Genomic DNA, 48407 nt, shown 5'->3' with positions numbered 1-48407 from the left:
GCCGGCCTGGGGTACGGCGTCGGCACGGCTGCGCTCGCCGTCGCGGCGGCCGCCGCGACGGCGAGCGCAGCCGTGCCGACGCCGTACCCCAGGCCGGCCGCCCAGCGCCGGTCGAGCAAGAGCCGCGCGGTCTCGACGCTCGCCGTGCTGAACGTGGTGAAGCCGCCGAGCACGCCCGTCCCGAGCACGGCCCGCCACACCGGGTCGAGGACGCCGGCCAGCACGAGCCCGGTGACGACTCCGAGCAGCAGCGACCCGCTGACGTTGATCAGCGCGGTGCCGACCGGCCAGCGCGCCGGCACGAGCGACCGCGCGACCCCGTCGACGACGAGCCGTGCGGCCGCTCCGACTCCGCCCGCGAGAGCGACCGCGAGCAGCAGGCCGGGCGTCACGCCGCCGCCCTCCGCCGCCCCGCGACAGCGATGCCCAGCGCCGCGGCGAGCACGCCCAGCACGAGCGTGCCGCCGGTGTAGAGCAGGTACTCCACGACGTGGCCGCCCTCGAGCAGCGCGACCGTGTCGAGCGAGAAGGTGCTGTAGGTCGTGAATCCGCCCAGCACGCCGGTGCCGAGCAGGAGGCGCAGGGTGCGGCGCCCGCCCTCATCCGGCCCGCGCCGCGCCAGCGCCTCGAGCAGGAGGCCCAGGAGGAACGCGCCCGGCAGGTTCACGGCGAGCGTCGCGACCGGCACGACGCCCAGCGGGGGCAGTGCGGCGCCGATCGCGGCGCGGGCAGCCGTGCCGACGGCTCCGCCCGCCGCGACGAGGAGGATCGCGGAGGGGCGCAGGTGGAGGGGTCGCGTCACTCCGCGAGGTCCCAGGGCGCCGGGCGCGACAGGTCGCGGTCGGCGCGCGGGACGACGAGCACGGGGCGGTGCTGGCGGTGCGCGAGGTGGGCGGCGACGCTCCCGCTGAGGAACTCGGCGATGCTCGCGAGCACGCCCGCGTCGCGGGTGCCGACCACGATCATCCGCGCGTCGACCTCCTCGGCGACCTCGGCGAGCGCCAGGGCGGGCTCGCCCCGTGCCGCGCGCAGCGACCACTGCACGGTGCTGCCGTCCAGCTCGTGCTCGACCGTCTCGCGGAGCCCGGGCGGGAGGGACGGGCCCTCGCCGCGATCGGCCGCGGCGCCGACGAAGCCGAGCGGGATGCCGCCGGTCATCGGATCGACGTACTCGCCGACGAGGTACGGATCGGCCGAGACCGACACGAGCAGCAGGGCGGCTCCGGCGTCGGCGGCGACGCGGGCGGCGGTGCGCAGGACCTCGGGTCGCTGGCCGTCGACGATGCCGACGAGGACGGGCCCGGTGGGGGTGGGTGCGGTCATGAGGAGCTCCTTCCCGGTTGCGCCCCATCCTGGCACCGCGCGGGCGCGAGCGGTCGGAGCATCCGTGCCGGATCCGTCGTGATCGTTCCGTCATGCGCGGGCGTCGGGCTAGAGTGGCTCGTCGCCGGATCCCCACCGGCCCCCGACCCCCCGTCACCACCGTCATCCGAGGAGAACGCACGCGTGTCGAAGCCAGGCATTCCCACCCCTGAGGAGAGTGCCGGCACCCCGACCACTGCACCCCCGACCCGGCGCGAGGCCCGCGAGGCCGAGCGCCGTGCGGCCCGGGCCGAGACGGAGACGGGCGCGGCGACCGCCGGCACCGCGGTCGAGGGCAGCGGATCGGACGACTCCGCCGCTTCCGCAGGCGCTGGCGACTCCACGCCCACCGCCGTCGACGCCGCAACGGCCGTGGCGACCGCTCCGACCGTCTCGGTCGAGGTCCCCGCCGTCGCCTCCCCCGCCTCCCGGTCGATCCCGGCCTCACCGCGCCGCGCGTCCGCCTCCCGCCCCGTCGCTCCCCGCGCCGCCGAGCCCGCCCGGGCCCGCGGCCTCAGCCGCCGCGCCCTGGCCTTCGGCACCTTCTCGGTGGTCGGCGGCCTCTTCGCCACGGCCGCGATCCCCGCGTACGGCGCCCGCAGCTCCTCCGCCACCGCGACCGGCCGCGCCGCCGCGAACCGGGTCGGCCTCCAGAACCTCACCGTCTCCTCCGACGCCGCCGGCCAGACCGCCGTCCGCGACGCCTTCGCCGCACCGACCCAGGCGCAGCTCGACGAGGCCAGCCGCCAGGCGGCCGTGCTCTCCGGATCGAACGGCGGAGAGTTCTCGACCGTGCAGACCCGCGCGGTCGGCGACGACTACCCGTGGCCCTACGAGACCATCGACGACGACGGCGGCGGACTCTCGCCCCTCGGCTACTACTACCGCGAGTGCGTCGACTTCGTGGCCTGGCGCCTCAACCGCGACGCCGGCCGCACCTCCGCGCCGTGGAAGTACACGTGGGGGAACATCACCCCGCTCGGCGGCAGCGCCTACGAGTGGCCGGACAACTGGGCCGCGAAGGGCTGGGCGACCAGCAGCGTCCCGATCGTCGGCTGCGTCGCGTGGTGGACCTACAACCACGTCTCGTACGTGCAGAAGGTCAACGACGACGGCACCGTGCTCCTCGAGGAGTACAACTACGGCGGCAAGCACAGCTACGTCACCCGCACCTTCCCCACCGCGCAGGTCCCGCTCTTCCTGTACCCGCCGGTCCTGTAGGGGGCCTGTTCCCGTCGCGCCTCGGCGGGCGGAGCGTCGCAGTCCCGCTCCCGGCGCGCGTCAGCCGAGCGCGGCGAGGAGGATCGCGAAGGCTGCCGTCGTCGGATCGACGAGCGCCATGTGGTCGGCGTCGGCGAGCTCGTGAAGCTGCACGGCGGGGTGCCGGTCGGCGTATCGGCGGCTGTAGGCGACAGGGACGTCCTCGTCGAGCGTGCCGTGGATCAACGTGGTCGGCTGCGGCGGCGCGGGCAGCTGCGCGGGGTCGGCGCCCGGGAGCAGCGCGAGGTCGCCGCCGAGGAGCTCCCCCACGGCGTCGTCGCTGAGGCGGTCGGCGGAGGCGGCGGCCAGGTCGAGCACGCCCGCCAGCGCCACCACAGCGGCGACGTGCGGCGACGGACGGGCGGCCTGCGACCAGACGGCGAGGTGGCCGCCGGCGGAGTGGCCGACGAGGGTGACCGGTCCGGCGCCGGGCAGCAGCGCCGGGAGCGCCGCGAGCACGGCCAGGACGTCGTCGCCGGTGCCCGGCCAGCCGCCTCCCGGGTCGCCCGTGCGCCGGTACTCGGGGAGGAGCACGTCGTGCCCGCGGTCGGCCAGCGCCGCCGCGAGCGGCCGGGCGTGCCGCCGGTCCCACCGCGCCCGCCAGAACCCGCCGTGCACGAGCACGACCGGCCGGTGCGCCTCGCCGGGCGCCCCGCGGAAGACGTCCGCGATCTGCTCCGGCGCCTCCCCGTACCGGCGCACCTCGTCCGGCTCGCGCCCCTCCGTCTGCTGCATCCCCCCAGTACCTCCCCGCGAGACGCCACGTCGGTGCGCCCGGCACGGCGTGTCGCGTACCGGAGCGGCATCTCGCGGAGAGGGAGGGGAGGGCGCGGGAGCTCGCGTCAGGACTCGAACCAGCCCCGGGGGTGGTGGTCGGCCGTGAGGGACGTGCGCGGGCGGGTCGGGCGGGCCCAGCGGACGGCGTTCGCCAGCACGCGCCGGATGTCCGGGTGGTGGTAGACGGGGTAGTCCTGGTCGCCGGGCGAGAAGTAGAAGACCTTCCCGAGGCCGCGGGTGTAGGTCACGCCGGAGCGGAACACCTCGCCGCCGGTGAACGTCGACAGGAACACCGTCTCCTCCGGCACCGGGATGTCGAAGTACTCGCCGTACATCTCCTGCTCGGGGATGATCAGCGGGCTGGGCACGCCCTCGGCGATCGGATGCGTGGGCGCGATCGTCCAGACGAGCTCGCGGTCGCGGTCGTTGCGCCACTTCAGCGAGCAGGTCGTGCCCATGAGCGCCTTGAAGATCGACGAGTAGTGGCCCGAGTGCAGGACCAGGATCCCCATCCCCTCCTGCACGTGCCGCAGGACCCGCTGGACGACCTCGTCCGACACCTCCTCGTGCGCGATGTGCCCCCACCACAGCAGCACGTCCGTCGTCGCGAGCGCCTCCTCGGTGAGCCCGTGCTCGGGCTCGGGGAGCGTCGCGGTGCGGACCGAGACGGCGTCGCCGAGCGACTCCGCGAGCCCGTCCGCGATGACGCGGTGGATGCCGTCCGGGTAGTGGCGCAGCACGGTCTCGTCGCCACGGGTCTCGTGGCGGAACTCGTTCCAGACGAGGACCTCGATCGGGGCGCTCATGCGACCGCCACCTCCTGCTTCTCGGCGGCGGAGCGGTAGATCGCGTCGACCACCCGGCTGCGGTGCAGCGCGTACTCGCCGTAGTGGCCGGAGTAGCGGGGGCCGCCCGCGGGCGCGTCGGCTCCCGAGGCGATCGCCTCCAGGAACTCGGCGATGACCGAGCGGTGGTGCCCGGCGGGGACCTTCACGTCGGGGTGCGAGACGGTCGGCGCTCCGGCGACCTCGGAGTAGAGCGTCAGAGTCCCCTCCGTGGCGTAGTCGGCGATGTGGAGGCGCGCGCCCCCGGCCGAGCCGAGCAGCTCGACCTCGATGTCCTCGTCGACCTTCGAGTAGCTGGCCCAGGAGGCGTCGAGCTGGAGCGAGCGGCCGTTGTCGAGGCGCAGCAGGGCGCTCGAGAAGTCCTCCACCTCGAACGCGTGCGTGCCGGTGGCGGCGACGCCGTGCGGACGCCCTCCGCGGCCGGAGCGGCCGATCTCGCCGTACGCGACCGCCGAGACGCTGGTCACGCGCGGCTCGTCGAGCAGGTGCAGCGCGATGTCGAGCACGTGGGAGCCGAGGTCGATGAGCGGGCCACCGCCGGCGAGCTCCTTGCTGGTGAACCAGGAGCCGATGCCGGGGATGCCGGTGCGCCGCTGCCAGCTCGCGCGGGCGTGGTAGACGTCGCCGAGCGGCGCGTCGTCGAGGTAGTCGCGGAGGAAGGCGACGTCGGCGCGGCGGCGGTGGTTGTAGGCGATCTCGAGCACGCGGTCGTTCGTGCGGGCGGCCTCGACCATCTCGGCCGCCAGCTCGGCGGTGGTGGCGAGCGGCTTCTCGCAGAAGACGTGCTTGCCGCTCGCGAGCGCGGCCACGGCGATCGGGTGGTGCAGGTGGTTCGGGACTCCGATGGAGACGACGTCGAGGTCGTCGCGGGCGACGAGGTCCTCCCAGTCGGCGTAGAGGTCGGGGACGCCGCGGGTCGCGCCGAGTTCGTGCAGGCGCGCCTCCTCCTGGCCGGCGAGCGCGACGACGCGGGCGCCGGGCAGGGACTGGAAGGCGTCGAGGTGGGTGGTGCCGGCGAAGCCGAGGCCGACGACCCCCACGCGCAGCTCAGTGGTGTTCTCAGTCATGCGCCGAGCCTACTCGAATCGATTCGAGCACTCCATGGGCGATGCGGCTTCCCGGAGCATCCGGCAGGTCGGCTTCAGGCCGCCAGGCGCGCCTCGAGCGCGGCGAGCGACGTGCGCAGGGCCGGCGCCTCGAGGGCGTCGCCGTCGGCGGCGGCGTGCGCGGCGCCGAACGCCTGGACCTGGCGGTGCAGCTCGACGCGGGTCCCGCCGCGGGCGACGACCGCGAGCCGCTCGGCGAGGCGCACGCCGGCGCGGACGACGAGCGGCTGCTCCATCGCGTACGAGCGCAGGGCGAGGAACACGTCGGCCAGAAGCTCACCCGCTCGGGGCCACGGGACGACCAGGCGGACGACTCCGTCGGAGTCGGAGTAGCGGCCGCGCGCCTCCGGCCGGCCGCAGAGGTCGACGAGCGCGCTGGTCAGGGCCTCGACGGCGCCGACCGCGGTGTACGGGTCGTTGGTGCCGGTCGCGAGCCCGCGGACTCCGATCTCGACCACCTGCTGGACGGCGTAGCGGAGGTCCTGGTGCGGGGTGCGGGCGTCGGCGACGACGACCGCGGCGACCGCCTCCTCCTGGGCGACGGACCCCTCCAGGACCTCGAGCACCGGGTCGCCGACGAGGACGTGGTCGCCGGGCAGCGCGAGCACCCGGAGCCGCGCGTCGCCGCGGCGGGCCAGGGCGACCAGCCGCTCGACCTCGAGCTGCTCGACGTAGCCCCCGCGCACCGCACGCAGCACGACCGGCTCGCGCCCCGCCGGCGGCAGGGCCTCCTCCGCGAGCAGTGCCCCCTCCGCATCCGTCGGCTCCTCCCCGTCCTCCGGGTGCAGCCGCTCGATGACGTCGACGAGCTCGCCGAGCACCCGCTGCTGCAGCGTCGTCACCTGCACCGACAGAGCGATGTGGTGGATGAAGTAGACGAGCACCGCGACGTCGCCCACCGCGAGCAGCACCGAGAACGAGACGGCCACCACCGGCACGAACGTCAGCGACGCGTCCTCCTCCGTGTGCACCGCGCGCAGCACGATCAGGGAGTACAGGAACGTGGAGGTGAGCACCGCCAGGACGATCTGGTTGCCGCGGTCGGCCATGAAGTTGCGGACCAGCCGGGGCCCGTAGGCGGAGGACGTGGTCGCCAGCACCGAGATCGTGATCGAGAACGAGGTCGCGGCGACGCCGAGCATCGTCCCGCCGATCGCCGAGAGGATCGCCCGGCCGCCGGTCGGCGACAGGTCCTCGATCAGGGGGATGTCGCTGACGCCGGCGCGGACCAGCAGATGGTCGACCTCGACCAGCCCCAGCGCCAGCCCGACGGCGAGGACGCCGAACAGGGCCGGGAGGAACCAGAAGGATTCGCGGAGGTGGAGGAGCGGGGAGCGCATCCTCGAAGGCTAGAGCGGCGCCTCCTCGCGGGCCGCGCCGCCGCGGAGGCTTGCGCGCCGGGCCGGGAAGTGCCGCGGTGCCTGCCGCCAAGGCGACGTCGCGTCAGGGCCGTCCGCACTGCGGGGGCGTCGTCGCGACGGACGCCGGACGCACCGGAGGCGCCGACCCCCGGGGATCGGCGCCTCCGCAGGGCGTCAGGTGACGTTGATGAGCGTGCGCTGCCAGCCGGAGGATCCGTCGGGCGCGACCGGCGCGCGGTCCTCGATCTGGACCATGCCGTTCTTGTCGACCGCGCGGACCGCGACGTAGTGCGAGCCGGGCTGGGCGTCCCAGTCGACGAACCACTGCACCCAGGTGTCGAGGTTGACCGGGGTCGAGAGCGTCGCCTCCTGCCAGTCGCCGTTGTCGATGCTCACCTCGACCTTCTCGATGCCGATGCTCTGCGCCCAGGCGACGCCCGCGATCTTGAGAGCGCCCGAGGTGACGGGGACGCCGATCCGCGGGGTGTCGATCCGCGAGGACATCTTGATGGGGGCCTCGGCGGAGTAGCCGCGCGGGGTCCAGTAGGCCTGGTCGGCCTCGAAGGTGGTGACCTTGAGCTCGGTGAGCCACTTGGTGGCCGAGACGTAGCCGTAGAGGCCGGGCACGATCATCCGCACCGGGAAGCCGTGCTCGAACGGGAGGGGCTCGCCGTTCATGCCGACGGCGAGGATCGCGTCGAGGTTCTCGTCCGTGACCGCGGTGATCGGGGTGGACGCCGTGTATCCGTCGCTGCTGGTCGAGAGGAGCATGTCGGCTCCGCTCTGCACGCCGGCCATCTTCAGCACGTCGCGCAGGGGGACGCCGAGCCACTTGGCGTTGCCGACGAGGTTGCCGCCGACCTGGTTCGAGACGCAGGTGAGGGTGATGCCGTACTCGTCGAGGCCCATGTCGAAGATCTGCTGGAGGTTCAGCGTCACCTCGCGGTCGACCATGCCGGTGATCTTCAGCGACCAGGCCGACGGGTCCAGGTTGGGCACGGTGAGGGCGGTGTCGACGCGGTAGAAGTCGGCGTTCGGCGTGTAGAGCGGGGTGATGCCCTCGATGTCGAGCTCGGCGCCCGCGGGGACCGAGACGGTGCTGCGCGGGGACGGCAGGCGCAGGGCGTCGCGGACACCGGCGAGGGAGGAGGTCGCCGCGTTGACCAGGCGGGCACCGGTGCCGACGACTGCCGCGCCGACGGCGGAGATCAGCGCGATGCGGAAGAAGCCGCGGCGCTCGAGGGCGCCCGGACGGGCCTCGGAGGATGTTCCCCTGGCCTCCGAGGCCCGGGCCGCACGCCAGCCGCGCAGGCGCGTGAAGAGGAGGTGCATGACGACGACGGCGACGACGAGTCCGACCAGCGTGGGCACCGCAGCGAGCGGCGACGCTCCGGTGCGGGTCACGATGGCGGCGATCGAGAGGCCGCCGGCGATCACGAGCAGCACCTGGCCGAGCGGCGGGCGGACCAGCTGGAGCACTCCGGCGATCGCGGCGGCGACGACGACCGCGGCGCCCACGCTGCCGAGCAGGAAGGTCTTGTCGTTCTCGCCGAACGTCTCGATCGCGAACTCCTTGAGCGGGCGCGGGACGATGTCGACGATGAAGGCGCCGAGCGCGAGCACGGGGCTCGCGGTGCGGGCGACCGCGAGGGCGATGAGCTCGGCAACGGCGAGAAGGACTCCGCCCGTGACGATGCCCGCGAGGGCGGCGAGCAGGAAGTAGAGAGCTCGATGCTCGCGCACGGGTGCCGCTGTCTGGTTCATGGAGGAGAGTTTTCTCCCGCGACCTGCCGTTTCCCAGGGTGTCCCTGGTTTGGTCGTGTAGGCGCCTTTTTCATAACGAACAGGTAACGCACAGCGGCGGCAGCTCGACGGGATCACCTCTCGCTCGGCCCGCCGCCGGGCCTCACCGCGCGCGACGCCCCCGCCGGAGGACCGCCGCGTTCGCGGTGACGATGAGGGCGATCCCGATCCATCCGGCCGCGCCGACGTCCTGCCCGAGCACGACCGCGCCGATGAGGGCGGCCAGGACGGGGTTGGCGCTCATGAGCGTCCCGAACACGCTCGCCGGGAGCCTCCGGAGCGCGATCACGTCGGCCACGAACGGGACGGCCGTCGCCAGGACGCCGGCGCCGACCGCCAGGAGCACGGTGCCCGCGTCGGGGCGCGTCGAGACGAGCGTCCAGACGGCGACGGGCAGGAAGACGGCGGCGGAGATCCCGGTCGCCGTGGCGGTCCCCTGCGCTCCGGGCAGCCGGAGTCCGATGATCCGGTTGAGCAGGATGTACGCGGCCCAGCAGCACGCGGCCGCGAGACCGAGCGCGATCCCCAGCTGGTCGGACGAGGGCCTCGGCCCGGCGATCGCGAGGACGCCCGCTCCGGCGACGAGGGCGCAGAGCGCGCTGGTCCTGCTCCGGGAGCCGAGGAGCGCGACCGCCAGCGGCCCGCAGAACTCCAGGGTCACCGCCAGCCCTAGCCCGATGCGGTCGATGGCCGCGTAGAGCGTGAGGTTCATCGCTCCGAACACCACGGCGAGGAGCAGGACGGGCCACCACTGCGCGCGGGTCAGGTCGCGGATCCGCGGCCGCACGACCGGGAGGAGGATCAGCGCGGCGACGATCTGCCGGACGGCGACCACTCCGACGGATCCCAGGACCGGGAAGGCCAGAGTCCCGGAGGCCGCCCCGAGCTGGTTCGAGAGGGCGCTCGCGAGGGCGGTCGCGACGCCGACGGTCCGTCCGTCGCCGGGGAGCTGCTTCGTCATGCCGGAAGTCTGCGAGCCGTCCGGCCCCGGCTCACAATGCATCACCGGTCCGATCGATGCGGGAACCGCATGAATAGGCTGCGGTCATGGATCTGGAACTGCGCCACCTCCGGTCGTTCGTCGGCGTCGTGGACGCCGGGACCTTCACCGACGCGGGGATCGACCTCGGCATCTCCCAGACGGCGGTCTCCCGCAACGTCGCGGCGCTCGAGTCCGTCCTCGGACGAAGGCTCCTCCACCGGACGACCCGCAGCGTCGAGCTCGCGCCGGCGGGCGAGCGGGTGCTGCGGCACGCCCGCCGCGTCCTGGCCGTCGTCGACGATCTGCGCGAGGAGGCGGCGGCCGGGACGGACACGATCCGGATCGGCTACGCCTGGTCGGCTCTCGGCGAGCACACCCAGGAGTTCCAGCGCCGCTGGGCCGCGGCGCTCCCCCGCCACGAGCTGCGGCTGATCCGCTCCAACACCCCCACCGCGGGGCTCGCGGAGGGCCTCAGCGACCTCGCGATCCTCCGGCGCGGATCTCCGGCTGCGGACGTCGAGTCGGCTCTGATCGGCACCGAGAAGCGCTACTGCGCCCTGTCCGTCGACGACCCGCTCGCCGCGAAGCGCACGGTCACGCTCGCCCAGGTGGCGACCGCTCCGCTCGCGCTCGACGACCGGACCGGGAGCACCCGGCTCGACCTCTGGCCCGAGCACGACCGGCCGCGGATCACCGTCCCGACGACCGACGTCGACGACTGGCTCACGGTGATCAGCAGCGGCTCCGCCCGCGGAGTGACCGCGGAATCGACGGTGAGCCAGTACCGGCGGCAGGGCCTCGCCTACCGGGTCGTCCGCGACGCCCCGCCGGTCCCCGTGCACGCCGCGTGGATCCGGAGCGACCCGCCGCCCCTCCTGGGCGACGTCATCGGGCTGCTCCAGGGCCTCTACCGCACCTCCGACTGACGACGACGGCCGCCGGGGGCGATCCCCGGCGGCCGTCGTCGTCACGTCACTTGCAGGTGAGAGCGGAGTACGCGGCCTGCTTCGTGGTGGTCACCGATGCTCCGTCCACGGTCGCCGTCGCGGTCACCGTCGCCGAGCCCGCGGCCACCGAGGCGGCGCGGGTGGTGAAGGCGTGCGAGGCGCTCGACCCGGGAGCGATCCCGGTGAACGCCTTCGAGCCCCAGGCGGAGCCGAGGGTGATCCCCGCCGGGACCTTCGCATCGTTCCGAGCGGTGACCGTCACCACGACCTTGCCCGCCACGCAGCGGCTGGTGGCCGCCACGGTCGTCGGTACCGTCGCCGCGGAGGCGCGGACGATGGAGAGGCGGTAGGTCGCTGTCGTCGTGTGGTCCTGCGCCGACGACTCGATGACCACGCTCGTCGTCCCCGAGGCCGCGAGCGGCACGGTGCGGCGGACGGTGTCGTCGATCAGCACGCCGTCGACCTTCACCAGGCCGCTGGGCACGGCCGGGTCCAGGTCGAGCGAGACGCTCGTCGTGCCGGCCGGCACCGTGAGCGTGTGGTCCCTGACCCCGGCGGCGAGAGCCGGCGAGAGCGTCCCGACGTCGGAGGAGAGCTTCGTCAGCTCCGGGTCCGCAGCGTAGGTGGTCGACTCGGTCGTGTAGACCCCGAAGACACCGCCGACGTAGCTGGATCCGGTGCCCTGGAAGCGCACCGTGACGACGGGGATCTTCTGCCCCTTCGCGTCGAGCACGTACTTCCCGCTCTGGTCGCGCTTGTAGCTGTCCTTCGCGGCGAGACCGCTGAGGATCGACGCCGGGATCCGGTCGTACTGGACGTACCAGCTCGTCGCTCCGGCCGCTCCCGAGACCACCTCGGTCTTGAGCTTCACGTCGTTGAGGTAGACGTCGAAGGTGCGTCCCGCGTCGCCGCCGTAGTAGCGGACCCCGAGGTAGTTCGCCGGCAGAGCCGGGTCGACGATCATGTCGTACTGGAAGTACGCCTCCGCCGAGCGCTCGCCGTCGCGGTACCCCTCGCCGCGCCAGGTCCCCACCGAGGACCGCGCGGTCTTGTAGTTCTTGTCGGCCTCGCTGTTGTTGTTGTCGAAGGAGGTGAGGGAGTCGATCGTCGTCTCGTCGACGCGCAGCTGCTCCTTCTGCGTCCGGATCAGCTCCTGGGCCGCGGCCGAGTCGGGCTCGATCAGGGTCATGTAGGTCGCGTAGCGGGCGTTGTAGAGGCTGTAGTACGGAGTGAACACCCGGGCGGCGGACGCGGCGTCGACGTTCTTCATGCCGAAGCGCATCGTCGTGCGGCCGTTGCCGTCCGCGCCGTCGGGCAGGCGGACCAGGTTGCCGCGGACCGCGGACTTCCAGGCCGCGGAGTCCGCGACGACGACGTTCGAGTTCACGGACTTGTCGGCCATGCCCATGCGCACCAGGACGCCGGCGACATAGGACGCCTCGACGTTCGAGCGGTTGAGCTCGGTCGCCAGCAGCACCGGTCCGTAGCGGAACGCGGTCCAGTCGGGGTTCTCCGTGTCCGCGACCGCGCTGACCGCGGCGGGCAGCTTCCAGGTCAGCACGTCACCGGCGGCGACGGCGACCGAGACGTATCCGGCCTGGGCCGTGACGGCACGGACGGCACCGTTCACGGTGAGCGTCGGCGCTCCGTCGATCCAGGACGGCACGCGCAGCTTGAGGGTCGTGTCCGCGGCCACGGCTCCTCCGGCCAGCGCTTCGACCCTCAGGGTCGCCGTGTCCGTGCTCGGGATGTCCGCCGTCTGGGTCAGCCGGAGGTTGTTCGCGGAGGAGCGGAGGACCGAGGAGCGGAACTGGTTCACGAAGACGGTCTTCGGCTTCTCGAAGTAGATCGAGTCGCCGAGCTTGGTGAAGCTCTCGATACCCGAGCCGTGGTCGCACCAGAACTCGTCGAGCTCGTGCCCGAAGACCTTGGCGTAGCCCGCGGTCTGCGGCTGGAAGTAGGTCACCATGCCGGTGTCCGGGTTCTGCACCGAGAGGACGCCGTTGATGAACGTCTCCTCGTAGAAGTCGGCGTACTTCACGTCCTCGGTCACCTGGAACAGCGCCCGGGTGAGCTTGAGCATGTTGTAGATGTTGCAGCCCTCGGAGGTCGAGTTCTCGCCGTAGCCGGTGGTCTGGCCGTTCGTGGCGTACTCGTACAGGGTGCCGGGTGCGTGGAAGTGCTCGGACTGGCTGTTGCCGCCGTTGGCGTAGGTGTGGGTCTCGTCGACCATGCGCCAGAAGTTCTCGGCGGCACGGCGGTACATGTCGAGATCCGACTTCTCCGCGGCGGTGAGCGTGGCGTAGAGCGCCGGGTCGTCGGTGAAGACGCGGTAGCGCTTCAGCGCGCCGATCAGCTTCGGGACGGTCGTGTTCGCGTGCAGCCCGTTGAGGACGTCCTCGTTGTTCGCGAGCTTCTGGAACAGCGCGGTCTCGTCGAAGTACTCGGCCGCGCGCTTGTGCGCCGGGTCGTGCGTGGTCTCGTACAGGCGGTAGAGCGCCTCGTTCATTCCGCCGTACTCCGTGTTCAGGAGCTGCCCGGGGTTGGCCTGGCGGCCCGCCCAGGCGGTGATCCAGCTGCCGAAGCCGCCGGCGACGGTGAGCGCCTTCTGCGAGACGGCGTCGGGCGCCTGGTCGTGGGCGTCGAGGAGGCCTGCGAGCACCTTGTGCAGGTTGTAGAAGGGGACGAGCAGGCCGTCGCCGCCCGAGGGGAGGTAGCGGGTCGGGAACGGCGAGACGTAGCCGGCGTTCGCGGGGTCCTTGAGCGCGTAGGCGTCCTGGACCTTCTTCAGACCGTCGACGGAAGCGGTGAGCTTCGCGAGCAGTGCCGCCTTGGTGGCCGCGTCTTCCTCGGTCGCGTAGGCCTGCGAGAGCGCCGAGAGGTAGTGGCCGAAGAAGTGGCCCTGGAACCGGGTGCCGTTCTCGCGCTCCCAACCCCCGTATCCGCCGCTGGTGGTCGGCGTGAGCCCGGCCTCGCGGTAGAAGGAGTAGAGGAACATCTCGGGGTCGAGGCTCAGCAGGTACTCGACGGTCTGCTGCTCCCCGTTCTCGAGGTAGGGGTCCTGCACGGAGACGTCGGACAGGCCGGCCTCCAGAAGGTAGTTCGACGTCTTCACTCCCCGGGGCTGCACCTGGAGAGTGTAGGTCTTCGTGACCGCGGTGCTGCCCCCGTAGGTGGCGGAGCCGGTGAGGACGACCTGCGTCGCGGAGCCGGTGGGCGGCGTGACCGCGGCCGTGCCTCCGCTGATCGCGACGGTCGCCGGGTCGGAGGAGGTCCAGCTGAGGGCGGACCCCTTCGCGCCGACGGTGGGCAGGGTGAAGCCGGTGCTGGTGCTCGCGGGCGGGGCGACCAGCTCGAGGTCGGCCCGGGCGATGCTCGCGGGGTCGAAGGAGGGGTTGCCGGCCTTCGTCAGGGCGACGACGTCGGTGGTGGTCGCGACGCCGTTGTAGAGCGCGTAGTCGTCGAGCAGGCCGCGCAGGTGCGCGCCGTTGTACTGGGGGCCGTTGAAGCCGAGGGTCTTCGTCGAGGTGCTCTCGGAGCCGAGGACGCCGGATGCGGAGGAGGACGGCGCGGTCTTGACGACGGCGGTCTGCTTCACCCCGTTGCGGTAGAAGGCGACGGCCTTGGTGCTCTTGTCGTACGTGGCGACCACGTGCGTCCACTCCCCCGCGGGGAAGAAGCCGGAGCGGGCGGTCTCGACGGCGACCTTGTACGGCTGACCGCCGGACGGGCCGATCGAGAGGGCGAGCGGAGTGCCGTCGCCCTCGGAGGTGAGGTACCAGCCGTCGGAGTTGTAGGTGGTCTTGTTCCAGGTGAAGACCTGCTCACCGGTCATCGCGCTGGTCGGCTTGTACCAGAACGAGACGGTGAGGTCGGCGGGCTGCAGCGCCGCCGCAGTGCCGAGCGAGATCGCGTTCGATCCGGTGAACTCGAACGCCCGGCCGTTCAGGCCGGTGCCGTAGGAGGCGGTGCCCTTCTGCATCCCGAGGGCGGTACCACGACCGCTGGTGTCGGCGAGCGACCCGTCGAACGGGAGCTCGAGCACCTTCGCGGCGTCGAGCGAGGTGGTGGGGGCGGCCTGGGCCGTGGGGCCGACCGACAGGAGACCCGCCGTCAGCGCCATCACCGCCACGGTGGCCAGGGGGAGTCGTCGTCTCATTCGTGAGGCCTCTCGTCGTTGAGAAATCCGGCCCAGGGGGGCGGGCCGCCTCGAATGTTACCGTTAACAATAGTTTTCGGTGAGGTTTCGGTGAGAGGACTGACAGGGTCCTCGAGCGCTCAGCGGCGCCGGTCCAGAGCCGCCCGGAGGTACGGAGCGGTGCGGCTGCCCGCGGCCTCGGCGACCTCCTCCGGAGTGCCCGTCGCGACCACCGAGCCGCCGGCCCGGCCCGCCCCCGGGCCGAGGTCCACGACCCAGTCCGCGTCGGCGACGACGCGCATGTCGTGCTCGACGACGATCACCGTGTTGCCCGCGTCGACGAGGTGCTGCAGGTGCTCGAGCAGGCGGTCGGCGTCGGCGGGGTGCAGGCCCGACGTCGGCTCGTCGAGCAGGTAGAGCGTGTCCCCGCGCTGGGCGCGACGCAGCTCCGAGGCGAGCTTCACCCGCTGCGCCTCTCCCCCGGACAGCTCGGGCGCCGGCTGGCCGAGCGAGACGTAGCCGAGCCCCACGTCCACCAGAGCGTCGAGGTGGCGGGCGACCTCGCGGTCCTCGGCGAAGGCCTCGCGCGCGTCGGCGACGCTCAGCGCGAGGACGTCGGCGATCGTCCGGCCGCCGAGGGTGACCTCGAGGGTCTCGTCGTTGTACCGGGTGCCGCCGCACGCCGTGCAGGGCGCCTCGACGGTCGGGAGGAACAGCAGCTCCACCTCCACGGAGCCCTCGCCCTTGCAGACGGGGCAGCGCCCGCTGGGCAGGTTGAAGGAGAAGCGGCTCGCCGAGAAGCGGCGGCGCTTCGCCTCCGGGGTGGCCGCGAAGAGCGTCCGCACCCGGTCGAACAGGCCCGTGTACGTCGCGACGTTCGAGCGCGAGGTCCGGCCGATCGGGGTCTGAGTCACCTGCACCACCCGGCGCAGGCGGTCCGCGGGCCCGGAGGCGGTGCCGCGGGTCGCCGCCGCGGCCGCGTCGAGCAGCGGGTCCGCCTCCCCGCCCTCCTCGGCCGGCGCGTCCTCGGCGACGTCGGCGCGGAGCGAGGCGCGCAGCAGATCGGGCAGCGCCTGGTTCACGAGCGTCGACTTGCCCGATCCGGAGACACCGGTGACCGCGGTGAGCACCCCGACCGGGAACGCGACGGAGAGGTCGTCGAGGGTGTGCCGCGAGACTCCGGCGAGCTCGATCCACTGCTCCGCGGTGCGGCGGGAGCGCAGCGGCGCCGGGTCGCCCTCGGGGAAGAGGTAGCGGCGGGTGACGGAGCCGCGGGCGCCCGGCAGGCCGTCGAGCGGGCCGGAGTAGACGACGGTGCCGCCCCCCGACCCCGCGCCCGGGCCGATGTCGACGATCCAGTCGGCCTCGCGGATGACGTCGAGGGAGTGCTCGACGAAGAAGACGGTGTTGCCGGTCGCGCGCAGGGTCCGCAGGATGCCGAGCAGCGCCTCCGTGTCGGCGGGGTGCAGGCCCGTAGACGGCTCGTCGAGCACGAAGACGACGCCGAAGAGGCGCGAGAGCACCTGCGTCGCGAGGCGCATCCGCTGGAGCTCCCCCGAGGAGAGCGTCGGCGTGGAGCGGTCGAGCGAGAGGTGGCCGAGGCCCAGGTCGACGATCGGCGCGAGGCGGGCGACGAGGTCCTCGACCAGCCGCTGCGCGGCCAGGCGGGTCTGCGGAGCGCCGTCGGCCGGGGTCCAGCCGGGCTCCAGCACGCGCCGCGCGACGACGACCAGCTCCTCGAGCGGGAGCGCCGACAGCTCGGTGATGTCGAGCCCCTCGAAGGTGACCGCGAGCGCGTCGGGCTTCAGCCTCCGGCCGCCGCACACCGGGCAGGCGACGCTGACGACGAACGAGGCCGCGCGCTCGCGCATCCGGGCGCTCTTCGAGCCGGCGAAGGTGTCGAGCACGTAGCGGCGCACCCCGAGGAACGTGCTCATGTAGCGCGGCTCGTCCCCGGCGGCCACGGACGCGCGCACCTCCGCGGGAGAGCGGTCGGTCCACACGGGAACCTGCGGGGAGTCAGGAGTGTGCAGGATCCAGTCGCGGTCCTCCGCGGGCAGGTCGCGCCACGGAGCGTCGATGTCGTGTCCGAGCGAGATCAGGCTGTCGCGCAGTTGCTTGCCGTGCCAGGCGGTCGGCCAGGCGGCGAGCGCCCCGTCGCGGATCGAGAGGGAGTCGTCCGGCACCATCAGCTCGTCGGGGACGTCGTAGACCCGGCCGATGCCGTGGCAGCTGGGGCACGCGCCCTGCACGGTGTTGGCCGAGAAGTCCTCCGCGAGCAGCATCGGCGCGCCCTCGGGGTAGGCGCCGATGCGCGAGAACACCATCCGCACCACGCTCGAGAGCGTCGTCGCACTGCCGACCGTGGAGCGGGCCGAGCCTCCGGAGCGCCGCTGTGGGAGGGCGACGGCCGGCGGCAGGCCCTCGATCGAGTCGACGTCCGGCACGCCGACCTGGTCGATCAGCCGCCGCGCGTAGGGGGCGACCGACTCGAAGTAGCGGCGCTGCGCCTCCGCGTAGAGCGTGCCGAAGGCGAGCGAGCTCTTGCCCGATCCGGAGACCCCCGTGAAGGCGACGAGGGCGTCGCGCGGCACATCGACGTCGATGCTCCGGAGGTTGTTCTCGCGGGCGCCGCGCACGCGGACGTGGTCGAGGGGGTCGGTGGTTCCAGGCGCGCTCATCCGTACAGCCTGCCGTGCCGGGATGTGGGGCGGCCGCCGCGGAGCTCCGAGGCGCTCGACGCCGAGACGGCCCGCTCCCGGCCGAGGCACCGCAGTGGGGCGGTGTCTCGGCGGGGGCGGGCCGTCTCGGCGTCAGCGGCGCGCGTGCGTCAGCAGGTGCGCGCCGGGTAGGCCGCGGTCAGGGCGCCCGCGGTGAGCGAGGCGGCCGGGACCGAGGCCTGACGGGTGGTGAAGGCGGCCGAGGCGCTGGCGCCGGGGGCGGCGGTCAGCGTCTGCGAGGCGCCGAACGGCGAGCGGATGACGACCGAGAGGGGCGTCGTGCCCGTGTTCTTCACCACTCCGGTGAGGACGACCTTGCCCGCGACGCAGCGGGTGGACGCGGTGAGCGTCGAGGTCGGTGCCGTCACCACCACGGTCGCGGTGACCGTGACGGCCGTGGAGCTCGAGAGCCGACGGTCGGCGGCGTTGTAGGCCGTCGATCCGTTCGCGCCCACCCACTGGTTGTCGTTCGCACCGATCGTGCGGACGACTCCGGTGACGGAGTAGCGGCCGGGCGCCGTCGCCACCGCGGAGGTGTTCCAGGTGACCGGCTGCGAGGCGGTGCCCCGGTTGTAGGCGAGCACGACGTCGGCGCGGGCGGGCAGAGCCGCCGCGGCGTCGGTGCCGGAGGCGACCGTCACCTCGCCGAGGTCCGAGCGGACCGCGGAGGCGGCGTCGGCCGAGCGGACCTCGGCGTACTGCCCCGCGGTCAGCGAGACGATGCCGCCGTGCTTGGTCGACGAGGCGAGCGAGAAGCCCGGGTCGGTGAGCTGGGTCCAGCCCGTGTCGAGGTCGTTCGTCACCATCGGCTTGTAGCCGGTCGCGGGGATCACGTCGACGTACAGGTACCAGGTGTCCTCGCCGTGGTCCTTGAACACCGCGGGGCCCTCGACCCCGCCGGGGTTGCCGCCGGACCACACCGCGCCGATGCGCGACTGGATCTGCGTCCACGAGGTCGTCGGCAGCCACCAGGTCGCCGAGGTGGTCGACTCCATGTAGATGCCCTTGCCGGTGCCGTTGTCCTTCGAGATCCGGTAGGTCGTGCCGGAGTCCTGGATCAGCGTGGTGTCGATCGTGTCGGCCCCGGTGTCGATGAAGGTGCCGCCGTACGAGTAGGTGGCCTGCGTGAAGTCCGTGGTCGCTCCCCAGAGCACGCGGGAGGATCCGGTGCCCGGCGTGTGCGCCGCGGTCGGGTAGACCGTCGAGGACCAGTAGACGACGAACGCGCCCTTGCCGGGTCCCGCGTAGTCCGGCACCCACGTGGCCTCGGGAGCCCACATCATGCCGGCCTCGAGCTTCTTCGTCCCCGCGGCGTCGAGCGCCACGTCGAACTGGCGGACGTCGCTCCACGACACGAGGTCGCTCGACTCCCAGACGTTCATCTTCGTGCTGCCCTTGGTGGTCCAGTAGCACCAGGTGTCGCAGGTGCTGGGGCCCCGGTCGCCGCCGAAGACGCGGAGGTCCGTGGCGATGATGTAGTACTTCTTCGTGTCGGGGTTGTAGGTCAGGTACGGGTCGCGGACACCGGTGGTGCCGAGGTCGGAGGCCAGGATCGGCTTCGCGCCGTTGAGCGGGTCCCACTTCTCCGGGTCGTCGCCGCGGGAGACGTCGAGGTAGATCTTCTCGGCGTAGCCCTGGGAGTCCTCGACGAAGTGGACCATCATGTAGCCGTAGGGGGTGTCGACGCCGACCTGCGGCTCGACCGTCACGGCGATCGAGCGGGTCTGCACGATTCCGCGGATCGACGCCGTCGCGGTGAGCGTCGAGGCGCGCGCGGCCTGGCCCACGGCGGGGCGGTCGGCGCTGAGGGTGCGGCCGTCGGCCGAGACGCGCAGGGTCGGGTCGCTGGAGGACCAGGTCACCGCTCCCCCGTAGTCGGGCAGGTTCGTGGTCGAGTCGTCGACGGTGAGCGGGGCGACCCCGGCCAGCACGGCGGCGGCGATCGGGGAGAACGTGGAGGCGTGAGGCTTCGCGTCGACGCTCGACACGGCCACCACCTCCGCCCCGGTGAGCGCGCGGTCGTAGACGCGGAACGCCGAGACCTCGCCCGTGTAGAACGGGTCGGGGTACGGTGCTCGGCCGATCGTGTTCAGCGACTGGTCCGCCACCGACGAGGGGCGCAGAGCGGTGGGCGCCGAGGCGACCTGGACGCCGTCGACGAAGAACGAGATCGTGCCGGCGCTGCCGTCGATCACCGAGGTGAGGCTGTACCAGCGGTCGGCGGTCAGGGCGGAGGCGCTGCGGGCGTTGTTCTCGCCGTTCCCTCCGCTGGTCGTGATCGCGGTGCGCACCCGGTCGCGGACGGACGCGAACCAGTACTGGTTCGTGCTGTCGCTGCCGATGTTCCACAGGAAGTGGAAGTTCGAGAGCATCGACGCGTCGGCGCGGGTCTCGATCGTGACGGTGGCCGACGAGCGACCGGTCAGCAGGTTCGCGGGCAGCTGCACCCAGGGGGCGGTGGTGCTGCTCTTGGGGCCGCCGGTGAGGCGGAGCGACGTGCCGGTCCAGAGCGCGTCGGTCGCGTTGCGGACGGTGGCGGCTCCCACGCCTCCGCTCACGGTGTTCGGGACCGTGCTGCCGGTGGTCTGCGTGAACCGGTAGTCGGCGAGGAGGCCCTGCTGCGGGATCACGGCATCGGCCGCCTGCGCGGCCGGAGCCGGGGCGACGAGGCCCGAGAGCAGCACTGCTCCGAGGCCGAGCGCGGCGAGCGCTGCGCGCAGCGGCGCTCGCCGCGCGGGTGTGGTGGTGGGGGGCATGGTGCTCCTTCGGTGGAGTGGTGCGGTTCGGGGAGGGGGAGAGGATCTCGGGGTGCCGAGCCCTGCTCGGTCGAGCAGCGCCGTCAGGGGCGTGTCGGAACCTGTGTGCGGAGCACGAGGGGCTCGATACGCCGCTGGGCGGCTGCTCGACAGGCAGGGAGGGGCAGCCGCTCGACCGGCACGAGGGATCAGCCGCCGGGGTCCGTGTCGGTGTACCCGGTGGTCGGGGCGGTGGTGCCGAGTGCCGCGAGGGTGGGCGCCCTCCGCATCACGACGGGGTTGCCCGGGCTGTCGCGACCATGGAGCAGTCGCCGTCGTGGAACTCGATCGCGGGGTCGGCGGTGTCCGGCGCGATCGGGTCGGTGGAGGTCGGCTCGCCGAGGGCGACGGCCGGGGAGGCGGCGGTGTAGGGCAGCGGAGCCACCGCGGCGAGGAGGATCAGCAGCCCGGCCGTGTGGTGGCGCCGGAGCCCCGCGGATAGGGGGAGCTCGGCGTCGACGGGCGTCGATGCGGTCGTCATCGTGACTCCATCGTCAAGGGGCGGCGTGGGGCCCGGAGGCGCACCGTGAGCGGCGCGCCCCCGGGGGCTGGGGGGGCTGCGGAGAGGCGCCGGAGGGCGCCAAGGGGAGAGGCCCGGTGGACCTCGGAGAAGAACTCGCCGTGACTCGCAGGATCCGGCGCGACCTCCACCTCGAGGCCTCCGACGCCGCCAGCTGCACGGTTTGTTCACGGTAACAGGGCGTCTGCGCAAACTCAACGGCCCCCGTGAGCGGGGGTGGCATCACTTCACGGCGCCTGCGGTCCGCGCGGTCGCTCTCGTCACGGAGGAAGGATCCGCGGCGCCCCGTGGAACGGCGCAGGCGACGTGGGCCGGATCGGACGTTCGTCGTGAGTCGTGATCAGCACCGCCGTCCCGAGCCGCCGTCCTCTTTCTTCCACCGCCGCTCGCGCCTCAGCCGCCGCTGTCAAGAGGGGAGAGACGGTCCGCGCCCCTCGCCTAGGGTGCCGGGATGCCCCGCACCCGGACGTCCCGCGCCGCCCTCGCCTGGCGGGAGGCGGTCACCGGCTCGCGCCTCATGCTCGCTCTCAAGACGGCGCTGGCGGTCGGCATCGCCTGGGCCGTCGCGCCGCTCGCTCCCGGAGTCGCGGAGCAGTACCCGTACTACGCGCCGCTCGGCGCCCTGGTCAGCATGTACCCGACCCTGATGGGCTCGGTCCGCACCGGACTGCAGACCCTGCTCGGCCTGGCGGCGGGGATCGGGCTCGCCGCCCTCGTGGTGGCCACCGTCGGCCCGACCTGGTGGACGATCCCGCTCGTCGTCGGGATCGGCGTGGTCCTCTCGGGGACGGGGTGGTTCGGCGCGGGCCGCGAGTACGTGCCGATGGCGGCCCTCTTCGTGCTCATCATCGGCGGGGCCGACGCCGAGGACTACTCCCTCGGCTACCTCGTGCAGATGGCGGTGGGCGTGGTGGTGGGGCTGCTGGTGAACGTGGTCGTCGCCCCCGGGCTCACCGTCGAGGCGGCGTCCGCCCGGGTCGACGCGTTCCAGCGCGAGCTCGCGGAGCACCTGCGCCAGCTGGCCGCCGCGCTCGAGGAGACGTGGCCGCCCGAGCACGAGGCCTGGGCGCGCAACGGCGAGGAGCTGGCCCGGACGGCGGAGGAGGTCCGCGCGGCCCTCGCGGACGCGGACGAGAGCCGCAAGGGCAACCCGCGCGCGCTGCTGCACCGGCGCGACTCCCGACCCGACCACCTCCGCCTCGAGACGCTCGACGCGATCCTCTTCCACGTCCGCGATCTGAGCGGCGCCCTCGCGGACACCATCTGGGAGCGGCCGGGCGCGCTCCCGTTCGATCCGGCGCTCGGCCCGCCGCTGAGCGAGGCCTGCCGGGCGGTCGCCGACGCGATCGACCGCGACGACGCCGGCTCCCCCGCCGCGCACTGGGCGATCGGAGGCGCGGCCCGCGCGATCCGGCACCTCGTGCAGGTCGTCGACGAGCGGACCGCCGCGACCTCCCGGACCCTCGGGCCCGGCGTCCTCGCGGCGATGCACCTCCGCCGCGTCCTGGTGCGCCTGCAGCACGACAGCGCGGAACCGCAGGAGGAGTGAGGGCTGGCGCCTCCTGTCCCATACTGATATGGTGCTGAGACATCAGGAGGACGGGGACGACGTGGAGCGGACGGTGACGACGACGAGCCTCCGTGGTCGCACGCCGGAGCGGGCGACCACGGAGGCTCACCTGGCCTTCGGGCAGGCGCTACTCGCAGACGAAGAAGGCGACCTCCACGTAGCCCATCGTCTGCGAACGGGTGTCGACGTCGGAGTTCTCGACGGTCACGCCGGACGCGGCGAAGCTGCTGCCTCCTGCGCCCGTCGACGCGTTGGCCGCGTAGGAGCCGCCACCCCGCACCCACAGGGAGGTGCCGCCGCCGGCACCGCCGAAGTAGCCGCCGCCGCCACCACCGGACGCGTAGGTCACCTGGCGGCTCGCGTTCGTCCTCGCTGCGCCGGCACCGCCGTCGCGCCCGGAGCCCGGGCTGCCGAGAACCGTCTCGGTCACGTTGACCGTCGTCACACCGGGCTGCCCCGGCCCGGTCTGGCTTCCGCCGGTGCTCGGGGCCTGCTCCGTGGAGCCGGTGCTGCTGTCCGCGCGCGAGACGGCGCTGTCGTAGCCGGAGCCGCCGACGGGACCGCCGGACCCCGCGTTCGGCCCGACGCGGGCGGACCGGGTGAAGTCGTTCGAGGTGAAGCCGGCTGCGCTACCGCCGCCGCCGCCCGCGATGACGAGCAGGGAGCCCGCGGCGGTGATCCCGCTGGCCCCGCCCCCTCCTCCGGAGCCGATGTAGCCCGGAGTGCCCGGAGCCCCGCCGTTGCCGAGCCCCCGGCCGCCGGCCTGGTTGCTGCCGCCCGAGCCCGCGGTGATGACGATCTCGGACGCTCCGCCGAGCGCGTCGACGGGGATGGTGCCCGTCACCCGCGCACCGGCGCTGGTGACGTCCGACCCGGTGCGGACGCCGCCGCCGTCTCCGCCGACCGCCGTGAAGCGGACCCACTGGGTTCCCGCGGGCACGGGGATCGTCCGGGCCGCGAGCGCGGTGGTCGAGGTGGCGTCGATGCGCTGCGCGTCCTGCAGGGCGCACTGGGGGGCGGTCGAGGCCGACGCCATCGGAGCGGCGATCGAGGCGGCCACAACAGGAATCGCCCATGCGGCGCCCTTCACCACGGTTCGGCGCTGGGTCAGACGATCGGGGGCGCCGGTCGGCGTGCTGGTGTCTTCGTTCTGCATCGGAGTCCTTCTGTCATCGTGCACCCCTGGGTATCGGGGGCAGAGTCGGGTGAGAGGCGCGGGAGGATGCCCGTGCCGCTCCGACAGAGTCGCCTGCTCCGCGACGGGGCACGCCGCTCGAGGCCGCTCTGGCGCGAACCTGCCCTGAGGCGGCGCGCCGCGCCCCCCGCGCCTCATCCTCAGCGACTTCTCCGCAGCGCCGACCAGTCGTGGACGACGTCGCAGATGCCCCGTCGGACTCGCCGATACGGACCCTCCGAGCGGGCGGCCCGACTCGCGAGCACCCCGGACCGAGCGGCCCGGAGAGCCCGCGACGGCCGAGCGCAGAACCCGACGTCAGTCCGGCGCCGGCCCGCGACGGCCGAACGGGCAGCCTGGCGTCAGCCCGGCGTCACGCCCCGACGGCCGAACGGCCAGCCCGGCATCAGCCCAGCGCCAGCCCGGCGCCAGCCCGGCGTCAGCCCGCGTCGGCGAGCAGCGCCTCGCGGTCGAGCCGCTTCGCGTAGCAGCGGGCGCTCGGCTCGTCGCCCCAGTAGCCGTAGCCCGCGATCGGGTCGTAGCCGGCGCTCGCATAGAGCGCCATCGCCTCCGGCTGCTCCGTGCCGGTGACCAGTCGGAGCAGCTCCACGCCCTCGCGGGCCGCCAGCCGCTCGACGCCGGCGAGCAGCACGCGGCTGAGCCCGCGGCCCCGCGCGGCGCTCACCACGAACATCCGCTTGATCTCGCCGATGCCGTCCTCGACCGCGAGCGCCACGCAGCCGACGAGCCCGCCGTCGACCTCGAGCAGCAGGGTCGGAGCGTCGGCGGGAGGGCGCGGACCGGTGTCGTCACCGCCGTAGCGAGCGAGGAGGTCGGCCTCCTGCAGGGCGAAGAGGTCCGTGGCGGCCGGGTCTCCGGCCGTGGTCTCGATCAGGCGGTGCACGGCACGATGCTACGGCGCGGCGGCGAGCCCCGCGGCGATCTCGGTCAGCTGCTCGAGCACGACCCGCACGGCCGAGCGCTCCAGCGTCTCGGGCCGGGCGAGGCAGTCGATGTGGCGGCCGAGCCCCGGGATCCCGAGCGGCCGCAGCACCACCTCCGGCGTGCGCCGCAGGTCGGTCGTGTACCGCGGCAGCAGCGCGACGCCGTCGCCCGCCGACACGACCGCCGCCGCGACCAGGAAGTCGTTGATCCGGTGCGGGATGCGCGCGTCGCCGCCCGCGAGGACCGCGATGGCGTCGATCGCCCGCTCCAGGGGGAAGCCCTCGTGCACCGCGACCCACTCCTCGTCGCGGAGGTCGGCGGGACGGACGACGTCCTTCGCGGCGAGCGGATGGTCGCGCCGCAGCGCGAGGTCGAGCGGCTCGAAGAGGAGGGGCGTGGAGCGCACGGTCCCGGGCCACTCGGCGCTGCCGGCGAGCCGGTGCGCGACGACCAGGTCGTGATCCGCGGTCAGCCCGGCGAAGGCGCTCTGCGCCACGTCGAAGTCGGCGAGCGCGACGCCCGGCCGACCCGGTGCGCGCAGCGCCTCCAGCAGCGGGCCGAACATCGCCAGCCCCGCGCTGTGGAACGCGGCGACCGAGACCGTGCCGCTCGGCTTCTCCTCGAAGTCCGCGACCGCCCGGGCCGCGCGCTCGAGCGCCACCTCCACCTCGACCACGGCCGCCGCGAGAGCGCGGCCGGCGGGGGTCAGCGCGGTCCGGCGCCCGTCGCGGAAGGTCAGGGCCGTCGGAGTGCGGCGCTGCAGCGCGCTGATCTGCTGCGAGACGGAGGAGGGGGACACCCGCATCGCGGCGGCGACGGCGGCGATGCTCCCGCGCTCGCCGAGCTCCCGCAGAGCCCTGAGCTGTCCGAGTTCCATGAGTTCCAACTTACGCGTCGGCGCAGAAGATGCAGTCTTGTCCTGCGGGTCTCCGTGCCGCCACGATGAGCCGTGCGCGCTCTCCTCTCCCGCTTCCGGGTCGACCTCCTCCTGCTCGTGGTTGCCGCCTCCTGGGGCTCGACCTACTTCGCGGCGAAGGAGCTCGTCACCGACTCGAGCGTGATGGCGCTGCTCGGCTCGCGGATGACCCTCGCCGCGCTGTGCCTGGCCGTGATCGTCGCGGCGCGGCGGCACCGGATCACCGCGGCGGAGTGGCGGGTCGGCGTGACCATCGGGGCGCTGCTCGCGACGATCTTCGCGCTCGAGACCTACGGCATCGCCGGCACCTCCGCCACCAACGCGGGCCTCATCATCAGCCTGACGATCGTGATCACGCCGATCCTCGACTCCGCCGTCTCGAAGCGCCGCCTCCCGGGCCGCTTCCTGCTCGCATGCCTCGTCGCGGTCGTCGGAGTCGCGCTGCTCGCAGGCAACGGCGCCCTCCGCCCGCTCTCCCCCGGCGACCTGCTGATCCTCGGCGCCGCCGTCGTACGGGCCGTGCACGTCACCTCGATGCACCGCCTCTCGGCCCGGGCGCCGATGGACTCCCTCCGCCTGACCACGGTCCAGCTCGGCACCTGCGCCGTCGTCTTCAGCGCCGCGTCGCTCGTCGTCGGCGTGCCGATCCCCGAGTACGTCGCGGGGCTCGACCCCGTGGGCGCCGGCCTGTTCCTCTACCTCGTCCTGGTCTGCACCGTCTTCGGCTTCCTCGTGCAGACGTGGGCGGTCCGCCGCACCTCCCCCTCCCGCGTCAGCCTCCTGCTGGGCACCGAGCCGGTGTGGGCCGCGGTCGTCGGAGTCGCGCTCGCCCGCGACCCGATCGCGCCGGTCGGCTTCCTCGGCATCGCGCTGATCCTCGCGGGCACGGCCTGGGGGCGCTCCCTCGAGCAGCGGACGGCGTCCGACGTACCGACCGCGGCGGCCGCTCCGGAGGCGCTGCTCGCCCCCGAGCCGGAGGACGAGCAACGGCGTCCCGTCGAGCGATAGCCGGGTCAAGGGACTCGCGTGCGGCGTCCCGATGTGGGGGAATCGGGTCGGGAGGCGTCCGCCGCGGGCGCCGCCGGAGGAGGATCCATGTCGCTCAGCGTGCTGTTCATCGGCGGGACGGGCATCATCAGCGCCGCCTGCGTCCGCGAGGCGCTGCGGCTCGGCCACGACGTGACCGTGCTGAACCGGGGGCGGACGTCGCTCCGCCCGCTGCCCGAGGGCGTCCGCGAGGTGCAGGCCGACGGCCGCGACCGCGACTCCGTCGCCGCCGCTCTCGGCGACAAGACCTTCGACGCCGTGATCGACTTCGTCGCCTTCACGCCCGAGCACGTGCAGCAGGACATCGACCTGTTCGCCGGCCGCACGGGCCAGTACGTCTTCATCAGCTCGGCCTCGGCCTACCAGAAGCCGCCGCGCAGCCTCCCGGTCACCGAGTCGACTCCGCTCCGGAACCCCTACTGGCAGTACTCCCGCGACAAGATCGCGTGCGAGGACCTGCTCGTGGCCGAGTACCGCGCGAGCGGCTTCCCGGTCACGATCGTCCGCCCCTCGCACACCTACGACCGCACCGCGCTGCCCGTCGACGGAGGCTGGACCGTCGTCGACCGGATGCGCCGCGGCCAGGAGGTGGTCGTCCTCGGCGACGGCACCTCGCTCTGGACGCTCACGCACGCCGAAGACGTCGCTGTCGGCCTGGTCGGCCTTCTCGGCGCCTCCGCCGCGATCGGCGAGGCGTTCCACATCACCGGGGACGAGACGCCGACCTGGGACGAGATCCACCGCCGCCTCGCCGCGGCGGCCGGAGTCGAGCCGCGCCTTGTGCACGTCGCCTCCGACGCGATCGCCGCGGCCGACCCCGAGCTCGGTGCCGGGATCATCGGCGACAAGGCGCACTCGATGGTGTTCGACAACGCGAAGATCCGCCGCCTCGTCCCGGCGTACTCCCCCTCGGTGCGCTTCAGCGACGGCGCCCGCGAGATCGTGGAGTGGTACGACGCCGACGAGTCGCGCCGCGTGGTCGACGAGCGGATGAACGGCCTGTTCGACGCGCTGATCGAGCGGTACCGTCCGCGCCCGCTGTGAGGGTCGGGCGGAGGGGGTGCGCGAGTCCGCCGACTCCGCCCCTCCCGGCCGCTGCACCCCGCTCGGCTCCTCCGCCCGCGCCGGCGCCCCCGCTCAGCCGATCGGCTCGAGCCGGACCAGGAACCCGCCCGGCACTCCCGGCTGCAGCTCCTGGTACTCGGACGGCACGCGGTAGGAGCCCTCGCCGACCGCCGTCACGGTGAAGGCGTCGTCCGTGCGCGTGCCCGCGAGGAAGACGGTGTAGACATCGGTGCCGTCCTCGGTGGTGCGCTTCCCGGCCGCCGCGCCGACCCAGCGATGCCCGCCCGGATCGGCCGTCGCCGTCTCCCCGAGGGTCGCGTCGATCGCGGCCGGGTCGACGCCCACGGTGCCGATCCCGTCCTGGCACTCCCGCCAGACGCCCGTGAATCCCGGGTCGGGGTCGGAGTAGCAGAACATCATCGACCCGTCGGGCGCGACGTGCAGGTCGCCGTAGCCGCCGACCACCGGCCCGGAGACGGGGGCGGTCGTGGGCCCGGTCGTCGGCTCGGGGTCGGCCGGCGCGGTGCACCCGGCGAGCGCGAGGACGAGCACCGCCACCGCTCCCGCTCGCCACCTCATGTGCGCAACCTACTGGAGCCGCGCCTCCGCCCGTCCGTGTGCCGGGCCGGGAGTCGGCCGAGCGTCCGCCGGGAGCCGGCCCGCCCTCAGACCAGCCGACGGCCGCTGAAGCGGTCGACGGGGGCGTCGTGCCGCATCGCCCGCTCGTACATCCGCCGGAACGGCTCGGTGAGCACGCCGTTCGTGCGGTCCAGCGAGTCCTGCCAGGCCACGATCTCCCCCAGCTGCGCGGCGAGATCCGCGCGGAGGGCCGCCTCGTCGACGGTGGTCGAGACGCCCTTCGAGACGACGATCCGGCCCGCGACGATCACGGTGTCGATCGACGAGCCGTTCTCGGAGTAGACGAGCTGGTTCTCGAGCCGCTGGCGCGGGGTGAAGTTCAGCGTCTCGAGGTCGTAGACGACGAGGTCGGCCTGCTTGCCGACCTCGATGCTGCCGGTGACGTCGTCGAGCACGGCGCTGCGCGCGCCTCCGATCGTGCCGGCGGTGAGCACCTCGGACACGGTCGGCCAGGTGGCGATGTCCGGATCCGTGACCTTGTGCAGGAGCGCCGCGGCCTTCACGACGTCGAGCATGCGCGGCGAGTCGCTGCTCGAGCAGCCGTCGGTGCCGAGGCCGAGGTTCACGCCCGCGTCGTGCAGCGCGCGCCACGGGGCGATGCCCGAGCCGAGCTTGAGGTTCGAGATCGGGTTGTGCGAGACGGACGTGCCGGCGGCGGCGATCCGCTCCATGTCGGAGTCGGTGAGCCAGATCCCGTGGGCGAAGGTCGTGTTCGGCGAGAGCGCGCCGATCCGCTCCATGTACTCGACCAGGGTCGAGCCGTAGGACAGCTCGCCGGTCACCAGCTGCGTCTTCGTCTCGAGGACGTGGATGTGGCACTCCGCCCCGTGCTCGAGCGCCAGCTCGGTCGCCCCGACGAGCAGCTCGGGCCCGCAGCGCTGAGGAGCGGACGGGGCGACCATGTAGCGCAGCCGCCCGCCTCCCCTCCCGTGCTGGGTCGCGAACGCCTCGCGGCTGAAGGCGAGGTAGCCCTCCGTCGTCGGGCGCGACGCCGACCGCGCCTGGTCGAGGATCTCCGCGGGCACGTACTCCTCGAGGAACGGCATCGTCTCGTGGAAGGGCCTGCTGATCACGTGGCCCGAGATGTTGGCGCGGACTCCGATCTCGTCGTACGCGTCGAAGACCGCGGCGAGCTGCTCCGCGTCCTGGTCCGGGTTCTCGAGCACGTCGTCGACCAGGGTCGTGACCCCGGCCTTCAGCGATTCGAGGGCGAAGAGCGACGAGCGCAGCCGCACCAGATCCGGAGCGACGCGGCTGTTCCCGAGGATCGGGTACGACAGCAGCATCCACAGCTCGAGCGGCAGGTTGTCGTAGCGGCCCTTGTAGAGGTACTCCCACGAGTGGGTGTGGGCGTTGACGAAGCCGGGGACGACCAGGCGGTCGCGCCCGTCGATCACCTCGTCGCCCGGCTCGGGGACGAGGCCCGGGCCGATCGCGACGATCAGCTCGTCGACGATGCGGATGCTCGCCGTGATCGGGACGGCGCCCGAGACCGGGTCCATGGTGATCACGGCGGCGTCGGAGAGGAAGAGGGGCATGGCGGTTCCGTTCGTGGTGCGGGGTGGGACGGGGCGGGCCGGCTCGCGAGGGGGCCGGCCCGCGGAGGGGCTCGGGCTCAGCCGCGGACGGGCTCGGGCTCCGCGGCGACCGGCGCGGCCGACTCCCGGCGCTCGACCCAGGCGGGAGCGTCCCGGCCGAGCAGGAGGTAGGCGATGCCGGCCGAGACTCCGCCCGCGAGCCACGAGACGTCGACGCCGCCGAGGGCGGTCGCGGCCGGACCCTGCAGGGCGGGCACCGAGCCGTTCATGAACAGCCAGGTCAGGGTCGCGCCGATCGCGAAGGAGAGCAGCGCCCGCCAGCGGACGTCCGGCAGCAGCGGCGAGCCGACCGGGGCGAACAGGTGCCCGAAGGAGCGGACGCGCGGCTCGAACACGGTGTAGTGCACCAGCACGATCGCACCCCAGGGGGCGACCCAGCCGACGAGGCCGACCAGCCACGCGTCGAGCGTGGTGGCGAGGTCGTCCTGGAAGACGAAGAACACCGCGGCCGCGAAGGCCAGCACGCCGACGATGAGGCTGAGCGCGCGGCGCCCGAGCCGGATGTCGAGGGCCTGGGTCGCCATGCCGAACGAGTAGATGTTGAGGACGTTGGTCGCGATCGGACCGTGCACCACCAGGAGCAGCACGGGGATCGCGAGGGCGCCGAAGTTCTCGACGATCAGCTCCCCGGGATCCACGGAGCCGTTCTTCGTCGCGAGGGTCGCGCCGAGGACGCCGAGCCAGACCACCGGGATGAACTGGCCGAGGACGCTGGCGAGGTAGAGCCCCCGCTTCGAGGAGCGGGGTCCGACGAAGCGGGAGTAGTCGCCGGCGTAGGCGAGCCAGGTGAGGCCCCAGCCGATGCCGATGGCGGTCATCACGATGGACATGGCCGCGATGCGGTCGCCTCCGGTGAGCGCGCCCTCCGCGGGGCCGGCGTAGGACCAGTCGATGTCGAGGAAGAACCAGGCGACGACCGACATGATCGCCAGCACCAGGAGGGTCGGCGGCACGGTCCAGCGCTCGAAGGCGGCGATCGCGCGGTAGCCGAGGAAGGAGATCGCGACCTGCACCGCCATGATCACCGCCGCCACCGCGATCTTCCAGCCGACGTTCGCCTGCTCCGGGTCGACGACGCCGACGGAGCCGAGGAGCGCGATGACCAGGTCGAGGACGATCCAGGTGTTGATGGCGCACCAGCCGATCACGACCACGGCCTGGATCGCGGCCGGGACGTAGTTGCCGCGCCGGCCGAAGATCGCCCGTCCCACGAGCATCCCGGTCGCCCCCGTCCGCTGCCCGAGGAGGACGAAGAAGCCGAACACCGCCATCCCGACGACGTTGCCGAGCACGAGGACGGTGACGGTGTCCGCCAGGCCGAGGCCCATGTTCACGCCGAGGGCGCCGAGCACCCAGTTGATGGGGGCGATGTTGGCGCCGGCCCAGATCCAGAACTGCCCGTCGAGCCGGGCGGTGCGCCGGGAGTCGGGCAGGGGACTCAGCGCGTCCTCGGCGTCGGCGGTGCCGTGCAGGGTGTCGGTGCTCATGGCGGATCCTCTCGGGGAGGGGGATGAAGGGGAGGGCGGGGCGCCCGGTGAGGCTCCACTCTCGTGCGGACCCGTTTCGGGCGGCGCGTCCGCGTGTAAATTCGCCATGACGGGAGAGGACGTTCTGTATGGCCTACCTGCTGTCGGACGCGATGCGGGATCCGCGCCTCGCCGCCATGCTCCCGGTGGTGGCCGCCGGGCACGCGGCCGCCGAGCGCGCCGTGATCCGCTGGGCCCACACGAGCGAGCAGCTCGACATCGCGCCCCTCCTCCTCGGAGGCGAGCTGCTCCTGATGGAGGGCGCGCTCCTCTCGACCGACCAGGACCCGGCGGAGTGCCGCGAGTACGTGCGGTCTCTGGTGGATGCGGGAGTCGGCGCCCTCGCTCTCGAGCTCTCGCCGCGCCTGCCCGCGGTGCCGCCGCCGATCGTCGCGGCGGCCGACGAGCTCGGCCTCCCCGTGCTCGCCCTGCCCCGGCGCGTCCCCTTCGTGCAGGTCTGCGAGAGCATCAACACCCACCTCACCGAGCAGAAGTTCCGGAGCATCCGACTGGCGGACAGAGTGTCCGGTCTGCTGGCCGACGCGGCCTCCGGGGACGCCGGTGTCGACGAGCTCCTGCAGGTCGTCGCCTCCGCGACGGGCGCCTCCGCCTCGCTCGTCTCGCTCACGGGCGACGAGATCGCCCGCGCCTCGCCCGGGCCGGGCGTCGACACGGAGCCGACGGCCGGGACGTTCTCGAACGTGCTGCACGCGGGCGATTCCCTTTTGGGCACCCTGCATCTGCGGGCCCACGCCGACGCCGACCTCCACGCCGTCGCCGTCGCGCTCGACCGGGCGCCGGACGTCCTCGCGATCGCCGTGCTCCGGCACCGCCCGCCGTCGGTCACCGAGCGGCTGACCGCCCAGCTCTTCGCGATCGCATCCGTCGAGCGCGCGGACCCGGCGGCCGACCTCCAGATCGACGCCTTCCTCGGCCGCCTCGGCGCCGGATCCCGGGAGCGCTACCTCGGCGTCCGGGCCGACACCGGTCACGACGACCGGCGGCTCCGCGCTCTGCTCCGCCTCCTGACGGGCGCGGGAGCGGATCCCGGCCCGGTGCTCTGCGTGGTCGGCTCCGAGCTGCTGGCGCTGCTGCCGTTCGCCACCGCCGCCGCGATGGAGGAGGGCCGGACGGAGCTCCTGCGCCTCGGCGCCGCCCTCGACTCGGACGCTCTGCTCTGCGTCGGAAGCGGGCTCGGCGGGCAGGAGCGGGTGCCCCGGGAGCTGGCGGAGGTGCGCGGCGCGCTCGAGTGGGCGCCCGCAGGCGGAGTCGTCGACTCGCGCCAGTACCGCCTGGAGCGGTTCGCGAGCTCTCTGCAGGACGATCCGGAGGCGGACGACCTCGTCGAGGAGGTGCTCGGGCCCCTGCGCGCCCAGCGCGGCGAGCTGCTCGCCACCCTCGAGGCCTTCGCGTCGCTGTGGGGGAGCAAGACGGCGACGGCGGCCGCGCTCGGCATCGGCCGGCAGACCCTCTACGACCGGCTCGCGCGGATCGAGGAGCTGATCGGCCCGCTCGACTCGTCGCCGGCCCGCGCCCGGGTCGTCATGACCGCCGTCTTCCTGCACCGGGCGCGCGCGGCGCTCCCGGCGGTCTCGCCTCCGGTCGGGCGGACGTTCCCGCCTCCCGCCGAACGCTGACGCGGCCGGACGGGATCGAACGGCTCAGGCGGGCAGCAGCTCCGCGACGAGCGCCTGCACGCGGGCCCTGATGTCGTCGCGGATCGAGCGGACCTCCTCGAGCGGTCGGCCCTTCGGGTCGGCGAGGTCCCAGTCCTCGTAGCGCTTGCCGGGGAAGACGGGGCAGACGTCGCCGCAGCCCATCGTGATCACGACGTCGGAGGCCTGGACCTGCTCGGTGGTCATCAGCTGCGGGACGGCCTGCGAGATGTCGATGCCCTCCTCCGCCATCGCCTCGATCGCGATCGGGTTGATGCTGTCGCCGGGCTCGGAGCCGCCGGAGCGGACCTCGACGGCGCCGCCGGAGAGGGCGCGGAGGTAGCCGGCGGCCATCTGCGAGCGGCCGGCGTTGTGGATGCAGACGAAGAGGACGGTGGGGGCGGCCATCGGGGCTCCTGGTGTCGAGGGGCGGTGCTCGGAGGAGCACGGGGCGAGGGTAGCGCGCCCGGGCGAACGGCTCGCGGGCCTGCGGAGCCGGAGGAGACTCCGACGGCCGGGTCGGGAATATACCCCCCGGGGGTATGTTGCACTCCCGTGGACCGAACCGGGGGAGACACCATGACCGACCACGCCCACCACCACCCGACCACCTGGCGCGCCGCCGCCCTCGCGACCCTGCACTGCCTGACCGGCTGCGCGATCGGCGAGGTCCTCGGCATGGTGATCGGCTCCGCCCTGGGTCTGCCCGCCCTGGCGACGGTTGCCCTCTCGATCGTCCTCGCGTTCGTGTTCGGCTACGCGCTCACGCTGCGGGGGGTGCTCCGCTCCGGAGTGACGTGGCGCGCCGCCGTCGGCATCGCGCTGGCGGCCGACACCGTCTCGATCGCCGTGATGGAGGTCGTCGACAACACGGTGGTGCTCGCGATCCCCGGAGCGATGGACGCGGGCCTCTCGTCCGGCCTCTTCTGGGGCTCGCTCGCCGGCGCCCTGGCCCTGGCCTTCGTCGTCACGACCCCGGTGAACCGCCTGCTCATCTCCCGCGGCCGCGGCCACGCGGTCGTCCACGGCCTGCACGGCTGAGCCGCGCGGGATCTCGATGCGCCGCCTGCGACGGCTGCTCGACCAGCAGGAGGCGCGTGCTGATCGAGCAGCCCGGGCAGCAGGCGCCGCGAGATCCCGCCGGGCGTCAGCCCTGCAGGCGGCGGTAGTGGCGGTTGCGGACCGAGAGGATCGCGCCTCCGATCACCGCCGCGAGGAACGAGCCGGCCAGGACGCCGACCTTCACGTGGTCGTCGGACTCGCTGCCCGCGCCGAACGAGAGCTCGCCGACGAGCAGCGACACCGTGAATCCGATGCCGGCCGCGAACGCCATGCCGATCACGTCCACCCAGCGCAGCGACGGATCCAGGCCGATGCCGCGGAACCGGGTCAGGAGGAAGGTGCTCCCGGCGATGCCGAGCGGCTTGCCGAGCACGAGGCCCGCGATGATGCCCACGGCGATCGAGTCCTGGAACGAGTCGACCAGGCCCGCGACTCCGCCGACCGTCACTCCGGCCGAGAAGAACGCGAAGACCGGCACCGCGACCGCGGTCGAGAGGACGCTCCAGCGATCGGCGAAGTGCGCGGCGAGGCCGTCGTAGACCGGGCGCCCCTCCGCATCCGACCCCACCTGCACCCGGGCGCGCTTCGTCGCGACGACCGGCACGGTGAAGCCGAGCAGCACGCCCGCGACCGTGGCGTGGATGCCCGAGGCGTGCACGAGCGCCCACGTCGCCACTCCGAGCGGGATCAGCACCCACCAGGCGCGCACGCCGCGCTGCACGCAGACCGCGAAGACCGCCAGCGGCACCAGCGCGAGCAGGAGCATCAGCACGTCGATGCCGGCGGTGTAGAAGACAGCGATGATCGTGATCGCGATGAGGTCGTCCACCACGGCGAGCGTGAGGAGGAACGTCCGCAGCGCCGGCGGGAGGAACCGGCCGACCACGGCGATCACCGCGACGGCGAAGGCGATGTCGGTGGCGGCGGGGATCGCCCAGCCGTCCAGCGCGGCTCCTCCGCGGGGCAGGTTCACCGCGGTGAAGATCAGGGCGGGGACGGCCACGCCGCCGACGGCCGCGACGATCGGCACGAGCGCCGTCTTCGGGTCGCGGAGCTTGCCGGCGACGAACTCCTCCTTGAGCTCGAGCCCGACGACGAAGAAGAAGATCGCGAGCAGGCCGTCGGCCGCCCACGACCCGACGCTCAGCTCGAGGTGCAGGGCCTCGGGGCCGAAGCGGAAGTCGCGGACCGCGCTGTAGAGCGCGGACGCGGGGCTGTTGGCGACGATCAGGGCGAGGAGGGTCGCGGTGAGCAGGAACGCTCCGCCGACCGTGTCCTTCTGGAGGGTCTGGCGGAGTCCCCGCCAGATCGAGTGGGGGGCCTGATCGGCGGGCAGGGGCTGGTGCGGCATGAGGGGTTCCGTCCGGAGGGGTGGGTGTGCGCGGGGACGCGGCCGCGGGCTCCGGAGGAGGGGCGGTCGCGGGTCAGCCGCGCGGCGGCGGGCAGCCGGCGATCTCGCCGTGCGCGTTCGTCCCCCACGAGCTGAGCCATCCGTTCGTGCCCGAGGCGCGCTTGGTCAGCAGCTGCCGGGTCGGGTACGCCGCGGCGGCGCGCGCGCGGGCGCGGCTCAGCGGAGGGAGGGTCAGGGGCACCGCACCAGGGTACCGGTGGCACCCGCGAGGGGGCCGGGTGTGCACGAGCGCTCGGAGGAGGAGCCGCCCCTCCCGCCGCCGAGCCACCTCGCCCGCTCCACTCAGGGGACCTCGTGCCCCCGGCCCGCCTGCCCGCCGAGCAGCGGGCGCAGCGCGGTCGCGACGGCGTCCGCGCGCTCCTCGCCGCCGAACCAGGCGTTGCCCGCCCGGACGAGCGGGTAGGCGGCCTCGAGGAGGTCGCGCCCCGCCGGGGTCAGGGCGATCCGGGAGTGACGGCCGCGGCCGCGCTCGGCGCCCCGGTCGAGCAGGCCCCGCTCCGCCAGCCCGGCGACCAGGGCGGTCATGCTCTGCGGGCGGACGCCGACGGCGCGGGCGAGGTCGGCCTGCGTCAGCCCGTCGGCCGCCGAGAGCTGCGCCAGCACGCCGAACTCGACCGGGCTGAGCCCGGCCGGCGCGAGCGCGTCGCCGACCCGCCTCGCCAGGTCGCGGGCGGCGCGGATGACCGTCCAGGCGGCGATCGCGTCGACGTCGTCGCGGGTCAGGGAGAACTCCGAGGACATGGACCGAGCGTAGCGGCGTAGTCTTCGAGTATCAGCTAGTTGATACCTGGGAGGAATCATGAGCGACGTGATCGCGATCACCGGAGTCACCGGCGACGTCGGCGGCAAGACATTCGAGCGGCTCGTGGCGGCCGGCGCGCCCGTCCGCGCGATCGTCCGTCGGCCCGAGCAGGCGGCGGCCCTCGCGGCCCGCGGCCTCGACGCGCGGATCGCCGACCTCGGCGACGGGGCCGCACTGACCGCCGCCCTCCGGGGCACCGACCAGCTCTTCCTGGTCACCGCCGCCACCCCGCGCCAGGCCGAGCACGGCGCCACCGCCGTCCGTGCCGCCCAGGAGGCGGGCGTCCGCGCGCTCGTGCAGCTCTCCGGCGGCGATGCGGCCGAGCACTCGCCGCTCCCCTGGGGCCGCGCGATCTGGCGGACCGACGAGCGGGTGCGCGCCTCCGGGCTGCCCGCGACGATCCTCCACGCCTCGGGCTTCCTGACGAACCTCGAGCCCTCGGCGCCCGCGATCTCGCGCGGCCTGCTCCCGCAGACGATGGGGCGCGGCGTCATCCCGTGGATCGACACCGCCGACATCGCCCGGGTCGCCGCGCACGTCCTCGAGGCGGGAGGGCACGCCGGCGCGGAGCCCGTCCTCACCGGACCGGCCCTGCTCGACGGACCCGGCGCCGCCCGCGAGCTGACCGCGGGCCTGGGGCGGCGCGTCCGCTACCTGCACCTGCCCAGCCGCGTGTTCGCTGGGCTCCTGCGCCTCGCCGGCATGTCCGCGTGGCAGGCGGAGGGGCTCCGCCGGCAGTTCGGCGTCGTCGCCCGCCGCGGCCTGGACGGCGTCGACGTGCTCACCGACGAGGTCGAGCGGATCACGGGGACGCCGGCCCGCTCGACGGCCGACTGGGCGCGGTCCCGCCGCTCCGTGCTCCTCGGGCGGGAGTAGCCGCGACCCCTGCACGCTCCACTCGGCACCGGTACCCCTACCCGCGGATCCGCCGCAGGCGCATCGTGGAGCCATGAAGCAGATCCAGTACGCCGGCGCGACCTTCCAGGTGGGGGACGCGGTCGCCGACGCACTCGTCTCCTACGCCTCCGGGCTCGCCGCCCACGGCCGCACCGACAGTGTCGAGCTCCCCGTGCTCGGCGGCGACGGCCACGCGACGGTCGTGACGCTGCTGCTCAACTCCGCGACGAGCCTCTTCGTCTCCGGCGCCGCAGGCCTCCTGCCCGGGCTCGACGAGAAGGCGGTCGCCGCCGACCTCCGCCAGCGGACGCAGTGGCTGGACGCGGTCCCGGCGGTCACCGCCGTGGAGCCGAGCGCTCCGGAGGACCTGATCTGGCTCGAGTTCCCGGAGGTCGCGGCCCTGATGGACCCCGAGACCGGCGCCCACTCCCCCGCGACGCTCCACCTCGTCGAGCACTCGCCGCGGCGCGACTCCCTCGTCTTCACCGTCGTCTACGTCAGCACCCTCGACCGCGACCTGGGCTCGGGGGAGATCCGCCGGCTGCTCGAGACGAGCCGCCGCAACAACGTCGAGCACGGCGTCTCGGGGATGCTCGTCTTCCGCGGCCGCCGCGTGATGCAGCTGCTCGAGGGCGAGGAGTCCGACGTGCGCTCGCTCTACGCGCGGATCCTCGCCGACCCGCGGCACGAGGGAGTGGTCACCGTCTGGACCAGCGTGCACGAGCAGCGCCGCTTCCCGGACTGGTCGATGGGCTTCGACGAGCTCGACCTGCCCGTCGAGCGGCCCGCCTCCTGGCCCGAGCCGGACCTCCCCGAGCAGTCGATCGACGCCGTGGCGGACGACTACCTCCGCCGCCGGTCGGAGGCGCTGCGGAGCGCGCTGGTGAGCAGCGACCCCCTCGTCGCGAGCCTCGCCGTCATCCTGCACGGGCACCGCCCCGAGCGCGTCCTCGAGGGCGGCGCCGGAGTGCGGCTCCGCTGCGCCGAGTGCCGCGCCTTCGACGCCCACGACGGGTACGACTCCTACCCCTGCGCGACCGCGAGGACCGCGATCCAGGCGCTCGAGGCGGCCTGACGCGAGCCGGGCGGCCGTGCGGGATCACCGTCCCGGGGCACTCCGAGCGCACCCCCCTTCCGCGGGTCTGCGCAAGCCCGTCCGCTCGCCCGGCGCGCCCCTAGGGTGAGGCCATGACCGATCCCGGCGCGGCCCGCCACGACGTCCTCATCATCGGCGGCGGCAACGCCGGACTCTCGACCGCGGGACGGCTGCGGCGCTCCGGAGTGGACGACGTCGCGGTGATCGAGCCCCGGTCGACCCACGTCTACCAGCCGATGCTCTCCCACGTCGCGGGCGGCACCGCACCCGCCTCCGCGGCGACCCGGCCTCAGGGCTCGGTGACGCCGAAGGGGGTCGTCTGGATCCAGGACCGCGTCGAGACGATCGACCCGGTCGCGCACACGGTCACCCTCCTCTCCGGCCGCACCGTCGGCTACGGGCAGCTCGTCGTCTGCCCCGGGATCCAGAAGGACTGGGCCGCGGTCCCCGGGCTCCAGGAGGCGATGGACTCGCCGTTCGGAGTGTCCAACTACGAGTACGAGTACGCCCGCAAGGCGTCGCAGGTGCTCCGCGAGGTCCGCTCCGGCACCGTCGTCTTCACGCAGCCCGGCGGCCCCGGCACCTGCTCCGGCGCCTCGCAGAAGCCGATGTACCTCGCCTGCGACTACTGGCGCGCGACCGGCGTCCTCGACCGCATCCGCGTCGTGCTCGTCGTGCCGACCCCCACCCTGTTCGGGATGCCGCTGATCGACTCCGAGCTCGAGCGGAAGGTGGCGGAGTACGGGATCGAGGTCCGCTACGGCCGCGAGCTGGTCGAGGTCGACGCGGCCGAGCGGAGGGTCGTCCTCGCCGTCGACGAGCGCGCGACCGCCCTCCCCGGCCCCGACCGCGCGCGGCGCTCGACCGACGGCCCGCGCGAGACGCTGTCGTACGACGTGCTGCACGCCGTGCCCCCGCAGTCGGCCCCCGACTGGCTGGCCGGCACCGGACTGGCCGCCGAGGGCGACGAGGGCGGCTTCGTCGAGGTCGACCTGCTGACCCTGCGGCACCCGCGGTTCCCCGACGTATGGGCGCTCGGCGACGCGGCGGCCACGGTCAACTCGAAGTCCGGAGGAGCGCTGCGCCAGCAGACCACCACGCTCGCGAAGAACCTCGTCGCCGCGCAGAAGGGCCGCCCGCTCCCCCGCGTGTACAACGGCTACTCCGTCTGCCCCTTCGTGGTCTCGCGGTCGAGCGTGGTGTTCGCCGAGTTCGACGACCGCTACCGCCCGAAGCCGACCGTCCCCTTCTGGACGGGCCTGGCGAAGGAGCGGCGCCTCACCTACCTCGCCGACCGCCGCGTCCTGCCGTGGGTGTACTGGAATCTGATCCTGCAGGGACGGGCCTGAGCGTCCTCTTCCGGACATGTCCGGAAGAGGCGCTTGCCGCTGCCGGAGGCGCTCCCGAGACTGAGGGGTCGGCACCACCGTCCGACGCGCCCCCTCGTCTCCTGGAGGACCCGATGCGGCCCAGCCCGACTCCCGACCGCTCCGGCACCGCGCGATGACGACCGCGCAGGACTGGGGGCCCTCGACCGACGCGGACTCCGCCGGCGGTCCGCCCGCGTCGCGGAGGCAGCGCGTGCGCGCCTGGATGCGCGGCGGCTCCTTCGGGCCGACCGGCCTCACCCGGCGCGGCTGCCTCCTGGTGCTGGCGTCGGTGCTCGTGGTGGCGGTGCCGGTCGTCGCGCTGACGCTCGCGCATGTCGATCCGCACGCGTCGCTCAAGGTCTGGATCCTGGCGATCACGCTGATCGCGCTGGTCGGAGCGCTGCTCCGGGTCGTCGCCGACGCCGGTCCGGACCCGCAGGCCGACCTCGACCGCGCGGGCAAGGCGGTCGGAGCAGTGGCCGCGGCCTACACGGCGCTGGCCGTGATCATCGACTGGGGGATGCTGCACCTCTGAGGCGCGGTCAGCGGGCCTCGTCGCGCGGGTCGTCCGTGCCGTCGGGAGCGCTGCCGATCACGTCCGGTATGCCGCCGGTGCCGCCCTGCGCGCTCCCGGTCCCGCCCTGCGCCGCTCGCTCGTCCTCGCGCCGGCTGAGCCAGCCCGGGCCCTCGCGCCGCAGCCGCTCCGCCTCCGGACTCGGGACGGGCGGCGCCGCCGGCCGCCGCAGGAGCCGCACCTGCCGGACCGCGCCGAGCACCACTCCGGCGCCGAACAGCGGCAGGCCGAGCAGGAGCACCAGCCACAGCGGCGCGTGCCGGCGTCCGCCGCCGACGACCGCGCCGAGATCCCAGCCCGCGTCCGCCGCCAGCCAGAGCATCCCCGCCACGAAGACGGCGCTCACCAGCGAGAGCGCCCAGGGCTGCGCGAGGAGGAGCGCCTGCGTGCGCTCCGTGCGGAAACCCTTCGCCATGCGCCGATCCTAGGCGGGCGTCAGCCGGCGAGGATCCGGTCGACCAGCCCCTGCGCGTCGCCCTCCGCGGGAACGATCTGCACGGTGTCGCCCTCGATCGGCTGCATCACGGAGAGCGCCGACTCGACCCGGTCGCCCACGCGGAGGAGGAGCCGGGCGTCGGCCCCCTCGTCGATGGCCGCCTGCGAGCCGCGGCGCAGGAGGGCGGCGCCCGCCTCGTCGAACCGGACGTCGACGACTCCCGTGCTCGGATCGGCCTCGACCGCGGCGACGCCCGCGCGGGTGAAGTCCTCGGGATCGACGAGGACGTCCTGCCCGCCGACCGGGACGCACTGCGGATCGGAGCCGGGCTCGCAGAGCGCCGAGACGGCGACCCCGAGGCCGCCGACGGGCTCCGGAGTGGCGGACGGGGACGCCGCGGGCGACGACCCGGCGGAGCAGCCGGTCAGGGCGAGCAGGAGGAGCGCGGCGGCTCCGGGGGCGGTGCGGCGGATCACGGGATCTCCTCGGGTCGCGTCGGAGCGCGCCACGATACCGAGGCTCCGGCGCTGCGGCCACTCGGCGGCACGGCTCGGGCGGAGCGGCTGCGGGCGGAGCGGCCGGTCCGCGGCACGGCGGGGCAGGCGGCGGCGACCCGCCCCTCAGAGGCGGACGACCAGCTTCACCGCCGACACACCCTCGTGCAGCCGGTCGAGGGCGGGCTGCAGCGCGGCGAGCCCCTCACCCACCACCTCGGGCGCCGGGGCGCAGACGTGACGGCCCTCGGCGAGCGCCGCCGGCAGGTGGTCGCGCCACAGCATCGGCCCCACCTCGTTCGTCATCAGCGAGCCGCCCCAGACGAAGCGGGCGCGGATGCCGCGGCGCCGGGCCGCGATCTTCAGCGCCGCGGTGCCGCCGACCACGCGCAGCATCGTCCGCACGAAGGCGGCGCTGACACCGCGTCGGCGCGGGAGCGAGCCGAACGAGACGGAGGGGCTGGCCAGGGCGACCCGTCGCGCTCCGGTGCCCGCGGCCACCGCCACCGACGGGGCACCGGAACCCGTCCCGATCGCGAGCACCCCCGCGACCTCGTGGCCCGCGAGCGCAGCCACCAGGTCGGCGACGACGGAGGGGCTGCGGTAGTCGAGCACGATCTCGGCGCCCAGCTCGCGCATCCGCTCGTGGTTGCGGGGCGACGCGGTCGTCGCCACGCGGTGCCCGGAGGCGACGGCGAGCTGGATCGCGTTGCTCCCCACGCTCGTCGTCCCGCCCCAGACCACGACCGTCCTGCCCGTCGGCCGGACCGGGACGCTCGGGTGCGGCAGGGCGAGGTGGTCCCGCTGGAACAGCGCCGTCGCCGCCGTCGAGACCGCGAGCGGCAGCACCGCCGCCTCCTCGAAGCCCAGCCGGTCGGGGATCGGCGCCGCCAGGTCCTCGCGCACGACCGTGTACTCCTGGAAGGCGCCCTCGTCGCGGTTCCGCCGCCCGCGCTCCATCCCGACCGCGTACGCGACGACCCGGTCGCCGACGGCGAAGCGCGTCACTCCAGGGCCGACCGCCTCGACCACTCCCGCCACGTCCTCCCCGAGCACCGCCGGGTACGGCACCCACCGGAACATCAGATCGCCCGTCCACTGCTTCATCTCGTCGACCGGATTCACGGCCAGGGCGCCGTTGCGTAGCAGGACCTCCCCCGGACCGGGGACGGGCATCGGAGCGGGGCGGACGACGAGGTCGGCCCGCGGGGCGGTCAGCAGGGCGGCGGCGTTCTCGGGCACGGGCGGCTCCAGTCGGAACTGATGGCAGGACGTGTCGTCACCCTACTCCTGATGACACGTCGTGTCGTCAGCTATCCTGGGCGGATGTCACGCTGGGCCCCCGATGCCGCCCTCCGCCTCGAGCAGGCGGCGATGGAGCTCTTCGCCGAGCACGGCTACGCGGGCACCACCGTCCCCGCGATCGCGGAGCGCGCCGGGCTCACCACCCGCACCTTCTTCCGCCACTTCGCCGACAAGCGCGACGTCCTCTTCCTCCGCGAGCGCGAGTTCCCCGAGATCGTCGGCCGCCTGCTCGCCGGCGCCCCCGCCGGCCTCGCGCCGATGGACCTCGTGATGCACGGCCTCGAGGCAGCCGCCTCGGGCGACCTCCAGACCTGGCGCGCTCAGATTTCCGCCCGCCGCGCCGTCGTGCGCTCCGAGCCGCAGCTGCGCGAGCGCGAGCTCCTGAAGTCGGCCGCCCTCGCCGAGAGCATGCGCGCCGCTCTCGTCGACGCCGGAGTCGCGCCGGGGGACGCGGCCCTCGCCGCCCTCGCGGCCTCCGCCCTCTTCGACCTCGCCCTGGAGCGCTGGCTCGCCGCGCCAGAGGGGTCCCTCCTGGTCGACGTCCTCCGCGCCGAGCGCACACGCCTCGGCGCGCTGCTCGCGCGCTGACCCGCACGACGCTGTCGAGGCGTCGCGAACGGTCGTCCTCCGCGGCGGGAGGCGGCCGTTCGTGACGCTTCGGACCGACGAGCGGGGGACGATCCGCTCAGAGCGCCCAGGGGAAGGCGGGGGCGTTCGAGCGGGCGCCCTGCGCGGCCTTCGAGCGGCCGGGCTCGCCGAGCTCGGCGAGCAGCGCCTCCGACTCGCCGACGAGGACCGCGAGCGCGCCGGGCGTGAACCAGTCGGGGCGCAGGGCGAACAGGAGGTCCTCGGTCGCCGTGTTGCCGCTGGCGCCCGGTGCGAAGGGGCAGCCGCCGAGGCCGCCGAGCGCGCCGTCGACCACCGAGGCCCCGGCCTGCACGGCGGCGATCGCGTTCGCGACGCCCGAGCCCCAGGTGTCGTGCCCGTGGAACACGATCTCGCGAGGCGGGGTCTCCGCCGCCACGCGCGAGACGAGCGACGCCACCTGGCCGGCGTGCGCCTGCCCGAGCGTGTCGCAGACGACCACGTCGGCCGCTCCCTCCGCCCGCGGGTCGCGCGCGATCGCGAGCACGCGCTCCGGGTCGACCGGGCCCTCGAACGGGCAGGTGAACGAGGTGGCGATGCACAGCTGGATCCGCCCGCCGACGCTCTCGGCGAGCGCGACCGCCTCCGGCATCGCGGCCAGGCTCGCCTCGGTCGGCCTGCCGACGTTGGCGAGGTTGTGCGAGTCGGACGCCGAGAAGCAGTACTGGAAGCCGCGCGCCCCCGCGGCGGCCGCACGCTCGACGTGGCGCGGAGTCGCGACCCACACCCAGCACCGCTCCAGCTCCTCGGGAGTGAGCGCGGCGATCACGTCGAGGGTGTCGGCCATCGGAGGGACGAGGTCGCCGCGCGCGAGCGAGCCGATCTCGAGCTCGGGCACTCCCGCGGCGAGCAGCGTGCGCGCGAGGTCGACCTTGCGCTCGGTCGTCAGGAGCTTGCCGGTGAGCTGCAGGCCGTCGCGGAGGGTGACGTCTCGCAGGCGCGCGGAGGCGAGCGCGGTCACCGGCCGGCCTCCTCGGCAGCGGCGGCGGAGGGAGCGGCAGGAGCCCCGCCGGCGGAGGGAGCAGCGGGACCGGTCCGCCGGAGCATCCCCAGCACCTCCTCGGTGTCCTGGCCCAGGTCGGGCGCGAGCGAGCGGATGGGGAGGGAGCGGCCGCCGAGCACCGGCACGATCCCCGGGAAGCCCACGCCGCGCAGAGTGCCGCCGGCGTCCTCGACGTCGAAGGGCTGGATCATGTCGCGCGCCGCGTACTGCTCGCTCGCGCTGATGTCGGCGGCCGTGTAGATCGGGCCGGAGGGGACGCCCTCGTCGTCGAGGACCGCGAGCGCCTCGGCGGCGGTGCGGCCCGCCGTCCACGCGCCGATCGCCGCGTCCAGCTCGTCGCGCCGGGCCCAGCGCTGCTCGTTCGAGGCGAGCGCCGGGTCCTCGCCCAGGTCGGCGCGGCCGATCACCGCCATCAGCCGCTGGAAGATCGCGTCCGCGTTCCCCGCGATCACGATGCTCGCCCCGTCGGCGCAGGTGTAGGCGTTGGTCGGGGCGATGCCCTCCATCCGCCCGCCGACGCGCTCCCGGACGATGCCGTGCGCCTGGAAGTCGGGGATCAGCGACTCCGTCATCGAGAACATCGCCTCGTGCAGCGCCACGTCGACGACCCGCTCCGCCAGCGGTGCCGGATCCAGCCCCGCGGAGCGGCGGGTCTCGCGCTGGAACAGCGCCATCATCACTCCGTAGCCCGCGTACAGCCCGGCGATCGAGTCGCCGATCGAGACGCCGACGCGCACGGGCGGCCGGTCCGGGTCGCCGACCAGCTCGCGGAACCCGCCCATCGCCTCCGCGACCGCCGCGAACCCGGGCCGGGCCGACAGCGGGCCGGTCTGCCCGAACGCGGAGATGCGGCCGATCACGATGCCGGGCCGGGCCTCGTCGAGCACGTCCGGCCCGATCCCCCAGCGCTCGAGCGTGCCGGGCCGGAAGTTCTCGAGCACCACGTCGCACTCGGCGACCAGGCGGCGGACGGCGTCGCGCCCCTCGTCCGTGCGCAGGTCGAGCGCGATCGAGCGCTTGTTGCGGTTGATCGTGTGGAAGAGGAGCGAGGTCTCGGACCCCTCGTGCAGCCGCCAGCGGCGCAGCTCGTCCCCCGTGCCGGGCCGCTCCACCTTGATCACCTCGGCACCGAAGTCGGCGAGCAGCCGGCCAGCCGTGGGCGCCGCGATGAAGTTGCCGAGCTCGAGGACGCGGACGCCCGCGAGCGGGAGGGGTGCGGTCATGGCACGGCCTTTCGCTCCCGTCGAGGCTAGCGCGGAGGACGGCGCCACCCCCTGCCCTCACGCGGACGCCCGACCTACACTTGCCGGACATCATGCGCAGACACACCCTCACTCCGCGACCGGACTGGCGAGCCCGCTGCGACGAGATCGGCTTCAGCTTCTACGACCTCCCCTCCGAGGGCGGCCGCCCCTACTGGAACGAGTCCGCGGCCTACTCCTTCGAGCCCGCCGAGATCGACCTGCTCGAGCGCACGACCTCGGAGCTGTTCGACCTCTGCATGGAGGCGTGCGAGCTCGTGGTGCGGAAGGGCCGCTTCGCCGAGTTCGGCATCCCGCCCCGCTTCCACGAGCTGGTGCGCACCTCGTGGGACGAGGACGACCCCACGGTCTACGGCCGCTTCGATCTCGCCTACGACGGCGCGGGCGCGGTGAAGCTGCTCGAGTTCAACGCCGACACCCCGACCTCGCTGGTCGAGACCGCCGCGGCCCAGTGGCAGTGGCTCGTCGAGACGAAGGGTCCCGACGCCGACCAGTTCAACAGCCTGCACGAGCAGCTCGTCGAGCAGTGGCGCCACCTCCGCCTCGAGCGCTGGAGCCTCGACGAGGGCGCCCGGCTGCACCTCGCGTCGCTGCACGACTCCGGAGACGGCGAGCTGATCGTCGAGGACGCCGACACCGTCGCCTACATGGCCGAGACCGCGGCGCAGGCCGGCTTCGACCCCAAGCTGATCTTCGTCGAGGACATCCGCTACGAGCTCGACGGCGCCGGCTTCCTCGACGGCGACGGCGAGCCGATCCGCCACGTCTTCAAGCTGTACCCGTGGGAGTGGATGCTCGGCGAGCAGTTCGGCGGCCTCCTCCTCGACCGGCGCGAGCGCACCCGCTGGGTCGAGCCGGCGTGGAAGCTCCTGCTCAGCAACAAGCAGCTGCTGGTGGTGCTGTGGGAGATGTTCCGCGGCCACCCGAACCTGCTGCCCGCCTCCGTGCATCCGCTGCCCGGCACCGCCCAGGTGCGCAAGCCGCGCCTGGGCCGGGAGGGCGCCAACGTGACGGTCCTCGACGCCGACGGCTCGGTCGTCGCCGAGAACGGCGGGAGCTACGGCGCCGAGGGCTTCATCCACCAGGAGCGCGCCGAGCTGGCCCGGGTCGACGGGAAGACCGTCGTCATCGGCAGCTGGATCGTCGGCGAGACCCCGGCCGGCATCGACGTGCGCGAGACGAGCGGCCTGATCACCGGCGACCTGGCGGAGTTCGTCCCCCACTACATCGAGGGCGGACGGAGCGACGGGGCCGCGACGGACGCGGACGCCGCGTCGGCCGCCTCCCGCCCCGGGCACGGCGCCACCCCCGCCTACGGCGCTCCCGCGCCCGGCACCCCCGCGCCCGAGTACGGCGCCCCCGAGCACGACCGGCCGCAGGACACCCGCGCGGCCCGCCCGCAGGACGAGGAGACCCGATGACGGACGACGACCGCACCCCCGGCGATTCCGGGACGCCGAACTCCGGGAACGACTGGGGCAGCCGCGAGCCCGGGGCGGGCTCCGGCACGCCGAGCGGCGGCACGAGCGGCGGGTCCGGCCGCGGCGACGGCGCCACCCGCACCGCTCCCCACCGCTCCCGGAGCGTCGGGATCAGCGGCATCGCGAAGAACCGCCGCGGCCTGCTCATCGGCGGCGCGGTCGCGGTCGGCGCGGTCGGCCTCGCCGTCGCCCTCGCGAACGGCGGCCCCTCGACCGACGGCGTCGTCGCCACGGGAGCCGACGGCCAGGACTACGTCATCCCCGAGAACGCCGAGCGCCCCGTCTACGCGAGCCGCGAGGACTGCCTCGCCGACGTGCGGGAGCAGATCGCCCAGCTCCAGGCGCAGGGCGAGGAGGTCGGCGACGACCCCGAGCAGCTGTGCGAGGCGACCGACGAGTACCGCGGGCACTACGCCGGCGGCTTCTGGCTCGGCCCGCTGATCTTCGCGTCCTCGCGCTGGAACTCGACGCGGGCGACCAGCTGGGCGCCCGTCGCGTCCGGCGGCTTCGCGGCCCGCGGAGCGACCCAGCCCGACGTCGTGCAGCGCGCGCCGGCCGGCTCGACCGTCGGCTCGAAGGCGACCCTCTCCGGCGGCTTCGGCTCCTCCGGCAAGTCCGGCTTCGGCTCCACCGTCGGCGGCTGACCGCGGCGCACCTCGGCCCTCGCGCCCGAGACGCGCGGCGAGGCGTCCGTGTGTCGCCGAGACACCGCTCGCAGGCCGGCGTCTCGACGATCACGGGGACGGCTCGCCGCCGCTCCCGCTCTCAGGAGGAGGGCGTCGCGCTCGGGAAGAAGTGCCGCTCGACGGGATCGCCGTCGGCGTGGGTCAGCGCCGCCGCGCGGATCTCGCGGTCGCGGCCGGTGAGCCGCTGGGTCTCCTGCCGCCGGAACTCGCCCCACGAGGGCACCATGAACGTCTCCAGCTGCACGTCGGCCTCCTCCCCGCTCCGGTAGAGCGCCCACCGCGAGGCGCCGGTCCGGCGGCGGGAGCTCTCCAGCAGCCGCATGGCCGATCGGAAGTCCGCGAGGGAGTCGGGGCGGACCGTCCACGAGATCTGCACCATCACCGGCCCGTCCGTCGGCTCCGGCTCGAACACCAGCGTGGGCGTGGGCCACGACATCGAGATGCTGCGGTCGACGGTGCCCGTCCCCGGCAGCAGGGGCAGCACCCGCACGCTGGCCGCCACGAGGAGGAGCAGAGCGGCCGCCGCGGCGTACGCGGGCGCGGTGCCGAGCACCTGCGCGGCCAGGCCCCAGCCGATCGAGCCGACTGCCATGGTCCCCATGAAGACCAGGATGTAGATCGAGGCTCCGCGGGACCGCACCCACTGCGGCAGCGTGAGCTGCAGCGCCGCGTTCAGCACGGTGAGGGTGCCGATCCACGCCAGCCCCGCGAGGACCAGCAGCAGCAGGGCCGGAACGAGGGGCAGGAAGGCCGCCGCGAGAGTCCCCGCCGCGAACAGCACGGCGCTCGCCCCGATGACGACGTCGTCGGAGAGCTTCCGGCGGGCGAGCGGCAGGGCGAAGACGCCGAGCACGGCACCGGCACCGAGAGCCCCGAGGAGGAAGCCGTAGCCGCTGGAGTCGAGCTGGAGGCGCTTCGCGGTGAGCGGCAGCAGCGCCCAGAGCGCACTGGCGGGCAGGGCGAAGAGCGCGGAGCGGAGGAGGATCCGGCGGACGAGGTGCGCGGAGGCGACGTACCGGATCCCTCCCTTCAGCGCGGCGCCGAACTGCTCGCGGTCGTCGAGGCCGGTCTGCGCCGGCCGCTTCCACCAGAGCAGGGCGAGCACCGCGCCGATGAAGCTCAGGGCGTTGAT

General features: G+C 73.9%; 43 protein-coding genes (1 of these 43 only partly in view). 14 read left to right on the top strand and 29 right to left on the bottom strand.

Going from position 1 to position 48407, the window contains the following annotated elements:
• From C5C69_RS08625 to C5C69_RS16960, 3 genes are all read right to left on the bottom strand, one after another.
• The coding region (locus tag C5C69_RS08625) for a CrcB family protein (protein ID WP_104257756.1) at positions 1 to 392 on the bottom strand (392 nt) is incomplete at its 3' end.
• Entirely contained in the window at positions 389 to 802 is a 414-nt protein-coding gene (locus C5C69_RS16965; RefSeq protein WP_104313543.1) for a CrcB family protein, read from the bottom strand. The genes C5C69_RS08625 and C5C69_RS16965, both read right to left, overlap by 4 nt.
• A complete protein-coding gene (locus C5C69_RS16960; RefSeq protein ID WP_181127043.1) occupies positions 799 to 1323 on the bottom strand; it encodes a universal stress protein in 525 nt (174 codons plus the stop codon). Before C5C69_RS16960 ends, C5C69_RS16965 begins: the two co-directional genes overlap by 4 nt.
• A 183-nt stretch (positions 1324 to 1506) precedes the next feature.
• Between C5C69_RS16960 and C5C69_RS08615 the strand changes: the two genes are divergently transcribed.
• Entirely contained in the window at positions 1507 to 2583 is a 1077-nt protein-coding gene (locus tag C5C69_RS08615; protein ID WP_104257755.1) for a CHAP domain-containing protein, read from the top strand.
• Between the two features lie 60 nt (positions 2584 to 2643).
• Here the strand turns inward: C5C69_RS08615 and C5C69_RS08610 are convergent, their stop codons facing one another.
• The 6 genes from C5C69_RS08610 to C5C69_RS08585 all read right to left on the bottom strand — a co-directional run bounded on the left by C5C69_RS08610 (position 2644) and on the right by C5C69_RS08585 (position 9475).
• Positions 2644 to 3357, bottom strand: a complete 714-nt coding sequence (locus C5C69_RS08610) for an alpha/beta fold hydrolase (RefSeq protein ID WP_104257754.1) — start codon at positions 3355 to 3357, stop codon at positions 2644 to 2646.
• Positions 3358 to 3464: 107 nt separating this feature from the next.
• Positions 3465 to 4205, bottom strand: a complete 741-nt coding sequence (locus tag C5C69_RS08605; RefSeq protein ID WP_104257753.1) for a ThuA domain-containing protein — start codon at positions 4203 to 4205, stop codon at positions 3465 to 3467.
• On the bottom strand, positions 4202 to 5311 hold the full coding sequence (locus tag C5C69_RS08600; protein ID WP_104255629.1) for a Gfo/Idh/MocA family protein: 1110 nt from the start codon (positions 5309 to 5311) through the stop codon (positions 4202 to 4204). The genes C5C69_RS08605 and C5C69_RS08600 overlap by 4 nt, the downstream gene beginning before the upstream one ends.
• A 74-nt stretch (positions 5312 to 5385) precedes the next feature.
• The gene (locus C5C69_RS08595; RefSeq protein ID WP_104257752.1) at positions 5386 to 6690 is read right to left on the bottom strand and encodes a DUF2254 domain-containing protein; all 1305 of its coding nucleotides are present in this window, start codon (positions 6688 to 6690) and stop codon (positions 5386 to 5388) included.
• A 195-nt stretch (positions 6691 to 6885) separates the two neighbouring features.
• Positions 6886 to 8475, bottom strand: a complete 1590-nt coding sequence (locus C5C69_RS08590; protein WP_104226578.1) for a molybdopterin-dependent oxidoreductase — start codon at positions 8473 to 8475, stop codon at positions 6886 to 6888.
• Positions 8476 to 8617: 142 nt separating this feature from the next.
• Positions 8618 to 9475, bottom strand: coding sequence for a DMT family transporter (locus C5C69_RS08585; protein WP_104234495.1), 858 nt, complete (start codon positions 9473 to 9475; stop codon positions 8618 to 8620).
• Between the two features lie 86 nt (positions 9476 to 9561).
• Here C5C69_RS08585 and C5C69_RS08580 point away from each other — a divergent pair, with 86 nt between their 5' ends.
• Positions 9562 to 10422, top strand: coding sequence for a LysR family transcriptional regulator (locus C5C69_RS08580; RefSeq protein ID WP_104222432.1), 861 nt, complete (start codon positions 9562 to 9564; stop codon positions 10420 to 10422).
• A 46-nt stretch (positions 10423 to 10468) separates the two neighbouring features.
• Here C5C69_RS08580 and C5C69_RS08575 read toward each other — a convergent pair whose 3' ends face one another.
• From C5C69_RS08575 to C5C69_RS08560, 4 genes are all read right to left on the bottom strand, one after another.
• Positions 10469 to 14602: a beta-L-arabinofuranosidase domain-containing protein gene (locus tag C5C69_RS08575; protein ID WP_104257751.1), complete on the bottom strand. Its 4134-nt coding sequence runs from the start codon at positions 14600 to 14602 to the stop codon at positions 10469 to 10471.
• Between the two features lie 119 nt (positions 14603 to 14721).
• On the bottom strand, positions 14722 to 17262 hold the full coding sequence (locus C5C69_RS08570; protein ID WP_104257750.1) for an excinuclease ABC subunit UvrA: 2541 nt from the start codon (positions 17260 to 17262) through the stop codon (positions 14722 to 14724).
• Between the two features lie 149 nt (positions 17263 to 17411).
• Positions 17412 to 20057: a LamG-like jellyroll fold domain-containing protein gene (locus tag C5C69_RS08565; protein WP_104257749.1), complete on the bottom strand. Its 2646-nt coding sequence runs from the start codon at positions 20055 to 20057 to the stop codon at positions 17412 to 17414.
• Between the two features lie 268 nt (positions 20058 to 20325).
• The gene (locus C5C69_RS08560; RefSeq protein WP_104257748.1) at positions 20326 to 20577 is read right to left on the bottom strand and encodes a hypothetical protein; all 252 of its coding nucleotides are present in this window, start codon (positions 20575 to 20577) and stop codon (positions 20326 to 20328) included.
• A gap of 490 nt (positions 20578 to 21067) precedes the next feature.
• Between C5C69_RS08560 and C5C69_RS08555 the strand changes: the two genes are divergently transcribed.
• Positions 21068 to 22165 (top strand): aromatic acid exporter family protein, encoded by a 1098-nt coding sequence (locus C5C69_RS08555; RefSeq protein WP_104257747.1) that lies wholly within the window; start codon positions 21068 to 21070, stop codon positions 22163 to 22165.
• A 148-nt stretch (positions 22166 to 22313) separates the two neighbouring features.
• Here the strand turns inward: C5C69_RS08555 and C5C69_RS08550 are convergent, their stop codons facing one another.
• The 3 genes from C5C69_RS08550 to C5C69_RS08540 all read right to left on the bottom strand — a co-directional run bounded on the left by C5C69_RS08550 (position 22314) and on the right by C5C69_RS08540 (position 25182).
• Complete coding sequence (locus C5C69_RS08550; protein ID WP_104351504.1) at positions 22314 to 23342, bottom strand: hypothetical protein; 1029 nt, start codon at positions 23340 to 23342, stop codon at positions 22314 to 22316.
• Positions 23343 to 23799: 457 nt separating this feature from the next.
• Positions 23800 to 24264: a GNAT family N-acetyltransferase gene (locus tag C5C69_RS08545; protein ID WP_104226986.1), complete on the bottom strand. Its 465-nt coding sequence runs from the start codon at positions 24262 to 24264 to the stop codon at positions 23800 to 23802.
• A gap of 9 nt (positions 24265 to 24273) precedes the next feature.
• The gene (locus tag C5C69_RS08540; RefSeq protein WP_104257746.1) at positions 24274 to 25182 is read right to left on the bottom strand and encodes a LysR family transcriptional regulator; all 909 of its coding nucleotides are present in this window, start codon (positions 25180 to 25182) and stop codon (positions 24274 to 24276) included.
• Between the two features lie 72 nt (positions 25183 to 25254).
• Here C5C69_RS08540 and C5C69_RS08535 point away from each other — a divergent pair, with 72 nt between their 5' ends.
• Together C5C69_RS08535 and C5C69_RS08530 are read left to right on the top strand one after the other, a co-directional pair.
• Complete coding sequence (locus C5C69_RS08535) at positions 25255 to 26229, top strand: DMT family transporter (RefSeq protein WP_219812358.1); 975 nt, start codon at positions 25255 to 25257, stop codon at positions 26227 to 26229.
• 87 nt (positions 26230 to 26316) lie between these two features.
• Positions 26317 to 27312, top strand: coding sequence for an SDR family oxidoreductase (locus C5C69_RS08530; RefSeq protein ID WP_104257745.1), 996 nt, complete (start codon positions 26317 to 26319; stop codon positions 27310 to 27312).
• A 93-nt stretch (positions 27313 to 27405) separates the two neighbouring features.
• On the opposite strand, the gene C5C69_RS08525 is transcribed toward C5C69_RS08530, so the two are convergent.
• From C5C69_RS08525 to C5C69_RS08515, 3 genes are all read right to left on the bottom strand, one after another.
• The gene (locus C5C69_RS08525) at positions 27406 to 27912 is read right to left on the bottom strand and encodes a hypothetical protein (RefSeq protein ID WP_146083452.1); all 507 of its coding nucleotides are present in this window, start codon (positions 27910 to 27912) and stop codon (positions 27406 to 27408) included.
• Between the two features lie 86 nt (positions 27913 to 27998).
• On the bottom strand, positions 27999 to 29510 hold the full coding sequence (locus tag C5C69_RS08520) for an amidohydrolase family protein (RefSeq protein WP_104234486.1): 1512 nt from the start codon (positions 29508 to 29510) through the stop codon (positions 27999 to 28001).
• Between the two features lie 77 nt (positions 29511 to 29587).
• A complete protein-coding gene (locus C5C69_RS08515; protein WP_104234359.1) occupies positions 29588 to 31057 on the bottom strand; it encodes a cytosine permease in 1470 nt (489 codons plus the stop codon).
• A 128-nt stretch (positions 31058 to 31185) separates the two neighbouring features.
• Here C5C69_RS08515 and C5C69_RS08510 point away from each other — a divergent pair, with 128 nt between their 5' ends.
• On the top strand, positions 31186 to 32733 hold the full coding sequence (locus tag C5C69_RS08510; protein WP_104257743.1) for a PucR family transcriptional regulator: 1548 nt from the start codon (positions 31186 to 31188) through the stop codon (positions 32731 to 32733).
• 24 nt (positions 32734 to 32757) lie between these two features.
• On the opposite strand, the gene C5C69_RS08505 is transcribed toward C5C69_RS08510, so the two are convergent.
• On the bottom strand, positions 32758 to 33159 hold the full coding sequence (locus tag C5C69_RS08505; protein ID WP_104222419.1) for an arsenate reductase ArsC: 402 nt from the start codon (positions 33157 to 33159) through the stop codon (positions 32758 to 32760).
• Between the two features lie 171 nt (positions 33160 to 33330).
• Here C5C69_RS08505 and C5C69_RS08500 point away from each other — a divergent pair, with 171 nt between their 5' ends.
• On the top strand, positions 33331 to 33792 hold the full coding sequence (locus tag C5C69_RS08500; RefSeq protein WP_104234357.1) for a DUF4396 domain-containing protein: 462 nt from the start codon (positions 33331 to 33333) through the stop codon (positions 33790 to 33792).
• A gap of 106 nt (positions 33793 to 33898) precedes the next feature.
• Here C5C69_RS08500 and nhaA read toward each other — a convergent pair whose 3' ends face one another.
• From nhaA to C5C69_RS08490, 3 genes are all read right to left on the bottom strand, one after another.
• Positions 33899 to 35164, bottom strand: a complete 1266-nt coding sequence (nhaA, locus tag C5C69_RS08495) for a Na+/H+ antiporter NhaA (protein ID WP_104234356.1) — start codon at positions 35162 to 35164, stop codon at positions 33899 to 33901.
• A 73-nt stretch (positions 35165 to 35237) separates the two neighbouring features.
• Entirely contained in the window at positions 35238 to 35405 is a 168-nt protein-coding gene (locus C5C69_RS16955) for a hypothetical protein (protein ID WP_181027217.1), read from the bottom strand.
• Between the two features lie 101 nt (positions 35406 to 35506).
• Positions 35507 to 35965, bottom strand: coding sequence for a MarR family winged helix-turn-helix transcriptional regulator (locus C5C69_RS08490; protein WP_181068090.1), 459 nt, complete (start codon positions 35963 to 35965; stop codon positions 35507 to 35509).
• Between the two features lie 58 nt (positions 35966 to 36023).
• On the opposite strand from C5C69_RS08490, the gene C5C69_RS08485 reads away from it, so the two are divergent.
• From C5C69_RS08485 to C5C69_RS08470, 4 genes are all read left to right on the top strand, one after another.
• Positions 36024 to 36902 (top strand): NAD(P)H-binding protein, encoded by an 879-nt coding sequence (locus C5C69_RS08485; RefSeq protein WP_104257741.1) that lies wholly within the window; start codon positions 36024 to 36026, stop codon positions 36900 to 36902.
• A gap of 73 nt (positions 36903 to 36975) precedes the next feature.
• Positions 36976 to 37998, top strand: coding sequence for a BLUF domain-containing protein (locus C5C69_RS08480; RefSeq protein ID WP_104257740.1), 1023 nt, complete (start codon positions 36976 to 36978; stop codon positions 37996 to 37998).
• Between the two features lie 113 nt (positions 37999 to 38111).
• Positions 38112 to 39368 carry an NAD(P)/FAD-dependent oxidoreductase gene (locus C5C69_RS08475; RefSeq protein WP_104257739.1) on the top strand — a complete coding sequence of 419 codons (1257 nt, stop codon included), beginning with the start codon at positions 38112 to 38114 and terminating at the stop codon, positions 39366 to 39368.
• Between the two features lie 154 nt (positions 39369 to 39522).
• The gene (locus C5C69_RS08470; RefSeq protein ID WP_104226999.1) at positions 39523 to 39924 is read left to right on the top strand and encodes a hypothetical protein; all 402 of its coding nucleotides are present in this window, start codon (positions 39523 to 39525) and stop codon (positions 39922 to 39924) included.
• 7 nt (positions 39925 to 39931) lie between these two features.
• On the opposite strand, the gene C5C69_RS08465 is transcribed toward C5C69_RS08470, so the two are convergent.
• From C5C69_RS08465 to C5C69_RS08455, 3 genes are all read right to left on the bottom strand, one after another.
• Positions 39932 to 40378 (bottom strand): hypothetical protein, encoded by a 447-nt coding sequence (locus C5C69_RS08465; RefSeq protein WP_104234351.1) that lies wholly within the window; start codon positions 40376 to 40378, stop codon positions 39932 to 39934.
• A 20-nt stretch (positions 40379 to 40398) separates the two neighbouring features.
• Positions 40399 to 40875 (bottom strand): hypothetical protein, encoded by a 477-nt coding sequence (locus C5C69_RS08460; protein WP_104234350.1) that lies wholly within the window; start codon positions 40873 to 40875, stop codon positions 40399 to 40401.
• A 144-nt stretch (positions 40876 to 41019) separates the two neighbouring features.
• Complete coding sequence (locus C5C69_RS08455) at positions 41020 to 42135, bottom strand: zinc-binding alcohol dehydrogenase family protein (protein WP_104257738.1); 1116 nt, start codon at positions 42133 to 42135, stop codon at positions 41020 to 41022.
• A gap of 84 nt (positions 42136 to 42219) precedes the next feature.
• Here C5C69_RS08455 and C5C69_RS08450 point away from each other — a divergent pair, with 84 nt between their 5' ends.
• Positions 42220 to 42786: a TetR/AcrR family transcriptional regulator gene (locus tag C5C69_RS08450; RefSeq protein WP_181068389.1), complete on the top strand. Its 567-nt coding sequence runs from the start codon at positions 42220 to 42222 to the stop codon at positions 42784 to 42786.
• Between the two features lie 97 nt (positions 42787 to 42883).
• On the opposite strand, the gene C5C69_RS08445 is transcribed toward C5C69_RS08450, so the two are convergent.
• Together C5C69_RS08445 and C5C69_RS08440 are read right to left on the bottom strand one after the other, a co-directional pair.
• Positions 42884 to 43804 (bottom strand): hydroxymethylglutaryl-CoA lyase, encoded by a 921-nt coding sequence (locus C5C69_RS08445; RefSeq protein WP_181068390.1) that lies wholly within the window; start codon positions 43802 to 43804, stop codon positions 42884 to 42886.
• A complete protein-coding gene (locus C5C69_RS08440) occupies positions 43801 to 45069 on the bottom strand; it encodes a CaiB/BaiF CoA-transferase family protein (protein WP_104257736.1) in 1269 nt (422 codons plus the stop codon). The genes C5C69_RS08445 and C5C69_RS08440 overlap by 4 nt, the downstream gene beginning before the upstream one ends.
• A 92-nt stretch (positions 45070 to 45161) precedes the next feature.
• Between C5C69_RS08440 and C5C69_RS08435 the strand changes: the two genes are divergently transcribed.
• Together C5C69_RS08435 and C5C69_RS08430 are read left to right on the top strand one after the other, a co-directional pair.
• Positions 45162 to 46529, top strand: a complete 1368-nt coding sequence (locus tag C5C69_RS08435; protein ID WP_146082835.1) for a glutathionylspermidine synthase family protein — start codon at positions 45162 to 45164, stop codon at positions 46527 to 46529.
• A complete protein-coding gene (locus C5C69_RS08430; protein ID WP_104257735.1) occupies positions 46526 to 47233 on the top strand; it encodes a hypothetical protein in 708 nt (235 codons plus the stop codon). Before C5C69_RS08435 ends, C5C69_RS08430 begins: the two co-directional genes overlap by 4 nt.
• Before the next feature lie 121 nt (positions 47234 to 47354).
• On the opposite strand, the gene C5C69_RS08425 is transcribed toward C5C69_RS08430, so the two are convergent.
• A protein-coding gene (locus tag C5C69_RS08425) for an MFS transporter (RefSeq protein ID WP_244230571.1) crosses the window boundary here: on the bottom strand, positions 47355 to 48407 show its 3' portion. It continues 579 nt past the right edge of the window; 1053 of the gene's 1632 nt are visible here — the last part of the coding sequence; the start codon falls outside the window, past its right edge — the gene reads right to left on this strand; the stop codon is at positions 47355 to 47357.

The organism is Rathayibacter sp. AY1C7 (assembly GCF_002931865.1).
Classification (GTDB): Bacteria; Actinomycetota; Actinomycetes; order Actinomycetales; family Microbacteriaceae; genus Rathayibacter.
Note: the sequence above shows the minus strand (reverse complement) of the source record. Positions and strands in the feature narration are given on the sequence as shown.

Excerpts from the sequence above, each read along its gene's own strand:
- C5C69_RS08595 (WP_104257752.1), bottom strand. The coding sequence starts at position 6,690 with ATGCGCTCCCCGCTCCTCCACCTCCGCGAATCCTTCTGGTTCCTCCCG.
- C5C69_RS08600 (WP_104255629.1), bottom strand. The coding sequence starts at position 5,311 with ATGACTGAGAACACCACTGAGCTGCGCGTGGGGGTCGTCGGCCTCGGC.
- C5C69_RS08430 (WP_104257735.1), top strand. The coding sequence starts at position 46,526 with ATGACGGACGACGACCGCACCCCCGGCGATTCCGGGACGCCGAACTCC.
- C5C69_RS08490 (WP_181068090.1), bottom strand. The coding sequence starts at position 35,965 with ATGTCCTCGGAGTTCTCCCTGACCCGCGACGACGTCGACGCGATCGCC.
- C5C69_RS08435 (WP_146082835.1), top strand. The coding sequence starts at position 45,162 with ATGCGCAGACACACCCTCACTCCGCGACCGGACTGGCGAGCCCGCTGC.
- C5C69_RS08520 (WP_104234486.1), bottom strand. The coding sequence starts at position 29,510 with ATGCCCCTCTTCCTCTCCGACGCCGCCGTGATCACCATGGACCCGGTC.
- C5C69_RS08470 (WP_104226999.1), top strand. The coding sequence starts at position 39,523 with ATGACGACCGCGCAGGACTGGGGGCCCTCGACCGACGCGGACTCCGCC.
- C5C69_RS08555 (WP_104257747.1), top strand. The coding sequence starts at position 21,068 with ATGCCCCGCACCCGGACGTCCCGCGCCGCCCTCGCCTGGCGGGAGGCG.
- C5C69_RS16960 (WP_181127043.1), bottom strand. The coding sequence starts at position 1,323 with ATGACCGCACCCACCCCCACCGGGCCCGTCCTCGTCGGCATCGTCGAC.
- C5C69_RS08570 (WP_104257750.1), bottom strand. The coding sequence starts at position 17,262 with ATGAGCGCGCCTGGAACCACCGACCCCCTCGACCACGTCCGCGTGCGC.
- C5C69_RS08590 (WP_104226578.1), bottom strand. The coding sequence starts at position 8,475 with ATGAACCAGACAGCGGCACCCGTGCGCGAGCATCGAGCTCTCTACTTC.
- C5C69_RS08500 (WP_104234357.1), top strand. The coding sequence starts at position 33,331 with ATGACCGACCACGCCCACCACCACCCGACCACCTGGCGCGCCGCCGCC.
- C5C69_RS08505 (WP_104222419.1), bottom strand. The coding sequence starts at position 33,159 with ATGGCCGCCCCCACCGTCCTCTTCGTCTGCATCCACAACGCCGGCCGC.
- C5C69_RS08510 (WP_104257743.1), top strand. The coding sequence starts at position 31,186 with ATGGCCTACCTGCTGTCGGACGCGATGCGGGATCCGCGCCTCGCCGCC.
- C5C69_RS08580 (WP_104222432.1), top strand. The coding sequence starts at position 9,562 with ATGGATCTGGAACTGCGCCACCTCCGGTCGTTCGTCGGCGTCGTGGAC.
- C5C69_RS08530 (WP_104257745.1), top strand. The coding sequence starts at position 26,317 with ATGTCGCTCAGCGTGCTGTTCATCGGCGGGACGGGCATCATCAGCGCC.
- C5C69_RS08525 (WP_146083452.1), bottom strand. The coding sequence starts at position 27,912 with ATGAGGTGGCGAGCGGGAGCGGTGGCGGTGCTCGTCCTCGCGCTCGCC.
- C5C69_RS08605 (WP_104257753.1), bottom strand. The coding sequence starts at position 4,205 with ATGAGCGCCCCGATCGAGGTCCTCGTCTGGAACGAGTTCCGCCACGAG.
- C5C69_RS08540 (WP_104257746.1), bottom strand. The coding sequence starts at position 25,182 with ATGGAACTCGGACAGCTCAGGGCTCTGCGGGAGCTCGGCGAGCGCGGG.
- C5C69_RS08475 (WP_104257739.1), top strand. The coding sequence starts at position 38,112 with ATGACCGATCCCGGCGCGGCCCGCCACGACGTCCTCATCATCGGCGGC.
- C5C69_RS08465 (WP_104234351.1), bottom strand. The coding sequence starts at position 40,378 with ATGGCGAAGGGTTTCCGCACGGAGCGCACGCAGGCGCTCCTCCTCGCG.
- C5C69_RS08515 (WP_104234359.1), bottom strand. The coding sequence starts at position 31,057 with ATGAGCACCGACACCCTGCACGGCACCGCCGACGCCGAGGACGCGCTG.
- C5C69_RS08585 (WP_104234495.1), bottom strand. The coding sequence starts at position 9,475 with ATGACGAAGCAGCTCCCCGGCGACGGACGGACCGTCGGCGTCGCGACC.
- C5C69_RS08565 (WP_104257749.1), bottom strand. The coding sequence starts at position 20,057 with ATGCCCCCCACCACCACACCCGCGCGGCGAGCGCCGCTGCGCGCAGCG.
- C5C69_RS08450 (WP_181068389.1), top strand. The coding sequence starts at position 42,220 with ATGTCACGCTGGGCCCCCGATGCCGCCCTCCGCCTCGAGCAGGCGGCG.
- C5C69_RS08560 (WP_104257748.1), bottom strand. The coding sequence starts at position 20,577 with ATGACGACCGCATCGACGCCCGTCGACGCCGAGCTCCCCCTATCCGCG.
- C5C69_RS08550 (WP_104351504.1), bottom strand. The coding sequence starts at position 23,342 with ATGCAGAACGAAGACACCAGCACGCCGACCGGCGCCCCCGATCGTCTG.
- C5C69_RS08610 (WP_104257754.1), bottom strand. The coding sequence starts at position 3,357 with ATGCAGCAGACGGAGGGGCGCGAGCCGGACGAGGTGCGCCGGTACGGG.
- C5C69_RS08440 (WP_104257736.1), bottom strand. The coding sequence starts at position 45,069 with ATGACCGCACCCCTCCCGCTCGCGGGCGTCCGCGTCCTCGAGCTCGGC.
- C5C69_RS08485 (WP_104257741.1), top strand. The coding sequence starts at position 36,024 with ATGAGCGACGTGATCGCGATCACCGGAGTCACCGGCGACGTCGGCGGC.
- C5C69_RS08480 (WP_104257740.1), top strand. The coding sequence starts at position 36,976 with ATGAAGCAGATCCAGTACGCCGGCGCGACCTTCCAGGTGGGGGACGCG.
- C5C69_RS08575 (WP_104257751.1), bottom strand. The coding sequence starts at position 14,602 with ATGAGACGACGACTCCCCCTGGCCACCGTGGCGGTGATGGCGCTGACG.
- nhaA (WP_104234356.1), bottom strand. The coding sequence starts at position 35,164 with ATGCCGCACCAGCCCCTGCCCGCCGATCAGGCCCCCCACTCGATCTGG.